Origin of the sequence: Parvibaculum sp. (assembly GCF_039973015.1) — a bacterium.
GTDB lineage: Bacteria > Pseudomonadota > Alphaproteobacteria > Parvibaculales > Parvibaculaceae > Parvibaculum.
This window is the reverse complement of sequence record NZ_JBDWLT010000013.1, coordinates 57,672-115,178: the sequence shown is the minus strand read 5'-3', so window position 1 is coordinate 115,178 and position 57,507 is coordinate 57,672. Positions and strand designations below refer to the sequence as shown.

At 61.1% G+C, this 57,507-nt stretch carries 48 protein-coding genes and 3 tRNA genes; 8 read left to right on the top strand and 43 right to left on the bottom strand.

The features are described from left to right. Positions 1-152: 152 nt before the first annotated feature. The 25 genes from ABJO61_RS17115 to ABJO61_RS16995 all read right to left on the bottom strand — a co-directional run bounded on the left by ABJO61_RS17115 (position 153) and on the right by ABJO61_RS16995 (position 25,149). Complete coding sequence (locus ABJO61_RS17115; protein WP_348324574.1) at positions 153-878, bottom strand: ABC transporter ATP-binding protein; 726 nt, start codon at positions 876-878, stop codon at positions 153-155. Next, complete coding sequence (locus ABJO61_RS17110) at positions 871-2,160, bottom strand: lipoprotein-releasing ABC transporter permease subunit (RefSeq protein WP_348324572.1); 1,290 nt, start codon at positions 2,158-2,160, stop codon at positions 871-873. The genes ABJO61_RS17115 and ABJO61_RS17110 overlap by 8 nt, the downstream gene beginning before the upstream one ends. Positions 2,161-2,450: 290 nt before the next feature. Next, on the bottom strand, positions 2,451-3,773 hold the full coding sequence (gene proS / locus ABJO61_RS17105; protein WP_348324570.1) for a proline--tRNA ligase: 1,323 nt from the start codon (positions 3,771-3,773) through the stop codon (positions 2,451-2,453). 90 nt (positions 3,774-3,863) lie between these two features. Continuing rightward, entirely contained in the window at positions 3,864-5,552 is a 1,689-nt protein-coding gene (locus ABJO61_RS17100; protein WP_348324569.1) for a hypothetical protein, read from the bottom strand. 89 nt (positions 5,553-5,641) lie between these two features. Beyond that, the gene (locus tag ABJO61_RS17095) at positions 5,642-6,070 is read right to left on the bottom strand and encodes a hypothetical protein (RefSeq protein ID WP_348324567.1); all 429 of its coding nucleotides are present in this window, start codon (positions 6,068-6,070) and stop codon (positions 5,642-5,644) included. Between the two features lie 833 nt (positions 6,071-6,903). Continuing rightward, positions 6,904-7,179: a DUF1467 family protein gene (locus ABJO61_RS17090; protein WP_348324565.1), complete on the bottom strand. Its 276-nt coding sequence runs from the start codon at positions 7,177-7,179 to the stop codon at positions 6,904-6,906. Between the two features lie 11 nt (positions 7,180-7,190). Then, positions 7,191-7,595, bottom strand: a complete 405-nt coding sequence (gene mce / locus ABJO61_RS17085) for a methylmalonyl-CoA epimerase (protein ID WP_348324563.1) — start codon at positions 7,593-7,595, stop codon at positions 7,191-7,193. Between the two features lie 70 nt (positions 7,596-7,665). After that, positions 7,666-9,375, bottom strand: a complete 1,710-nt coding sequence (locus ABJO61_RS17080) for a ribonuclease J (protein ID WP_348324561.1) — start codon at positions 9,373-9,375, stop codon at positions 7,666-7,668. Positions 9,376-9,445: 70 nt separating this feature from the next. Continuing rightward, positions 9,446-10,210, bottom strand: coding sequence for a biotin--[acetyl-CoA-carboxylase] ligase (locus tag ABJO61_RS17075; RefSeq protein WP_348324559.1), 765 nt, complete (start codon positions 10,208-10,210; stop codon positions 9,446-9,448). A 7-nt stretch (positions 10,211-10,217) separates the two neighbouring features. Then, complete coding sequence (gene nuoN / locus ABJO61_RS17070; RefSeq protein WP_348324558.1) at positions 10,218-11,666, bottom strand: NADH-quinone oxidoreductase subunit NuoN; 1,449 nt, start codon at positions 11,664-11,666, stop codon at positions 10,218-10,220. A 3-nt stretch (positions 11,667-11,669) separates the two neighbouring features. Beyond that, positions 11,670-13,214 (bottom strand): NADH-quinone oxidoreductase subunit M, encoded by a 1,545-nt coding sequence (locus ABJO61_RS17065; RefSeq protein ID WP_348324556.1) that lies wholly within the window; start codon positions 13,212-13,214, stop codon positions 11,670-11,672. Further along, the gene (gene nuoL / locus ABJO61_RS17060) at positions 13,214-15,145 is read right to left on the bottom strand and encodes an NADH-quinone oxidoreductase subunit L (RefSeq protein WP_348324554.1); all 1,932 of its coding nucleotides are present in this window, start codon (positions 15,143-15,145) and stop codon (positions 13,214-13,216) included. Before nuoL ends, ABJO61_RS17065 begins: the two co-directional genes overlap by 1 nt. A 6-nt stretch (positions 15,146-15,151) precedes the next feature. Beyond that, positions 15,152-15,460, bottom strand: coding sequence for an NADH-quinone oxidoreductase subunit NuoK (gene nuoK, locus ABJO61_RS17055; protein ID WP_348324586.1), 309 nt, complete (start codon positions 15,458-15,460; stop codon positions 15,152-15,154). A 132-nt stretch (positions 15,461-15,592) separates the two neighbouring features. Further along, entirely contained in the window at positions 15,593-16,207 is a 615-nt protein-coding gene (locus ABJO61_RS17050) for an NADH-quinone oxidoreductase subunit J (protein ID WP_348324552.1), read from the bottom strand. 40 nt (positions 16,208-16,247) lie between these two features. Continuing rightward, a complete protein-coding gene (gene nuoI, locus ABJO61_RS17045) occupies positions 16,248-16,739 on the bottom strand; it encodes an NADH-quinone oxidoreductase subunit NuoI (protein ID WP_348324550.1) in 492 nt (163 codons plus the stop codon). A 44-nt stretch (positions 16,740-16,783) separates the two neighbouring features. Continuing rightward, positions 16,784-17,788, bottom strand: a complete 1,005-nt coding sequence (gene nuoH / locus ABJO61_RS17040) for an NADH-quinone oxidoreductase subunit NuoH (RefSeq protein WP_348324548.1) — start codon at positions 17,786-17,788, stop codon at positions 16,784-16,786. A gap of 16 nt (positions 17,789-17,804) precedes the next feature. Further along, complete coding sequence (gene nuoG / locus ABJO61_RS17035) at positions 17,805-19,862, bottom strand: NADH-quinone oxidoreductase subunit NuoG (protein ID WP_348324546.1); 2,058 nt, start codon at positions 19,860-19,862, stop codon at positions 17,805-17,807. A 3-nt stretch (positions 19,863-19,865) separates the two neighbouring features. Further along, complete coding sequence (nuoF, locus tag ABJO61_RS17030) at positions 19,866-21,155, bottom strand: NADH-quinone oxidoreductase subunit NuoF (RefSeq protein ID WP_348324544.1); 1,290 nt, start codon at positions 21,153-21,155, stop codon at positions 19,866-19,868. Next, the gene (gene nuoE, locus ABJO61_RS17025) at positions 21,155-21,778 is read right to left on the bottom strand and encodes an NADH-quinone oxidoreductase subunit NuoE (protein ID WP_348324542.1); all 624 of its coding nucleotides are present in this window, start codon (positions 21,776-21,778) and stop codon (positions 21,155-21,157) included. Before nuoE ends, nuoF begins: the two co-directional genes overlap by 1 nt. Beyond that, on the bottom strand, positions 21,775-22,953 hold the full coding sequence (locus ABJO61_RS17020; protein ID WP_348324540.1) for an NADH-quinone oxidoreductase subunit D: 1,179 nt from the start codon (positions 22,951-22,953) through the stop codon (positions 21,775-21,777). Before ABJO61_RS17020 ends, nuoE begins: the two co-directional genes overlap by 4 nt. A 4-nt stretch (positions 22,954-22,957) precedes the next feature. After that, positions 22,958-23,560: an NADH-quinone oxidoreductase subunit C gene (locus ABJO61_RS17015; RefSeq protein ID WP_348324538.1), complete on the bottom strand. Its 603-nt coding sequence runs from the start codon at positions 23,558-23,560 to the stop codon at positions 22,958-22,960. 69 nt (positions 23,561-23,629) lie between these two features. Beyond that, the gene (locus tag ABJO61_RS17010; RefSeq protein WP_348324536.1) at positions 23,630-24,205 is read right to left on the bottom strand and encodes an NADH-quinone oxidoreductase subunit B family protein; all 576 of its coding nucleotides are present in this window, start codon (positions 24,203-24,205) and stop codon (positions 23,630-23,632) included. Continuing rightward, positions 24,196-24,561 carry an NADH-quinone oxidoreductase subunit A gene (locus tag ABJO61_RS17005; protein ID WP_348324534.1) on the bottom strand — a complete coding sequence of 122 codons (366 nt, stop codon included), beginning with the start codon at positions 24,559-24,561 and terminating at the stop codon, positions 24,196-24,198. Before ABJO61_RS17005 ends, ABJO61_RS17010 begins: the two co-directional genes overlap by 10 nt. A 296-nt stretch (positions 24,562-24,857) precedes the next feature. Further along, positions 24,858-24,934: transfer RNA gene (locus ABJO61_RS17000), tRNA-Asp, on the bottom strand. Positions 24,935-25,073: 139 nt separating this feature from the next. Next, positions 25,074-25,149: transfer RNA gene (locus ABJO61_RS16995), tRNA-Val, on the bottom strand. Positions 25,150-25,308: 159 nt separating this feature from the next. On the opposite strand from ABJO61_RS16995, the gene ABJO61_RS16990 reads away from it, so the two are divergent. Continuing rightward, positions 25,309-26,607 (top strand): MFS transporter, encoded by a 1,299-nt coding sequence (locus tag ABJO61_RS16990; RefSeq protein ID WP_348324532.1) that lies wholly within the window; start codon positions 25,309-25,311, stop codon positions 26,605-26,607. A gap of 62 nt (positions 26,608-26,669) precedes the next feature. Here ABJO61_RS16990 and ABJO61_RS16985 read toward each other — a convergent pair whose 3' ends face one another. The 6 genes from ABJO61_RS16985 to ABJO61_RS16960 all read right to left on the bottom strand — a co-directional run bounded on the left by ABJO61_RS16985 (position 26,670) and on the right by ABJO61_RS16960 (position 34,268). Then, positions 26,670-26,960: an HU family DNA-binding protein gene (locus tag ABJO61_RS16985; RefSeq protein WP_293331145.1), complete on the bottom strand. Its 291-nt coding sequence runs from the start codon at positions 26,958-26,960 to the stop codon at positions 26,670-26,672. A gap of 179 nt (positions 26,961-27,139) precedes the next feature. Further along, positions 27,140-29,593, bottom strand: coding sequence for an endopeptidase La (gene lon, locus ABJO61_RS16980; protein ID WP_348324529.1), 2,454 nt, complete (start codon positions 29,591-29,593; stop codon positions 27,140-27,142). A 287-nt stretch (positions 29,594-29,880) separates the two neighbouring features. After that, positions 29,881-31,146 (bottom strand): ATP-dependent Clp protease ATP-binding subunit ClpX, encoded by a 1,266-nt coding sequence (gene clpX, locus ABJO61_RS16975; RefSeq protein ID WP_348324527.1) that lies wholly within the window; start codon positions 31,144-31,146, stop codon positions 29,881-29,883. A gap of 298 nt (positions 31,147-31,444) precedes the next feature. Beyond that, entirely contained in the window at positions 31,445-32,083 is a 639-nt protein-coding gene (locus ABJO61_RS16970) for an ATP-dependent Clp protease proteolytic subunit (protein ID WP_348324526.1), read from the bottom strand. A gap of 211 nt (positions 32,084-32,294) precedes the next feature. Beyond that, the gene (locus ABJO61_RS16965; RefSeq protein WP_348324524.1) at positions 32,295-32,825 is read right to left on the bottom strand and encodes an N-acetyltransferase; all 531 of its coding nucleotides are present in this window, start codon (positions 32,823-32,825) and stop codon (positions 32,295-32,297) included. 108 nt (positions 32,826-32,933) lie between these two features. After that, positions 32,934-34,268, bottom strand: a complete 1,335-nt coding sequence (locus ABJO61_RS16960) for a type III PLP-dependent enzyme (protein ID WP_348324522.1) — start codon at positions 34,266-34,268, stop codon at positions 32,934-32,936. Between the two features lie 257 nt (positions 34,269-34,525). Here ABJO61_RS16960 and ABJO61_RS16955 point away from each other — a divergent pair, with 257 nt between their 5' ends. After that, complete coding sequence (locus ABJO61_RS16955; protein ID WP_348324520.1) at positions 34,526-35,803, top strand: tetratricopeptide repeat protein; 1,278 nt, start codon at positions 34,526-34,528, stop codon at positions 35,801-35,803. 69 nt (positions 35,804-35,872) lie between these two features. Here ABJO61_RS16955 and tig read toward each other — a convergent pair whose 3' ends face one another. From tig to ABJO61_RS16935, 4 genes are all read right to left on the bottom strand, one after another. Continuing rightward, entirely contained in the window at positions 35,873-37,390 is a 1,518-nt protein-coding gene (tig, locus tag ABJO61_RS16950) for a trigger factor (RefSeq protein ID WP_348324518.1), read from the bottom strand. Between the two features lie 48 nt (positions 37,391-37,438). Further along, a tRNA-Leu gene (locus ABJO61_RS16945) sits at positions 37,439-37,523 on the bottom strand. A 111-nt stretch (positions 37,524-37,634) separates the two neighbouring features. Beyond that, a complete protein-coding gene (locus ABJO61_RS16940) occupies positions 37,635-39,149 on the bottom strand; it encodes an NAD(P)H-hydrate dehydratase (RefSeq protein WP_348324516.1) in 1,515 nt (504 codons plus the stop codon). A 54-nt stretch (positions 39,150-39,203) separates the two neighbouring features. Then, complete coding sequence (locus tag ABJO61_RS16935; protein WP_348324515.1) at positions 39,204-39,785, bottom strand: histidine phosphatase family protein; 582 nt, start codon at positions 39,783-39,785, stop codon at positions 39,204-39,206. Positions 39,786-39,917: 132 nt separating this feature from the next. On the opposite strand from ABJO61_RS16935, the gene ABJO61_RS16930 reads away from it, so the two are divergent. Continuing rightward, entirely contained in the window at positions 39,918-40,283 is a 366-nt protein-coding gene (locus ABJO61_RS16930; protein ID WP_348324513.1) for a hypothetical protein, read from the top strand. 42 nt (positions 40,284-40,325) lie between these two features. On the opposite strand, the gene ABJO61_RS16925 is transcribed toward ABJO61_RS16930, so the two are convergent. The 4 genes from ABJO61_RS16925 to ABJO61_RS16910 all read right to left on the bottom strand — a co-directional run bounded on the left by ABJO61_RS16925 (position 40,326) and on the right by ABJO61_RS16910 (position 44,602). Further along, on the bottom strand, positions 40,326-40,874 hold the full coding sequence (locus ABJO61_RS16925) for an acyloxyacyl hydrolase (protein ID WP_348324511.1): 549 nt from the start codon (positions 40,872-40,874) through the stop codon (positions 40,326-40,328). Between the two features lie 193 nt (positions 40,875-41,067). After that, positions 41,068-42,624, bottom strand: coding sequence for an acetyl-CoA acetyltransferase (locus ABJO61_RS16920; protein WP_348324510.1), 1,557 nt, complete (start codon positions 42,622-42,624; stop codon positions 41,068-41,070). A 134-nt stretch (positions 42,625-42,758) separates the two neighbouring features. After that, a complete protein-coding gene (locus ABJO61_RS16915) occupies positions 42,759-43,418 on the bottom strand; it encodes a dienelactone hydrolase family protein (protein ID WP_348324508.1) in 660 nt (219 codons plus the stop codon). Beyond that, complete coding sequence (locus ABJO61_RS16910; protein ID WP_348324506.1) at positions 43,415-44,602, bottom strand: aminotransferase; 1,188 nt, start codon at positions 44,600-44,602, stop codon at positions 43,415-43,417. The genes ABJO61_RS16915 and ABJO61_RS16910 overlap by 4 nt, the downstream gene beginning before the upstream one ends. 337 nt (positions 44,603-44,939) lie before the next feature. Here ABJO61_RS16910 and ABJO61_RS16905 point away from each other — a divergent pair, with 337 nt between their 5' ends. Further along, the gene (locus tag ABJO61_RS16905) at positions 44,940-45,278 is read left to right on the top strand and encodes a P-II family nitrogen regulator (protein WP_293214668.1); all 339 of its coding nucleotides are present in this window, start codon (positions 44,940-44,942) and stop codon (positions 45,276-45,278) included. 162 nt (positions 45,279-45,440) lie between these two features. Continuing rightward, positions 45,441-46,847, top strand: coding sequence for a type I glutamate--ammonia ligase (glnA, locus tag ABJO61_RS16900; RefSeq protein ID WP_348324504.1), 1,407 nt, complete (start codon positions 45,441-45,443; stop codon positions 46,845-46,847). Between the two features lie 70 nt (positions 46,848-46,917). On the opposite strand, the gene ABJO61_RS16895 is transcribed toward glnA, so the two are convergent. Then, entirely contained in the window at positions 46,918-47,682 is a 765-nt protein-coding gene (locus ABJO61_RS16895) for a hypothetical protein (protein ID WP_348324502.1), read from the bottom strand. A 618-nt stretch (positions 47,683-48,300) separates the two neighbouring features. Between ABJO61_RS16895 and ABJO61_RS16890 the strand changes: the two genes are divergently transcribed. Continuing rightward, the gene (locus tag ABJO61_RS16890; RefSeq protein WP_348324500.1) at positions 48,301-48,918 is read left to right on the top strand and encodes an AAA family ATPase; all 618 of its coding nucleotides are present in this window, start codon (positions 48,301-48,303) and stop codon (positions 48,916-48,918) included. Here the strand turns inward: ABJO61_RS16890 and ABJO61_RS16885 are convergent. After that, on the bottom strand, positions 48,840-50,357 hold the full coding sequence (locus tag ABJO61_RS16885) for a DASS family sodium-coupled anion symporter (protein WP_348324498.1): 1,518 nt from the start codon (positions 50,355-50,357) through the stop codon (positions 48,840-48,842). The two genes, ABJO61_RS16890 and ABJO61_RS16885, sit on opposite strands and share 79 nt — an antisense overlap. Before the next feature lie 12 nt (positions 50,358-50,369). Continuing rightward, positions 50,370-51,668, bottom strand: a complete 1,299-nt coding sequence (locus ABJO61_RS16880) for an NADH:flavin oxidoreductase/NADH oxidase family protein (RefSeq protein WP_348324584.1) — start codon at positions 51,666-51,668, stop codon at positions 50,370-50,372. A gap of 188 nt (positions 51,669-51,856) precedes the next feature. Between ABJO61_RS16880 and parE the strand changes: the two genes are divergently transcribed. Both parE and ABJO61_RS16870 read left to right on the top strand, forming a co-directional pair. Beyond that, entirely contained in the window at positions 51,857-53,911 is a 2,055-nt protein-coding gene (parE, locus tag ABJO61_RS16875) for a DNA topoisomerase IV subunit B (protein ID WP_348324496.1), read from the top strand. Between the two features lie 317 nt (positions 53,912-54,228). Continuing rightward, positions 54,229-55,734: a DEAD/DEAH box helicase gene (locus tag ABJO61_RS16870; RefSeq protein ID WP_348324494.1), complete on the top strand. Its 1,506-nt coding sequence runs from the start codon at positions 54,229-54,231 to the stop codon at positions 55,732-55,734. A gap of 65 nt (positions 55,735-55,799) precedes the next feature. Here the strand turns inward: ABJO61_RS16870 and ABJO61_RS16865 are convergent, their stop codons facing one another. After that, positions 55,800-57,263, bottom strand: a complete 1,464-nt coding sequence (locus tag ABJO61_RS16865; protein ID WP_348324492.1) for a coniferyl aldehyde dehydrogenase — start codon at positions 57,261-57,263, stop codon at positions 55,800-55,802. Between the last annotated feature and the right edge of the window lie 244 nt (positions 57,264-57,507).

The window sequence follows — 57,507 nt, the reverse complement described above, 5'->3', positions numbered from 1 at the left end:
CCGCTTCAACCTCCTCCTCGCCCTCTACAACAACACGCCCCGCAAATGCCTTGACTTCCGCACCCCCGCCGAACTCTTCTCGGAGAAACTGTTGCACTTCAAATGTGAATCCACACCCCGGCTTTCGCCGGGGTGACACCTTTATCCGAAGATCAGAGGCTCTGATATTCGGCGGCGATGTCCGTGCCTTCATGGAGCTTGCCCTCGTGCAGGAGGACGACGCGGTCCATATGGCTCGCGAGATCGAGATTGTGGGTCGCGATGAGAGCGGCGACGCCCTCCGAGCGGCATATCTTCAAAAGCTCGTTGAAAACGTGACGTGAGGTCTTCGGATCGAGATTGCCGGTGGGTTCATCCGCAAGCAGCACCTGCGGCCTGTTCGCCAGCGCGCGGGCGATTGCGACACGCTGTTGCTCGCCGCCGGACAGCTCCGCCGGGCGATGCTCAGCACGCGGCGCCAGCCCCATGCGGTCGAGCAGGTCCATCGCGAAGCTGCGCGCCTCGCGCCTGCCGATGCCTGCGATCATCTGCGGCAGGATCACGTTTTCGACAGCGGTAAATTCGGGCAGCAGGTTGTGGAACTGATAGACGAAGCCGAGATCGGCGCGGCGGACGGCGGTGCGCCGCGTGTCCGACAGGCCGACAGCCTCGACGCCGCCGACCCAGACCTCGCCGTCATTCGGCGCTTCGAGCAGGCCCGCAATGTGGAGCAGCGAGGACTTGCCGGAACCGGACGGGCCGACCAGCGCAACGATCTGGCCCTCGAAGATATCGAGGTCCGCGCCCGCGAAGATGCGCAGTTCGGCATCGCCCTGCATGAAGGTGCGCGTGATGCCGCGAAGGGAAAGGACGGGGGCGGACTGCATGGCGTCACTCATAGCGCAGCGCCTCCACCGGATCGAGCGAGGCGGCGCGCCAGGCGGGATAAAGCGTGGCCGCGAAGGAGAGGAAGAGCGCCATCAGCACAACGGCGGTGACCTCGCCCGCATCGACCTCCGCCGGCATGTGGCTGAGGAAATAGACCTCGGGCGAGAAAAGCTCCGTACCCGACAGATCGGAGAGCCACTGGCGCAGCGTCTCGATATTCAGGCAGAAGACCAGACCGAGCGCGAAACCCGCCAATGTGCCGGTGACGCCGATGGAGGCGCCCGAGAGGAAGAAGACACGCATGACCGCGCCGCGCGTCGCGCCCATCGTGCGCAGGACGGCGATGTCCCTGCCCTTGTCCTTCACCAGCATGATGAGGCCTGAGATGATGTTGAGCGAGGCTACGATGAGGATGAGCGTCAGGATGAGGAACATGACATTGCGCTCAACCTGGAGCGCGGAGAAGAAGCTCTCGTTCCTCTGCTGCCATGTGACGACGGTGCAGCAGGGACCGGCGGCTATCGCTATGGGCTTTACCGCATCGTTCACGCGGTCGGGATTTTCGATGCGGATTTCGAGCGCGCTCACACCTTCATAGGTGCGGAAGAAGGCGCGGGCTTCATCCAGCGACATGAAGACGAAGCTTGAATCATATTCCGACATGCCGATTTCGAAGATCGCCCGGATCGGGAAAGCCCCGACCTTGGGCGCGGTGCCGAAAGGCGTGATCGCCCCCTTGGGCGACAGAAGCGTGATGTTGTCGCCGACGGTGAGGCCGAGATTGGCGGCAAGGCGCGAGCCGACGGCAACGCCGCCCTCGTCCAGCCCGGCGAGCGAACCGACGGTGACGTTTTCCGAAACGATGCCGAGGCCCTGAAGGTCTTTTTCGCGCATGCCGCGGACAAGCGCGCCCGAGGCATTGCGCGCGCTCTGCACCATGACCTGACCATCGACCAGCGGAATGACGCTGGTGACGCCCGGCACCGCGCGCACGCGATCCGCCACGGTGTCGTAATTCATGATGTTGGTGCCGATGCCCTGCACGAACATGTGGCCATTGAGACCGAGAATGCGCGAGAGGAGCTCGGTGCGGAAACCGTTCATCACCGACATGACGATGATGAGGGTGGCGACACCGAGCATGATGCCTGCGAAGGAGATGCCCGCGATGACGGAGACGATGCCCTCGCGGCGGCGCGAGCGCAGATAGCGCATGGCGAGGAGCCATTCAAAGGCACCGAAGGCGCGGGCGCGGCCGGTGTTTTTTGCGCGGGGGTGAGCGACGTCAGTCATATTCTGTCCTGTGTTGTCGCCATGTCGACTTCGAGGCACACCCTCCCCCCATCTTGTTCGCCTTGGCGGACAAGCCGCCAAGGTGGGGAGGGTCGAAATTTGCGAGCGTCAGCGAAGTAAATTTCGGGGAGGTGTTCTCCGTGCACGGCATATGGCTCCTCCTCGATTCCTCGCTTACCCCTCCCCTAAAAATCCTGACGGATTTTCAGACCCTCCCACAGGGGGAGGGTGATCTCGATGGAGAGTCTCGCAGATTACATATACTTGCCTCTTTCAACTCCGGGTGCCGTTCAATTTCCAGAAATCTTCGCGAGGGCGGCTTCGGGCGAGAGTTCTTCCTTTTCGCCGGTGGCGCGGCGCTTCAGTTCGACCGTGCCGGACTTGAGGCCGCGCGGCCCGACAACGAGCTGCCAGGGCAGACCGATCAGATCCATGGTCGAGAACTTCGCGCCCGCGCGCTCATCCGTATCGTCATAAAGGACGGTGACGCCCGCCGCTTCGAGCTTCGCATAAAGCGCAGCGCAGGCGGCATCGGTTTCGGCGTCGCCGCTCTTCAGGTTGACGAGGCCGACCTTGAAGGGCGCGACCGCATCCGGCCAGACAATGCCGTTATCGTCATGGCTTGCCTCGATGATGGCGCCGACGAGGCGCGAGACGCCGATGCCGTAGGAGCCCATCTGGAGCGGCACTTCCTTGCCGTCCGGGCCGGAGACGACGCAGCCCATGCTTTGCGAATATTTGGTGCCGAAGAAGAAGATGTGGCCGACCTCGATGCCGCGGGCCGACAGGCGCTTGTCTTCGGGCACAGCGGCCTCGAAGGCGGCGGGGTCGTGCTTCTCGTCGGTCGCGGCGTAGAGGTCCGTGCGCGAGGAGATGACGGGGGTGAGGTCCGCCTCATAGTCGATGTCGTCGCCGGGGACGGCCATGTCCACGAGATCGCGGTGGCAGAAGACGGCGCTCTCACCCGTTTCGGCGAGAATGATGAATTCATGGCTCATGTCGCCGCCGATGGGGCCGGTGTCGGCGGCCATCGGAATGGCGCGCAGGCCAAGCCGGTCGAAGGTGCGCAGATAGGCCACGAACATCTTGCGATAGGCGCGGCGCGCATCCTCGACATCGAGGTCGAAGGAATAACCGTCCTTCATCAGGAATTCGCGGCCGCGCATGACGCCGAAGCGCGGGCGGATCTCGTCGCGGAACTTCCACTGGATGTGGAAGAGATTGCGCGGGAGGTCGCGATAGGACTTCACGGCGCCCTTGAAGAGCTCGGTGATCATCTCCTCGTTGGTGGGACCGTAGAGCATGTCGCGGTCGTGACGGTCCTTGATGCGGAGCATTTCGGGGCCATAGGCATCGTAGCGGCCGGACTGGCGCCAGAGATCCGCCGACTGGAGGGTCGGCATGAGGAGTTCGATGGCGCCCGCCCTCGCCTGCTCCTCGCGGACGATCTTTTCGATATTGCGCAGGACGGCGAGACCCATCGGCAGCCAGGCATAGATGCCCGCGGCGGTCTGGCGGACGAGGCCCGCGCGCAGCATGAGCCGGTGCGACACGATCTGTGCTTCGGCGGGGTTCTCGCGGAGAGTAGGCAGGAAATATCTGGAAAGGCGCATGGTGACCCTGAGAGCGGCTGCCCGGCTTTACGGACGGCACGGGGCAGGCCTTTCAGGGGCCTGCCGGAGCTTCAAAAACAGGGGTCCGTTTTAGGGGGTCGCGGGCGGATTCGCAATCTCGCCGCTTGCGGTGCGCCGCGCGGCACGGCCTTCGAGATATGCGCGGATATCGACCTCCGGCCCCTCTTCCACGCCCCGGCCCGTGCGGATGCCCCAGGGGCCCCTTTCCAGACTCTCGACGGTGTAGCCCATATCGACATCATAGGTACGGTCGATCTGGTTGCGGAGGTAGCGCTGGGCCTCGTACCAGCGGGTCTTTTCGGCCCCGTCCCGGCAGGTGGCCAGCTCCTCACCGCTCGCCCCCCAGCGGCGCTCGACGCATTGATAGGGGTCGAAGGAGAGGTCGTAGAGGCGGTCGATGATGGTGTCGATGGAGAGCTCGACGGTGCGCCCGGCAGAGTTCACATAGGAGACATTGCAGGCGGCGTTTTCCTCGCGATAGGCGGCAAGCAGATCGCCGGGCAGATCATTGCCGTCATAATTCAGACGGGGCGCGTCCACCATATCCATCTTTATGAAATCGATAACGAGATCATACATCTCCTTGAAGCCGGTCTTGAGGCGGGCATCGCGCGACGGCGTCGAATAAAGCTCCCAGACGCCATGCGTGCCGTAGATGTTGTCCGGCAGGCGGGATGGCGGGTTCGTGTTCTGGATGCCGCGTCCGAGCGAAATCTCGACGGCCTGCTTGCGCGAGCGCAGATCGAAACAGAGCGACTGCATCATCATGCGCATTTCCTCGACCGGCTTGTATTCAAGTTCACCGGCAGAGAGACGCGAGCGGAGATAGGTGTAGAAATCGAGATTCTCGCCATTCCACATCCATGAGGCGGAGTGCGAGCGGCGCGGGTCGCCGGGCGGGTTGCCCTGATACTGCTCCAGCGAGTAATCGGCGATCTGCGCATTCGGCACGCCGACGATTTCGCCGCCGACAAGCGCGCCATTCGAGGCGCGCGTTGCGCCGACAACTTCGATGGGACGGAACTTCTGGAAGATCGAACCGAGCTCGGGGCCGGTGCGCAGAAACTCCCTGCCGAGATGCGTGCGGCTGAGCGAGTGATCGGGATGCGAGGAGAAGATGAGGATGCGTCCGCCGGACTCGACGCGCCAGACAAGCGAGGCGTGACCGTTCACGTCATAGGCGATGGTGCCGGGCACGATGGCTTCACGATCGAGGCGCGGCGAATAGGTGTCGGTGAAAAGAAGCGCATCGTCGTCCATCGAGTGACGGCGGAACATGGCCGTCGAAACGACATTCACCAGCCCGTGAAGGATGGGCAGCGCGTTGACACCGTTTGCGGTGCGCGGAACGCTGTCACGGGCGGCCACTTCATTGCCGTAGACGGAATAGCGAATGTCCCCGCCCGGCCCGTCCGCCGACCTCATTGCGGATTGCCACGCGAAAGGCAGACCGTTTTTCCAGGCGAAGTAGGCGCGCATCACATAGGGCATGTCCGCGCAATCGACATAGAAGCGCGTCTTCGGATCGGTGTGACGGTAAGGGTTCGCCGGGCTCTTGATGCACTCGTCGAAGGTCCAGCAATCGGCGGCGCCAAGTGCCGCCACAAAATCCTGCCACGCCTTTTCGTCGGTCTCGCTCCAACGCTCCTTGGTGATGCGCCAGCGGGCATCCTGAGCATGGGCCGCTGCCCCGATACCAATGGCGGCTATCGAAACGCACAAAAACAGGAACGCAGCCTGGCGCCAGCGAAACATCATCAAACTATCCTTGCCCTAACCCGTTCCAAAGGTGCGGGGGACATGCATAGCTGTCAACGAAAGCGGGCGCTTTTCAGGGCGTCGTACGCCTATTTCACGGGCTTGTGATGCAATCCTGCACAGGCTTCGGCAAGTGCATGGTCCGTTCCCGTCACATCCTCGCCATCAATGGTCGTCCGGCCGGTTTTCGTATCGACACGGACGAGAGCAACGGCGATCTCGGTTTCGGCGCCAAAGGCAGGGATCGCCGCTCCGGCGGGGAAAACCGTCACGAAGAATTCATAGACGGGCCATTGGCCATAGTGGTAGCCGCCATCGACATCGGCGGGAGCAACCGCGCTCCCGTCGGCGGCGATGCCCGGCACATAGTCCGCCCCGCCAGGAAGATAGGGCAAGATATTGCGGCAATCCTTTTCGGAAATTTCCACGATGCGCGGCCCGTCGCCGCCCGCAAGCTCTTCCGCGTGGGCGGAAAGCGGGAGCAAAAGGGCCAGAAGAATGCAAAGACGTTTCATCATGCTTTCATACTGCGCGTATCGGCTTTAAGGAATTGTTGCAGGGTCGAACCCGTTCAGTATGGAGCGGCATTTCATTCGTACCAAGATTATTCATATGCCGCGGCTTTCTCCACAATCCGCGGCCGGGCGGCCCGGCCCCGATACCGTATCTCACCCCGGCCCGGCTGGCCGTCATGCGGCGGCCACCCCCTGCGGGACGTAACCCGGATACCGGGCGCCGCCCCCTATTCTCACTCCGGCGCAAACCCGGCAATGAAATGCCGTTCCGGGACAGGGCAACGAGAGGAAGTTGCTCGACCGCCCCCATAATGCTGCAAAAATTTCACCAACCCAAAAAAGGGGCGTGACACCTCGCCGCAGGGTGGCTATAGTCCGACGCATAAAAGGGAAAAGCGCTCAAGCGCACCCAAGTTTAGGGAGGGAACGCTGACTTCGACGATCCGCAAAGGATCGCGGAGGCGCGACACGAGGGAACACTAAAGCAGCAAGGCAGCGAAAGCTGACCTTGCTTTTTTTTGCCCCGAAGGCGGGGCCGCTTATTTCGCCCTTCGGGCGGTGCGCGCTCCGCGCGCGGGAGCAGCAAGGCAGCGAAAGCTGACCTTGCTTTTTTTGCCCCGAAGGCGGGGCCGCTTATTTCGCCCTTCGGGCGGTGCGCGCTCCGCGCGCGGGAGCAGCAAGGCAGCGAAAGCTGACCTTGCTTTTTTTTGGGCTTTTTTTGTCCGCTGCGCGGGGCTCTTTATCCGCGGCGCTGGCTGGGGCCCCCCACCCGAAACGCTGCGCGTTTCGACCTCCCCGCGAGGGGGAGGTGAAAGGACTCCACAGTGGCCGGGCCGTCAATACTCGGCGCTGAGGTCCGGCATGAAGGGAATGTCGTCGAAGGAAATCGGCTGGTAGACATAGAGCCAGGCGACGAAGGGCCAAAGCGCACCCGCGATGAGCGAGGTGGCGAGCGCCTTCTTCCAGAGCGCCGGGGCGAGCGGCGCGCCGCGCTCCGTGCCGGGGGTCACATTATCCGCCTCGTGCTGGGAGCGAACGCCCCAGGGCAACACGGCAAAGAGCGTGACCCACCAGAGAACGAAATAGATCGCGATACCGGCGATGGGGTCCATGAACCGAAGCCTCAGGCCTGCTCGAGTTCGACGAGCGTACCGTTCAGGTCTTTCGGGTGCAGGAAGACCACCGGCTTGCCATGCGCACCGATCCGGGGCTTGCCGGTGCCGGTGATGGTGACGCCCTCATCGTTCATCTTCTCGCAGGCGGCGTCGATGTCCTCCACCTCGATGCAGATGTGATGGATGCCGCCCTTCGGGTTCTTGGCGAGGAAGCCGGCGATGGGCGAGTTCTCGCCAAGCGGCTCCAGCAGCTCGATCTTGGTGTTGCCCAGATCGACGAAGACGGTGGTCACGCCATGATCCGGCTGCGGCACGGCTTCGGAGACCTTTGCGTTGAACTTCGTGCGGTAGGTTTCAGCAGCCGCCTTGATGTCCGGAACGGCGATGGCAACGTGATTGAGCGGTCCGAGCATTACTGGGTTCCTCGCTGGGCAATTCGAATGGCCCATATTTAGGCTGGTTTTGGAGGGGGAGCAAGGAAGGTCAGATGCGGGTAACGACGACCGCCACCTGAGCCTTCTTGCCCCATTCGCGGCGCAGCGCCCCGCGCACGGCGCGGCGCAGGAATTCCGCTACGTCATCGTCGTTCTTGCGGCGCTTCATGGGCAGCCGGTCCAGCGCATCGTCCACGGCATCGAGCGCGCGGTCCTCGAAGGAGATGCCGTGGGAATCCTCTTCCGGGAGCCCCATGAGGCGGACCTGCGGATCGCCCCGGACCTCGCCCTTGCCATCGAGAACGACGCTGACGAAAACGGAACCGGCGAAGGAGAGCCGGCGGCGTTCCGCGACGGCGCCTTCGTCTGAATCGGTCAGCACCTCGCCGTCGAGATAGATGCGGCCCGAAGGCGCCTCATCCACGACTTCGGCGATGCCCGGCGCGATGCGCACCATGAGACCGTTTTTCACCACGACCTGTTCCGGCACCTGAAGCTCGCGCGCGAAGGCGGCATGTTCCGCAAGGTGACGAGCCTCGCCATGAACGGGGATCGAGACTTCCGGCCTGATCCACTGATACATGGCGGCAAGTTCATCCCTGCACGGATGACCTGAGACATGGACGAAGTGATCTTTCTCGGTGATAACGCGGATGCCGCGCTCGGCGAGGAGATTTTGCAGGTCGAAGATCGAGGTTTCGTTGCCGGGAATGACGCGTGACGAGAAGACGACCGTATCGCCCTTGTCGAGCACGATCTGCGGATGGTTATCCTCGGCGATGCGCGAGAGCGCGGCACGGGGCTCGCCCTGACTGCCCGTACAGACGAAGAGCACCTTGTCGCGCGGGAGGTAGCCTGCATCGTTCTCGCTGACGATGCGCGGCAGATCCGTGAGGTAGCCTGCCTCGCGCGCAGCGGCAACGACGCGGTGCATCGCGCGGCCGACAAGAACCGGATGGCGGCCGCAGGCATCGCCCGCGCGGATGATGCTTTCAAGCCGTGCGACATTGGAGGCAAAGGTGGTGACGGCCACCCTGCCCTCGCAGCTTTTCAGCAGTTCGGTGAGGCTTGCTGCGACATCGGCTTCGGAGCCGGAGGTGCCGGGCGAGAAGACATTGGTGCTGTCGCAGACGATGGCGCGGACACCTTCGTCGCCGATGGCGCGCAAGCGCGCTTCGTCTATGTCGCCGCCGACGACGGGATCGGGGTCGATCTTCCAGTCGCCCGTGTGGAGAACGAGGCCGAGCGGTGTGCGGATCGCAAGCGCGTTCGGCTCGAGGATCGAATGGGTGAGCGTGACGAGTTCTATATCGAAGGGGCCGAGGTCGAAGCGATGGCCCATCGGAATGATGTGCATGGGCACTTCGTCTTCGAGGCCCGCCTCGATGAGCTTGCCGCGCACCAGCGCCGCCGTGAAAGGCGTCGCATAGACGGGGCAGCGCAGGCGCGGCCAGATATGCGCGACGGCGCCAATGTGATCTTCGTGCGCGTGGGTGAGGACGATGCCGAGAAGCTCGTCGCGGCGCTCTTCGATGAAGGCGGGGTCCGGCATGATGAGGTCAATGCCGGGCGTACGCTCGTCGCCGAAGGTGACGCCGAGATCGACGATGATCCAGCAGCGGTCATCCTCCGGCCCGTAGCCGTAGAGGTTCAGGTTCATGCCGATCTCGCCCGACCCGCCGAGCGGCAGGAAGACGAGTTCATCGCCCGGTGTTACGGCACGCGGCGCGGCGGCGCTGGGGGACTCAGAGATACTCATATTTTGCAATTATTGCACATTTGCGCCGGTTGCACATTTTCATTCCACGCCCGGGCAATGCGCGAGCAACTCACCGGGCGGGGCCCGGCGCAGGAGGTCCGAAGAACACGTCGCCCGCGGAGACGAGCTGCAAGGTTCCATCGGCCAGGCGAAGCTGAAGCGCGCCATCAGGCGCCAGGCTCTCGAAGATCCCCTCCAGCGCACCGGAAGAGAGGCGGACGACGATCGGCCCGCCTATGCCTTCCGCCCGCTTCAGCCATGCCTCGCGGATGGCGGCGAACCCCTGTTGACCGCGCCAGACGCCGAGCCAATGCTCGAAGGCCTTGTCGAGCGCGGTGAGGGCGTCGTCCGGTGTAACGCCACTCACACCCAGGGCGGCGAGCGAGGTGGCCTTGTATTCGAGACCTTCTGGATGGGTGGCGAGGTTCACGCCCATGCCGATGGCAACCCAGGCGACTTCCGCGCCCGCCACGCCCGAGCTTTCGAGCAGGATGCCCGCGAGCTTGGCGCGATCATGAAGCAAATCGTTCGGCCATTTGAGGCGGAGCTCTGGACGGAGGGTCGGCGGGAGCAACGAGGCGACCGCCTCATGCACGGCGAGCGCCGCGACGAAGGAGAGCTCCCCCGCCTCGCGCGGGCCGCAACGCGGCGTGAGATAGAGCGTCCCCATGAAATTGCCGGAGGGACTTTCCCACGCCCTGCCCCGGCGGCCGCGACCGGCCGTCTGCCGGGCGGCAACGATCCAGACGGGGCCCTCGGCGGATTGATCGCCGAGGCGGCGCGCCTCTTCGTTGGTGCTGTCTATTTCCTCGAAGCGGCGGATGTCGGCGGTCATTTCCGCGTCAGGGAAGGAGTGCGCCGACGGCCGCCTGCGCGCCGAGAATGAGCGGTGCGGGGTAGACGAAGAAGAGCAGCGTGAAGACCGAGCAGACGCCGAGAACGGTGGCAAGTTCGCCCGGCATGGGCTGCACGAAGGGCTCTGCCGCCTCGTCGAAATACATGATCTTGACGATGCGCAGATAGTAGAAGGCGCCGATGACGCTCGACAGCACACCGATCACGGCCAGCGGATAGAGCCCGGCCTCGATGGCAGCCATGAAGACGTAGAACTTGCCGAAGAACCCGGCGAGCGGCGGCACGCCGGCCAGCGAGAACATGAGCATGGCGAAAAGGAAGGCGAGCATCGGCTGGTTCGTGGAGAGGCCGGAAAGATCCGAGATCGATTCGACATAGCCTTCCTTGCGGCGCATGGCGAGGATGCAGCAGAAGACACCAACATTCATCACGACATAGATGACGAGATAGATGAGCACACCGCGCACGCCTTCCGGCGTTCCGGCGGCAAGGCCGACCAGCGCGAAGCCCATATGCGAGATCGAGCTGTAGGCCATGAGGCGTTTGATATTGGTCTGGCCGATGGCGGCAAAGGCGCCGAGCACCATCGATGCGATGGAGACGAAGACGATGATCTGCTGCCACTGGTCTTCGAGCGCGGGAAAGGCGCCGAAGAGAACGTGCAGGATGAGCGCCATGGCGGCGACCTTCGGCGCACCGCCGAAGAAGGCGGTGACGGGCGTCGGCGCGCCTTCATAGACGTCCGGCGTCCACATATGGAAGGGGACGGCCGAAATCTTGAAGGCGAGACCCGCCAGCACGAAGACAATACCGAAGATGACGCCGATATTGGGGCCTTCGGCGGTGAGGACGCCGGAGATGGCCGTGAACTGGACGCTGCCGGTGAAGCCGTAAACGAGCGAGGAGCCATAAAGCAGCATGCCGGAGGCAAGCGCGCCGAGAACGAAATATTTCAGGCCCGCTTCCGTCGCGCGCGCATTTTCGCGATGGAACGCGGCGATGACGTAGAGCGCGAGGCTCTGCAGCTCGAGGCCCATATAAAGCGCAATGAGGCCGTTGGCCGAGACCATCATGAACATGCCGAGCGTCGCGAGGACGATCAGCACGGGGAACTCGAAGCGGTCCATCTTCTCGCGGCGGATGAAGCCGAAAGACATGATGATGGCGGCGGTGGCGGCGATGAGGATCAGGAGCTTCATGAACTTGGTGAAGCCGTCCGCGACGAACATGCCGCCGAAGGTCTGAACTGCCTCGTTCGGCTCGATCAGGAGCAGCGCGCCGACAAGCACGAAAAGGCCGATGGCACCGATGCCCGTTTCGTGCGCATCGCACTGGCGGAAGACGCCCCACATGAGAAGCGCCATGGCGCCTGCCGCCATGAGGATTTCCGGCAAGGCGGGCAGGAAGTCCGGGACGTTGGTCAATGCTTGTTCCATGTTCTAGTTACCCGTGAAGAGGCTTGCGGCCCGGGCGAAGAGCCCCGTGTCGCCCGCGACGCGGTGTGCCTCCAGAGCGGCATGGTAGTTCGCGACGAGGTTATCCACCGAGACTTCGGTCACGTGCAGGATCGGCGCGGGATAGACGCCGAAGAAGATCGTCGCGGCCAGAAGCGGCGCGAGGGTGAGCACCTCGCGGCGGTTCAGGTCCATGATCGATTTCAGCGTGTCCTTCTCGATCTCGCCGAAGACGACACGGCGATAGAGATAGAGCGCGTAGCCCGCGGCGAGGATGACGCCCGTGGCGGCGATGGCCGCAACCAGGGTGTTCACTTCGAAGGTGCCGACGATGGTGAGGAATTCACCGATGAAGCCGCTGGTGCCGGGCAGACCGACATTCGCCATGGTGAAGATGAGGAAGGCGACGGCATAGAGCGGCATACGGTTCACGAGGCCGCCATAGGCCGCAATCTCGCGCGTGTGCATGCGGTCATAGACGACGCCGACGCAGAGGAAGAGCGCGCCCGAAACCCAGCCGTGAGAGAGCATCTGGAAGATGCCGCCCTGCACGCCCTGATGCGTGGCCGCGAAGATGCCCATGGTGACGAAGCCCATATGAGCGACCGACGAGTAGGCGATCAGCTTCTTCATATCCTCCTGCACTAGCGCAACAAGCGAGGCATAGACAATCGCGATGACGCTCAGGGCGAAGACGAGCCAGGCGAGGTCGGCCGAGGCGACCGGGAACATGGGAAGCGAGAAACGCAGGAAGCCGTAGCCGCCCATTTTCAGCATGACACCCGCAAGGACGACGGAGCCCGCGGTCGGCGCTTCCACATGCGCATCCGGCAGCCAGGTGTGGACCGGCCACATCGGCATCTTCACCGCAAAGGAGGCGAAGAAGGCGAACCAGAGCCAGAACTGCATCTCCACGGGGAAGTCATGCGCAAGAAGCACGGGAATGCTGGTCGTGCCCGCTTCCCAGTACATCGCCATGATGGCGAGAAGCATGAGCACGGAACCGGCGAAGGTGTAGAGGAAGAACTTGAAGCTCGCATAGATGCGCCGCGCGCCGCCCCATACGCCGATGATGAGGAACATCGGGATCAGGCCGCCCTCGAAGAAGAGGTAGAAGAGTACGAGGTCCAGCGCGCAGAAGACGCCGATCATCAGCGTTTCGAGCACGAGGAAGGCGATCATGTATTCCTTCACCCGCTTCTCGATGGAGGTCCAGCTTGCGAGAATGCAGGCAGGCATCAGGAAGGTGGTGAGGATGACGAAGAGCATCGAAATGCCGTCGACGCCCATGTGGTAGTTGATGGCGCCGCCGAGCCACTCGGTCTCCTGCACGAACTGGAAGTCCGAGGTCGAGGGATCGAATTTCCACCAGATGTAGAGCGAGACGAAGAAGGTGATCGAGGTCGTCCAGAGCGCGACATAGCGCGCGTTGCGGGCAACCGACGCCTCGTCGCCGCGCGTCACCAGAATGATGAGCGCGCCGACCAGCGGCAGAAAAGTGATGAGCGAGAGAATATTGCCGTCGGTCATCAGTGCGCTCCCCCGACCATGAACCAGGTCACCAGACCTGCCACGCCGAGCAGCATCGCGAAGGCGTAGTGATAGAGATAACCGCTCTGAAGACGCACGACGCCGCGCGTGATGTCGAGGACACGGGCAGAAACACCGTCCGGCCCGAACCCGTCGATAATGCGCCCGTCGCCCTGCTTCCAGAAGATGCGGCCGATTGCGAAGGCCGGGCGGACGAAGATGAAATCGTAGATCTCGTCGAAGTACCACTTGTTGAGCAGGAACTTGTAGAGCGGTTCATGCGTCTTCGCGAGCTGCCGGGGCATATCCGTCCGGGCGATATAGAAGAGCCAGGCGACAGCGAAGCCGGCAATCATCATCAGCGTCGGCAGGTAAGGCACCCATTCCGGCACGTTGTGGAACTCATGCATGATGTGGTTTTCGGCACCGCGATAGACCGCCTCCAGCCAGAACTCCTCATAGGCATGACCGATGAAGAGCGGCGCGAAGACCATGCCCGCGCCAATGGCACCCACTGCGAGGATGACCAGCGGGATCAGCATGACGAGCGGCGATTCATGCACATGGCTCAGCGTCTCGTTGGAGGCGCGGCTTGTCCCGTGGAACGTCATGAAGATGAGGCGCCAGGAGTAGAACGAGGTGAACAGAGCGGCAATGACCGTCATCGCGAAGGCGTACATATGGGCGGGGTTATGCGCCGCATAGGCCGCTTCGATGATCGCGTCCTTCGAATAGTAGCCCGCGGTGAACGGGAAACCGGTGAGCGCGAGCGTCCCGATAACCATCATCACCCATGTAACGGGGATGAGCTTGAAGAGGCCGCCCATCCTGCGCATGTCCTGCTCGTCGCTCATGGCGTGGATGACGGAGCCCGAGCCGAGGAACAGAAGTGCCTTGAAGAATGCGTGGGTGAAAAGGTGGAACATCGCCACTTCATAGGCGCCGACGCCGAGCGCGACGAACATGTAGCCGAGCTGCGAACAGGTCGAATAGGCAATGACGCGCTTGATGTCGTTCTGGACGAGACCGACCGTGGCGGCGAAAAAGGCCGTGGTGGCGCCGACGACCGTGACGACGGTGAGCGCGAATTCCGAGAACTCGAAAACCGGCGACATGCGCGCAACGAGGAAGACGCCCGCCGTGACCATCGTCGCGGCGTGAATGAGGGCGGAGACCGGCGTCGGGCCTTCCATCGCATCCGGCAGCCATGTGTGCAGGAGGAACTGCGCCGACTTGCCCATTGCGCCCATGAAGAGCAGCAGACAGGCGGTCGTCACGATGGGCACTTCATAGCCGAGGAAATCGAAGCTCTTGTCCGCGATTTCGGGAATGGCAGCGAAGACGGTATCGAAATCGACCGAGCCGACGGTGAGGAAGAGCGTGGCAATGCCGAGAATGAGGCCGAAGTCGCCAACGCGGTTCACCACGAAAGCCTTGATGGCCGCCGCGTTCGCACTCGGCTTCTTGTACCAGAAACCGATCAGCAGATAAGAGGCGAGACCCACGCCTTCCCAGCCGAAGAAAAGCTGCACGAAATTATCCGCCGTCACCAGCGCAAGCATTGCGAAGGTGAAGAGCGAAAGATAGGCAAAGAAGCGCGGCTGGTGCGGGTCGTGGCTCATATAGCCTATCGAATAGATGTGCACGAGCGCGGAGACGGAGGTGACGACGACGAGCATGACCGCGGTGAGCGTGTCGATGCGCAGGCGCCAGTCGGCCTCGAAGCTGCCGGAGTCGATCCAGGTAAGAACCTGGACGCGCGCGGTCTCGCCCTGAAGGCCGACCGAGATCAGCGCGACGACGGAAAGCAGCGCCGCGGCAACGAGAAGAACGGAGGTAACGATCTGGGCGCCGCGCGGACCGATCCACCGGCCGAAGATGCCCGCGACCAGAAAGCCGATCAGAGGCAGGAAGACGATTGCAGAGTACATGCCCCCTTACCCCTTCATCATGTTGATGTCCTCAACCGCGATCGAGCCGCGGTTGCGGAAATAGACGACCAGAATGGCAAGGCCGATAGCCGCCTCGCCCGCCGCGACCGTCAGCACGAAAAGTGCAAAGACCTGCCCGGCGAGGTCACCCATATGGGTCGAGAAGGCAACCAGATTGATATTCACAGCAAGGAGCATCAGTTCGATCGACATGAGAATGACGATCACATTCTTCCGGTTGAGGAAGATGCCGAAGATACCCAGCGTGAACAGGATCGCCGCCACGGTGAGATAGTGTGCGAGGCCGATTGCCATCATTTTCTCCTGCTCCCTCACGTCACGCTCGGGAGCCAGTCCCCTTATATTCGAAGGGTCACGCGGCGGGGGCCGCACACACCCAATTGGTCTTTCTCCGGCCGGCGTTTTTCCGATGACCGGCCGAAACGCCTAGAGCCCCTGCCCGGGCTCGACTTTCTTCATTTCAACAGCCTGCTCGCGCGTACGGGCCACCTGATCTGCGATGACCTGCCGCTTGACGTTCGGCTTGTGGCGCAGCGTGAGCACGATGGCGCCGATCATGGCGACGAGAAGAATGAGGCCCGCCGCCTGGAAGGGATAGACATATTGCGTGTAGACGATATGGCCGAGCGCCCGGGTGTTGTCGATGTCTGTCATGGCGGGCGTGGGCGAGGCCGAAACGCCCGCCGCTTCCGGCGCAATGACCCAGGCACCAAGCACCAGCAGCAGCTCGATCAGCAGGATGATGCCGACCAGCGCGCCTACCGGAAGATATTGCAGGAAGCCTTCGCGCAGCTCCGAGAAGTCGATATCGAGCATCATCACGACGAAGAGGAAGAGAACCGCAACCGCGCCGACATAGACGATGACGAGGATGAGCGCGAGAAACTCCGCGCCCATCAGCACGAAGAGCGCCGCCGCATTGAAGAAGGCGAGGATGAGAAACAGCACGGAGTGCACGGGATTGCGCGATGCGATCACCATGAAGCCCGCAGCGACGGTAATCGCTGCGAAAAGATAAAACGCTATGGCGGTGGCAATCATCTGGACCCCTTGTCCCTCGATCGTCTTCTAAGTGGTGCGTTCAGCGATAGGGTGCGTCGAGCGCGATATTCGTCGCGATCTCGCGTTCCCAGCGGTCGCCATTCGAAAGCAGCCGGTTCTTGTCGTACATCAGTTCTTCGCGCGTTTCGGTCGCGAATTCGAAATTCGGTCCTTCGACGATGGCGTCCACCGGGCAAGCCTCCTGACAGAGGCCGCAATAGATGCACTTCGTCATGTCGATGTCGTAGCGCGTGGTGCGGCGCGTACCGTCATTGCGGCGCGGACCCGCCTCGATGGTGATGGCCAGCGCAGGGCAGATCGCCTCGCAGAGTTTACAGGCGATGCAACGCTCCTCGCCGTTCGGATAACGGCGAAGCGCATGCTCGCCGCGAAAACGCGGAGAGAGCGGGCCCTTCTCGAAAGGATAGTTCAACGTCGCCTTCGGCTTGAAGAAATACCGCATGGCGAGGAAGAAGCTCGAAACGAATTCGGCGAGGAAGAGAGACCGCACCGACTGATCCAGCCAGGCCATAATCTCAGTCCTTTCCCTTGATTGCGTTCATTGTCCCCTGCCCCTTACACAAGATCGAAGCCGACGAGGACGCCCGCCGTCAGCACGACCCAGAAGAGCGAGAACGGCAGGAAGACTTTCCAGCCGAGACGCATCAGCTGGTCGTAGCGGTAGCGCGGCACGAATGCCTTGACCATCGCGAACATGAAGAAGACGGCAAACACCTTCAGCAGGAACCAGACGATGCCGGGAACCCAGGTGAAGGGCGCGATGTCGAAGGGCGGCAGCCAGCCACCGAGGAAGAGGATCGTCGTCATGGCGCACATGAGCAGGATCGAGACGTACTCGCCCAGCATGAACATCATGTAGGTGGATGAGGAATACTCCACCATGAAGCCGGCAACGAGTTCCGACTCCGCCTCCACGAGATCAAACGGCGGGCGGTTCGTTTCCGCCAGCGCCGAGATGAAGAAGATCGCAAACATCGGCAGATGCGGGATGAAGTACCAGACGGTCTTCTGCGCTTCGACAATCTCCGAGAGGTTGAGCGTCCCCGCCGTCATGAGTACGCAGACGATGACGAAGCCGATGGACACTTCGTAGGAGACCATCTGGGCCGCGGCGCGCAGCGCGGAGAGGAACGGGTATTTCGAGTTGGATGCCCAGCCCGCCATGATGACGCCATATACGCCGAGCGAGGAAATGGCGAAGATATAGAGGACGCCGACATTGATGTCGGAGACCACGAGCTTCGCGTCGAGCGGGATAACAGCCCAGCCGGACAGCGCAAGCGTCACGGTCACCAGCGGCGCAATAAGGAAGACACCCTTGTTTGCGCCCGCCGGGACAATCACTTCCTTGAAGATGAACTTCAGCAGGTCCGCGAAGGACTGCAAAAGACCGAAGGCACCGACGACGTTCGGCCCGCGGCGAAGCTGCACCGCTGCCCAGATCTTGCGGTCGGCAAGCAGGACATATGCCGTGACGAGCAGGATTGCGACGATCAGCGCGAGCGACTGCGCAACGATGATCGCCAGCGGAATACCATATGCGACGAGAATATCTGTCATTGCCCCTCTACCCCCGTCACTCCGCCGCCTGAATGCGCGCGGCGGCTACCCGGCCGGCCGAACACTCGGCCATGACGGCGCTTGCGCGTGCAACCGGATTTGTCATGAAGAAGTCCCGCACCGGCGTTTCGAAAGGCGCGGCATCGAGTTCGCCCTGCGGGAGCGAGGGCATGTCCGTCACGGGCACGATAACATCGCTCATCGCGAAGTGCGGTGCGTCCGCTTCCATCGCCGCGCGGATGGCGGCGAGGTCGTCGTAAGGCAGGGTCTTGCCGAGCACACCGGACAGCGCACGCAGGATCGCCCAGTCTTCGCGGGCCGAACCCGGCGCGAAGACGGCACGACGACCGAGCTGGACGCGTCCTTCCGTGTTGACCCAGGTCGCATTTTTTTCGGTGTAGGCGGCACCCGGCAGGATGACGTCGGCGCGATGCGCGCCCGCATCGCCATGCGTGCCCTGATAGATGACGAAAGCCTTGCCCAGCCGATTCATGTCAATCTCGTCCGCACCCAGAAGATGTACGACTTCGATCTCGCCGCTGGAGGCGCCTTCGAGAATACCCTCGACATCGCGCCCGCCCTCGCCCGGCACAAGGCCGAGGTCCAGACCGGCAACGCGAGCGGCTGCCGTGTGCAGGACGTTGAAGCCGTTCCATTCGTCCGTGATGGCGCCAACAGATTTCGCGAGCGCCAGCGCCTCGGCAAGAACAGCCGCGCCATCCTTGCGCGTGAGGGCACCCTGCCCGACCACGATCATGGGACGCGCGGCATTCTTCAGCACATCGCCGAAGGAGCCGAGGTCTTTCAGAGACTGCGGGCCGGCGCCGATATAGTCGTAGTCATAGGTAAGATCGTTACGCGGGCCAATGACGCCGACTTTCAGGCCGCCTTCGACATCCTTCTGACGCGCGCGCTTCAGGATGCGCGCATTGACGATGGCGGCTTCCTTGCGCGGGTCGGTGCCGACGAGCAGGACCGCATCCGCTTCTTCGATACCGGCGATGGTGGTGTTGAAGAGATAGGCGCCGCGGTTCGACGCATCAAGCTTCGCACCATCCTGGCGGCAATCGATGCTGGCGGAGCCGAGCGAGGTGTAGAGGTCTTTCAGGGCCTTCATGGATTCGGCGCAAGCAAGATCGCCCGCGATGACGGCGATGCGGCTGCCGTCCACATCCTTCAGACGCGCAGCGATGGCGGCAAAAGCTTCTTCCCAGGACGCAGGCTGGAGGCGGCCATTGATGCGGACAAAAGGCGTATCGAGACGCTGCGTCTTGAGGCCGTCCCAGACGAAGCGGGTCTTGTCCGAAATCCACTCTTCATTCACGTCGTCATTGAGGCGCGGGAGAATACGCATGACTTCGGGCCCGCGCGCATCGACGCGAATGTTGGAACCGACGGCATCCATCACGTCGATGGACTCGGTCTTCTTCAGCTCCCAGGGACGCGCCGTATAGGCGAAGGGGCGGAAGGTGAGCGCGCCGACCGGACACAGATCGACCACATTGGCCGAGAGCTCCGAGGTGAGCGCATGTTCGAGATAGGTGGTGATCTCCATGTCCTCGCCGCGGCCGATGGCGCCGAGTTCGGGAACGCCTGCCACTTCCTGCGAGAAACGGATACAGCGCGTGCAATGGATGCAGCGCGTCATCACGGTCTTCACGAGGGGGCCCATGTATTTTTCTTCGACCGCGCGCTTGTTCTCATGGAAGCGCGAACCATCGACGCCATAGGCCATCGACTGATCCTGCAGGTCGCACTCGCCGCCCTGATCGCAGATCGGGCAATCGAGCGGATGGTTGATGAGGAGGAACTCCATCACGCCTTCGCGGGCGCGCTTTACCTGCTCGCTCTTGGTGGAGACGACCATGCCGTCGCCGGCCGGCATCGCGCAGGAAGCGACGGGCTTCGGCGACTTTTCGACCTCGACGAGGCACATGCGGCAATTGCCTGCGATGGACAGACGCTCGTGATAGCAGAAGCGCGGGATTTCGGCGCCCGCTTCCTCGCAGGCCTGCAACAGCGTTGCGCCCGCCTCGACCTCTACTTCAATGCCATCGACTGTGAGTTTTGGCATGGTCTACTCCGCCGCCCTTGCCGCGCCGCCGCGTTTCTCCGCGATGCGCTCTTCGATCGTTCCCCTGAAGTGGCGGATGAGGCCCTGAACCGGCCAGGCCGCCGCATCGCCGAGGGCGCAGATCGTGTGTCCTTCGACGCGCTTCGTCACGTCGAGCAGCATGTCGATTTCCTCGACCTCCGCTTCGCCCGCAACAAGACGCTCCATGACGCGCCACATCCAGCCCGTGCCTTCGCGGCAGGGAGTGCACTGACCGCAACTCTCATGCTTGTAGAAAGCGGAGAGACGCGCGATCGCCTTGATGACGTCGGTCGACTTGTCCATGACGATGACAGCCGCCGTGCCGAGGCCGGACTGCACGGCCTTCAGCGAGTCGAAATCCATCAGCACGTCATCGCAGATCGACTTCGGCAGAAGCGGCACGGACGAACCGCCCGGGATCACCGCCAGAAGATTGTCCCAGCCGCCGCGCACGCCGCCCGCATGCTTCTCGAGAAGCTCCTTCAGCGGGATACCCATTTCCTCTTCGACATTGCAGGGCTTGTTCACATGGCCCGAAATGCAGAAGAGCTTGGTGCCGGTATTATTCGGGCGGCCCAGCCCTGCGAACCAGTCCGCGCCACGGCGCAGGATGGTCGGCGCGACCGCGATCGACTCGACATTGTTCACCGTGGTCGGCGCGCCATAGAGACCGACATTCGCCGGGAAAGGCGGCTTGAGGCGCGGCATGCCCTTCTTGCCTTCGAGGCTTTCGAGAAGGGCCGTCTCCTCGCCGCAAATGTAAGCGCCGGCACCGTGATGGACATAGAGGTCGAAGTCCCAGCCCGAGCCTGCGGCGTTCGCACCGAGAAGCCCCGCTTCATAGGCTTCGTCGACGGCGGCCTGAAGCTGCTCGCGCTCGCGGATGAATTCGCCACGCACATAGATGTAGCAAGCGTGTGCGCCCATCGCGAAGGACGCGATGAGGCAGCCCTCGATCAGCTTCTGCGGATCGTGACGCATGATGTCGCGATCCTTGCAGGTGCCAGGCTCGGACTCGTCGGCGTTCACGACAAGGTAGTGCGGGCGGCCATCGGACTCCTTGGGCATGAAGGACCATTTGAGGCCGGTCGGGAAGCCTGCGCCGCCGCGGCCGCGCAGGCCCGACTTCTTCATCTCGTCGAGAATCCAGTCACGCCCCTTGGCGATGATCGCGGCCGTGCCGTCCCAGTCGCCGCGTTTCTTCGCGGCTTCGAGACGCCAGTCCTGCAACCCGTAGATATTGGTGAAAATGCGATCCTTGTCTTCCAGCATCAGTTACCCCCGCCCGCCTGCGGATCGCCAACCGTGGTGAGGCTTGTCAGCCCGCCTTCCGGTTCGGATGCATGACGCTCGTTCTGAGGACCGGGTTTTACGTCCCTGCCCTCACGCAGATCGTTCAGGACGCGCTCGAAGGAGGAGCCGTCGAGATCTTCGAAGAAGTCGGCATTGATCTGTACCATCGGCGCGTTGACGCAGGCACCGAGACATTCGACTTCCATCCAGGAAAACTTGCCGTCCGCGCTCACCTTGCCCTCCGGGCCGATATGCTTGCGGCAAACTTCCTTAAGTTCGTCGGCACCGCGCAGCCAGCACGGCGTCGTACCGCAAAGCTGCACGAAGTTCTCGCCGACGGGCGAGAGGTTGAACATCGTGTAGAAGGTCGCGACCTCGAGGGCGCGGATATAGTCCATGCCCAGCATCTGCGCGACATAGCGGATCGCAGGCTCGGGCAGCCAGCCATCATGCTGTTCCTGCGCGCGCCAGAGCAGCGGGATGACCGCCGAGGCCTGCTTGCCTTCGGGATATTTCGCGATCTGCCCTTTCGCCCATTCGACGTTCTCCGCCGTGAAGGCAAAGCTATCGGGCTGATTGGGATCGAGACGCCTGACACTCATCGGTCCACCTCTCCGAACACGATATCGATGGAACCGAGAATGGCGGCAACGTCCGCCAGCATGTGGCCCTTGCAGAGATGATCCATCGCCTGGAGATGGGCATATCCCGGCGCGCGGATCTTGCACTTGTAGGGCTTGTTGCCGCCGTCGGAGACGAGGAAGACGCCGAACTCGCCCTTGGGCGCTTCGACGGCCGCATAAACTTCGCCCTCGGGCACGTGATAGCCCTCGGTATAGAGCTTGAAGTGATGGATGAGCGCTTCCATCGAACGCTTCATCTCGGCGCGCGACGGCGGGACGATCTTGCCATCATCGGAGTGCACGGGGCCGCCGGGCATCATCTCGATGCACTGCTTCATGATACGCAACGACTGGCGCATCTCTTCCATACGGATCAGATAGCGATCGTAGCAATCGCCGTTCTTGCCTACCGGGATGTCGAAATCGAGCTCGGAGTAAACTTCATAAGGTTGCGAGCGGCGCAGATCCCATGCCATGCCGGAACCGCGCACCATGACACCGGAGAAGCCCCATTCGAGCGCTTCCTGCTGACTGACGACGCCGATATCGACATTGCGCTGCTTGAAGATGCGGTTGTTGGTGAGAAGACCTTCGAGGTCGTCGAGCACCTGAGCGCAGGGGTCGCAAAAATTGTAGATGTCTTCAAGAAGCTTCGGCGGCAGATCGCGATGAACCCCGCCGACGCGGAAATAATTGGCATGCATGCGCGCACCGGACGCGCGCTCATAGAAGATCATGAGCTTTTCGCGTTCCTCGAAGCCCCAGAGCGGCGGCGTCAGCGCACCAACGTCCATCGCCTGCGTCGTGACGTTCAGCATGTGGGCGAGGATACGGCCGATCTCGGAATAGAGAACGCGGATGAACTGGCCACGGCGCGGCACGTCGAGGCCGAGCAGCCGCTCGGCGGCCAGCACAAAGGCGTGCTCCTGATTCATGGGCGCCACATAGTCGAGGCGGTCGAAGTAAGGTGTCGCCTGAAGATAGGTCTTGTATTCGATCAGCTTCTCGGTGCCGCGATGAAGAAGACCGATATGTGGGTCCACGCGCTCGACGACTTCGCCATCGAGTTCGAGCACGAGACGCAGCACGCCATGCGCGGCGGGATGCTGCGGACCGAAGTTCAGATGGTAGTTGCGGAGTTCCTGCTCGGCCATTTCCTCAACCCTCCGCCTTCTCATCGCCCGGGAGCAGATATTCCGCTCCTTCCCAGGGGCTCATGAAATCGAAGCTGCGGAATTCCTGCACCAGTTTCACCGGCTCGTAGACGACTCGCTTTTCGTCATCGTCGTAGCGCACTTCCACATATCCCGTCAGCGGGAAATCCTTGCGGAGCGGATAACCGTTGAAGCCATAATCGGTGAGGATGCGGCGCAGGTCCGGGTGATCGGAGAAGAAAACGCCGTACATGTCGAAGGTCTCGCGCTCGTACCAGTTCGCAGCGGGGAAAACCGGCACGACGCTCGGCACCGAGGTTTCCTCATCGGTGCGGACCGTCACGCGGATGCGCTGGTTCTGATACATCGACAGCAGGTGGTAGACCACATCGAAACGCTGCGAGCGCTCCGGGTAGTCGACGCCCGTGATGTCGAGCAGCGTGGAAAAACGGCAAGCAGGATCGTCGCGCAGGAATTTCAACACCCGCGCAATCGACTGAGCCTGAGCCAGGATCGTCAATTCACCGAAGGCAACGCGAAATTCGAGCACGGAATCCTCGAGCGAGCCGAGAATGTGTTCGCCTAGTTCTGCAAGACTTTCGTCCATAGGTACGGTCTCGAAGTTCGTTTGAGGCGCGCGGAACCGTGAGGAAGCCGCCCGTCCCTGTCGTCGAAATCAGCGGTCGAGCGTTCCCGTCCGGCGGATTTTCTTCTGAAGCGCGAGGATGCCGTAGAGGAGCGCCTCGGCTGTGGGAGGACATCCGGGCACATAGACATCGACCGGAACGATCCGGTCGCAGCCGCGCACCACGGAATAAGAATAGTGGTAGTAGCCGCCGCCATTCGCACATGATCCCATCGAGATCACGTAGCGCGGTTCCGGCATCTGGTCATAAACCTTGCGGAGCGCCGGCGCCATCTTGTTCGTCAGCGTACCCGCGACGATCATCACGTCGGACTGGCGCGGGCTCGCACGGGGCGCAACGCCGAAGCGCTCGGCGTCGTAGCGCGGCATCGAGGTCTGCATCATCTCGACGGCGCAACAGGCGAGACCGAAGGTCATCCACATGAGCGAGCCGGTGCGCGACCAGTTGATGAGGTCATCGACGGTCGTCAGCACGAAGCCCTTGTCGGCGAGCGCATCGGACGCCTGACGGAAGAAGGCATCGTCCTGCCACGCCGGTACGGAGACTTCAGGGTCAACCACGCCGGGCGTGTTGGAAATCACCTTGTCGGGATTCGTCACTCCCATTCCAGAGCACCCTTCCGCCACTCATAGGTAAAACCGATCGTCAGCACACCAAGGAAGACGATCATCGACCAGAAACCGAAGACACCGATGTCGCCCAGGGCTACGGCCCAGGGAAACAGGAAGGCGACCTCAAGGTCGAAGATGATGAATAGGATCGCGACGAGATAATACTTCACGTCGAACTTCATGCGCGCGTCGTCGAAGGCATCGAAACCGCATTCGTAGGCGGCGAGCTTTTCCGGATCGGGCCTGCTCGGCGCAACGACGAAAGGCGCAATCAGGAGAGCAAGACCCACAATGAGAGACAGGCCCATGAAGATCAAAATGGGCAGGTACTCAAGCAGCAGGTCTTCCATCGAATTGTCCTCACAAGGTACCGGAGAAAGCTCCGGCCGGGGCTGCCTCCCCTTCGCATCCTGGATGCGATGCGGGTTGAAAAAATCACCCGCGAGCGGCCTCCCAATTCGACGCGCAGTATAAACCTCGCATCTGCAAAATCAAAGGCCAGCGCCCGCGTCGCCAAGGCAAAAGCTGTTGATTTTCCGGCCTTTGCGAACCGTTCCGAACAACACATGCAGCGTTTTGTGCAATGCATGCAAAGTGCGGCGAAGCGGAGTCGCTACGGGCATCGAAGCCGGCGTTTTGAAGAAAATGGCGGGAGTGACGGGACTCGAACCCGCGGCCTCCGGCGTGACAGGCCGGCGCTCTAACCAACTGAGCTACACCCCCTTGCCGACGGCGAAGCCGCCCGAGAGGTGGGCGTCTCGTAAGCCAAGGTATCCGCGCTGTCAAGGCGGGTTTCCGCGCTTCATGCATTTGTTCGATTTCGGCAATGAGCCGGATCGTATCCCGCCGGGCAGGCAAGGACTGGTGGGCGGTGACGGGCTCGAACCGCCGACCCTCTCGGTGTAAACGAGATGCTCTACCAACTGAGCTAACCGCCCGCACACAAAGCCTTGTGTATGCGCGGCGAAACTCCTATCGGATGCCTTTGCCGATTGCAATCGCAAGCAGCAGATGGCTCGATCCGAGCCATTGCAATCCCGTGCCAAAACCGCGAACTTGGGCCTAGCCACTCACAGCCACGACAGACGGAATCCCCCTTGCCCCGTACGATTGCGCCCGTCTTTTCGCTGCTTCTGGCAACAGCGATTCTGCTCGTCGGCAACGGGATGCTCGGCACCCTCATACCGATTCGTGCCGGTCTCGACGGCTTCGCGACGACAACCGTCGGCATAATCGGCAGTGTCTACTTCGCCGGATTTCTCATTGGGTGCCTCGCCACGCCGCATGTCGTGCGCCGGGCCGGACACATCCGAAGCTTCGCCACCTTTTGCGGCCTCGCCTCCGCCGCGCCGCTGATCCATGCGCTATCGGCCGACCCCATTGTCTGGGCCCTCATGCGCGTACTCACGGGCTTCTGCTTCGCCGGGCTCTACATGGTCATCGAAAGCTGGCTCAACGAGCAGTCGACCAACGAGACACGCGGACGGCTCTTCTCGGCCTATCTGATGGTGAACCTTTCGGCGCTCACCGTTGGCCAGTTACTGCTCAATGCGGCCGATCCGGCAGCTTTCGTCCTGTTCGCTGTGGTCTCGATTCTCACTTCGCTTGCGCTCGTGCCCGTCGCAATGACGACCTCCGTACAGCCAATGCCTATCCAGAGCACCCGGATCGACATCTGGGCGCTCTACTCACTGTCTCCCGTGGGCCTTGTCGGCTCCTTCGTGGTGGGGCTGGCCAATGCGCCCTTCTGGACCCTTGCCCCGCTCTATGCGAGCGAGAGCGGGCTCGACACAGCGGGTATTTCGATCTTCATGGCTGCTGCCATTATCGGCGGGGCCATCGCCCAGTGGCCAATCGGACGCATTTCGGACCGCATGGACCGGCGCCGCGTGATCGTCGCCCTCAGCCTCGGCGCAGCACTCGGGGAAGCGGCTCTGGCAGCCGCCGGGATGAGCGGTAACATGCTCGCCGTCATGGCGGCCGGTTTCCTGTTCGGGGTATTCGGGCTCACGCTTTATTCGGTGGTCGTCGCCCATATGAACGACCACGGGCAGAGTGAAAGCTTCGTTGCCATATCGGGTGGCATGCTCATCGTCTTTTCGGTGGGTTCGATCATTGGCCCGACGGCGGCATCCATCGGCGTGTCGACCTTCGGCATGGCGTCGATCTTCGTGGCGACGGCGGCGGTCCATATCGGCTTTGCCGGTTTCACGCTCTACCGGATCGCCTTCAGCCCCGCGCTCACGGGAGAGCAGCGAACAGACTTCGTTGCCGTTCCCTTCCCCCAGGTGCAGCCGCTGCCGACCGAACTCGACCCGCGCGCGGCGGAGGACGAAATGCCCGTGGAGGAGAACGCCGAAGGGCCCCGCGACGAGCAGAGCGAAACGGGGCGCTGAAAAGCAAAAGACCGGCACGCCCTCACCGGGCGGCCGGCCCTTTGAACCAGCTTATCGAAGGATCAGCTGTTAACGGCGTCCTTGAGACCCTTGCCGGCCTTGAACTTCGGCTGCTTCGACGCAGGGATCTGAATGGTCTCGCCGGTACGCGGGTTGCGGCCCTCGGTGGCCGCGCGGTTCGACACATTGAAGGTGCCGAAACCAACGAGCCGGACCTCTTCGCCCTTTTTCAGCGAGTCCGTGATGATGTCGAATACATAGTCGACGGCTTTCGTGGTGTCGGCCTTAGACAGACCGCTCCGTTCCGCCACTTCTGCAATCAGATCGTTCTTATTCACGTGAGGCCCCTCCACATGCAATGGCGGGAATCTGAGGATTCCCCTGAGACTCGGGAGTCTACCCGTCGGTGAAGAAGGGGGTCAAAGTAAAATCGCAGGATTTCTGCGGAAAATCCGTATTTCCGATAACGAAAAACGGGAGCCCGAAGGCTCCCGTTTCCGTCAAATCCGCCTTTGTGGCGTATTTTTCACTCTTAATGCGCCATAACCTGCTCAGGCGCGTCCCCGGAGGGGCGCTTGCCGGCCTGTTCGGCAAGCCAGGCTTCCTCGTCCCATTCGATCGGCTCGGGCATGCGCGTCAGCGCATTCTTGAGCACTTCGTCGATGGTATTCACCGGCACGATCTCCAGAGCGTTCTTCACATTATCTGGAATATCGGCAAGATCCTTGGCGTTGTCCTGCGGGATCAGCACCTTCTTGATGCCGCCACGCAGCGCCGCGAGGAGTTTTTCCTTCAGGCCGCCAATGGGCAGAACCCGGCCACGAAGCGTCATCTCGCCCGTCATCGCCACGTCCTTGCGGACTGGAATGCCGGTCATCACCGAAACGATGGCGACCGTCATGGCGGTGCCGGCCGAAGGGCCATCCTTGGGGGTCGCACCTTCAGGCACATGGACGTGAATGTCCCTGCGGTCGAAGAGCGGCGGCTCGATGCCGAAGCGGGTCGCGCGGGAGCGGACATAGGAACTCGCCGCCGAAATCGACTCCTTCATGACATCGCGCAGGTTGCCCGTGACTGTCATGCGGCCCTTGCCGGGCATCATGACGCCTTCGATAGTCAGCAATTCGCCACCGACTTCCGTCCAGGCAAGGCCCGTCACGATGCCGACCTGATCCTCGCCCTCGGCCTCGCCATAGCGATATTTCGGGACACCGGCGTAGTCCTCGATGTTCTCACTCGTGAGCGCGATCGATTTCTTGCCCGGCGTGGTGAGGATTTCCTTCACCGCCTTACGAGCAAGATTATTCAATTCGCGCTCAAGGTTACGAACACCCGCCTCGCGCGTGTAGACGCGGATCAGCTGACGCAGCGCCTCGTCGTCGATGGACCACTCGCCCTTCTTCAGGCCGTGAGATTCGAGCGCCTTCTGGATCAGATGGCGGCGCGAAATCTCGACCTTCTCATCCTCGGTGTAGCCGGCGATGCGGATGATCTCCATCCGATCCATCAGCGGTTCGGGGATGTTGAGCGTATTCGCCGTCGTCACGAACATGACGTCGGAGAGGTCGTAGTCCACCTCCAGATAGTGGTCGGCGAAGGCATTGTTCTGCTCCGGGTCCAGCACCTCGAGAAGCGCCGAAGACGGATCGCCACGGAAATCCGAGCCCATCTTGTCGATTTCGTCGAGCAGGAAGAGCGGGTTCGCATGCTTCACCTTCTTCATCGACTGGATGACCTTGCCGGGCATCGAGCCGATATAGGTGCGGCGATGACCGCGGATCTCGGCCTCGTCACGCACACCGCCGAGCGACATGCGCACGAAGTCACGGCCGGTCGCACGCGCAATCGACTTGCCGAGTGAGGTCTTGCCGACACCGGGCGGTCCGACGAGGCAAAGGATCGGGCCCTTGAGCTTGTTGGACCGGCTCTGCACCGCGAGATATTCGAGGATACGTTCCTTGACCTTGTCGAGGCCGTAATGCTCCTTGTCGAGAATTTCCTGCGCGGCGAGGACGTCCTTCTTCACGCGGCTTTTCTTCTTCCACGGCACGGAGAGCAACCAGTCGAGATAGTTGCGCACGACGGTCGCTTCGGCGGACATCGGGCTCATCTGCTTGAGCTTCTTCAGCTCGGCGATGGCCTTTTCATGTGCTTCTTTCGAAAGCTTGGTCTTCTGGATGCGCTCTTCGAGCTCGCGCATCTCGTCCTTGCCTTCGTCGCCGTCGCCAAGCTCCTTCTGAATGGCCTTGAGCTGCTCGTTCAGATAGTACTCGCGCTGCGTCTTCTCCATCTGGCGCTTCACGCGCGAGCGGATGCGCTTCTCCACCTGGAGAACGCTGATCTCGCCTTCCATCAGCGAATAGACCCGCTCCAGCCGTTCGGTAACTGACGGCATTTCGAGAAGCTCCTGCTTCTCGGGGATCTTGATGTTGATATGGCTTGCGATCGTGTCGGCAAGCTTCGCGGCCTCTTCGATCTGGCCGATCGAACCCAACACTTCCGGCGGAACCTTCTTGTTGAGTTTCACATAGCCTTCGAACTGCGACACCACCGAACGCGACAGGCCTTCGAGCTGCTCGCCGTCATCGTCGGTTTCTGCGACGAGATCAATCTCGGCTTCAAAGAACTCGTCATTCGGCGTGAACTTCTTTACCCGCGCGCGACGAACCCCTTCCACCAGCACCTTCACGGTGTTGTCGGGGAGCTTCAGAAGCTGGAGGACGGTACCGACTGTGCCGACCTCGTAAATTTCGTCTGCTGACGGATTATCGTCCGCTGCGTTCTTTTGCGCGACGAGCAAAATCTGCTTGTCGTCCTGCATCACGTTTTCGAGTGCGCGCACGGATTTCTCGCGGCCGACAAAGAGCGGCACGATCATGTGCGGGAAAACCACGATGTCGCGCAAAGGCAGGACGGGAAGGACGAGCGTCTCTTCCGTGCCTTCGTCACCGGCTGGAGGCTTGTTGCTCTGTTCGTTGTCAGTCATGGTCGGAACCTGCCTTACTAAAATCTGCCGCCCGCAGCGAAAACGTCAGCCTAACATTCGATTCTGAATGAATGCTGATCTGCCGGTCGTCCACCAGAATAGCGGGATTCGGGCACACCGCGCCTCTTTCGGAACGGCGTTGGACGAGGAGGCTGCCGGGTTACGTTGCGGAACCCGGCTCGCGGCTCGGGCGAGCCTACTGGTTAAAATGAAAATGGCCCTGAAAGCTCATGCTTTCAAGGCCATCGTCAAATTTCGAAAAGCCCCGTTTTCATGGGGTTTTGATGTCAGGCACCTGTGCCGATGTCACCCTGGCGCTCGGCGTAGATGTAAAGCGGGCGGGCCTTGCCCTCCACCACTTCAGCGCTGATGACGACTTCCTCGACGCCTTCGAGCGTCGGCAGATCGAACATCGTGTCGAGCAGGATCGATTCAAGGATCGAACGAAGGCCACGGGCGCCGGTCTTGCGCTCGATTGCCTTGCGCGAAACTGAACGCAGCGCCTCATCGGAGAAGGTAAGCTTCACATTCTCCATCTCGAACAGGCGCTCATACTGCTTCACCAGCGCGTTCTTGGGCTGTGTGAGGATGGTAACAAGCGCTTCCTCGTCGAGATCTTCAAGCGTCGCCAGAACCGGCATACGACCGACGAATTCCGGAATGAGGCCGAATTTCAGAAGATCTTCCGGTTCGAGATCCTTGAGGAGCTCACCGGTCTTGCGATCCTCGGCTGCCTGGACCTGGGCGCTGAAGCCCATGCCGGCCCCCTTGCCGCGCTGCCCGATGATCTTTTCGAGGCCCGCAAAAGCGCCGCCACAGATGAACAGGATGTTCGTCGTGTCGACCTGCAGGAACTCCTGCTGCGGATGCTTGCGGCCACCCTGTGGCGGAACGCTGGCAACCGTGCCTTCCATGATCTTCAGCAGCGCCTGCTGGACACCTTCGCCCGACACGTCACGCGTAATCGACGGATTGTCCGACTTGCGGCTGATCTTGTCGACCTCGTCGATATAGACGATACCGCGCTGCGCACGCTCGACATTGTAGTCTGCGGACTGAAGCAGCTTCAGAATGATGTTTTCCACGTCCTCGCCGACATAACCGGCTTCGGTCAGCGTGGTTGCATCCGCCATCGTGAAGGGCACATCCAGAATGCGGGCAAGCGTCTGCGCAAGCAGCGTCTTGCCGCAACCGGTCGGACCGATCAGCAGAATGTTCGACTTCGCGAGTTCGACGTCGTTGTTCTTGGCGGCGTGGTTGAGACGTTTGTAATGGTTGTGGACCGCAACCGAGAGCACACGCTTGGCATGCTGCTGACCAATCACGTAGTCGTCCAGCACCCCGCAGATTTCCTGCGGCGAGGGAACCCCGTCACGCGATTTCACCAGCGAAGACTTGTTCTCCTCGCGGATGATATCCATGCAGAGTTCGACGCATTCGTCGCAGATAAAGACGGTCGGTCCCGCGATCAGCTTCCTGACTTCATGCTGGCTCTTGCCGCAGAAAGAACAGTAGAGCGTGTTCTTGGAGTCGCCGCCGCTCACCTTGCTCATAAAAACTCCTTAGTAACCTGCAGGCCTTAACTGACGCATCCAGCCCTTGCACCAAACGTGCCTGCCTTGCGGCGGCCGATCAAGGCACCTGTTTTCATACGCCCGAAGGGCCCAAACGGATGACTCAGCAAGCCGCCTTAACTCCATACGAGCATGTTATTCGGCGAGGGATCAACATTTCATTACCCCTCCGTGACAGCGGAAAACGCCGTTTTCGCGCCGGAGAAGCCCGCTTCATGAGCAAATCAAAGCCCATTATGCGGGCAGCCGAACCGAATAGCTGCAAAGTGGTGCTAAATCAGCCCTTTGCGGCGGTGTCCCCCGGAGAGGCCGGGCGCTCGACACCAACATGATCGATAATGCCGAATTCCTTCGCGCGTTCAGGGCTCATGAAGTTGTCACGCTCAAGCGCGTCTTCCACATCCTTCAGGCTCTGACCGGTGTGTTTCACATAGATATTGTTCAGACGCTCGCGAATCGCGATCGTCTCACGCGCGTGAATTTCGATATCCGTCGCCTGGCCCTGGAAGCCGCCGGAAGGCTGGTGAACCATGATGCGCGCATTCGGGAGCGCATGGCGCATACCCTTTTCGCCTGCGGCAAGGAGAAGCGAGCCCATTGAAGCCGCCTGTCCCATGCAAACCGTCGCAACGGGCGGACGAATGTGCTGCATAGTGTCGTAGATCGCCAGTCCCGACGTCACCACGCCGCCCGGCGAGTTGATGTACATCGAGATTTCCTTCTTCGGGTTTTCCGCCTCGAGGAAGAGAAGCTGTGCTGTCACCAGCATCGCCATGCTGTCCTCGACGGGCCCCGCGACGAAAATGATGTGCTCCTTCAGCAGACGCGAGAAAATATCGTAGGCGCGCTCGCCACGGTTGGTCTGCTCGACCACCATCGGCACGAGGTTCATGTAGGTTTCGACGGGGTCTTTCATTGTCTCTCCTGAGCATCGGCCGATTTATGCGCCTGTTTAACAGGAAGCGCCGTCACCCGGCAAAGGGCACAAGCGTCGCATTCCCATGCAAGCGCATGAAACTTGATAGTCCGATTCGGTAAATGGACGGTTCAGAACACTAGCGCAAGGAATATAGGGACTGGAACGGCAGATTTCGCCCCCACCCCGCACCGGGTCTTTTGTCGTAGCTTCAGGCAGCCTGTCTGACCTTTGCGGGCGCCGGCACCCCCACCATGTCGCCCGGACGCCCGATCATGCCCGCTACACCCGCCAGAGCGCCCGAAACAAGCTCACGGGCGAGAAAACGCGCGGGGTCCACCCAACCCGGCAGTTCGAGCCTGCGGGCAAGTGCGCGGGTGAAACCAAAACGGCGGTAGTAGGGCTCATCGCCGACCAGCACCACGATCCGGTGCCCCTGCTCCGCGGCGCGGGCGAGGCCGGCCTTCATGAGGCGGCTGCCGATCCCCTCACCCTGACGCTCCGGCGAGATGACGAGTGGCCCGAGCAGGAGTGCAGGCGTGCCCTCAATCTCGACCGGCCAGAAGCGAAGGCTACCGATGACATCTCCGCCATCAAGCGCAACGAGCGACAAAGAGGCATCGGCCTCCACGCCATCGCGAAGCCGGTAGACTGTTTTCGCGAAGCGGTCCGGGCCGAAGGCGTCCGCGACCAGCGCAGCGACGTCCCTTTCGTGTGACTCAGATTCAAGAACGATCTTCATGTGCGTTTCCATGGGCGGGGATCGGGCGCGGCAAGTTTTCGTTCGCGCTGCCCTTCCTGGCTTTTCCCGGTCGTCTTTCTCGTATGAGTGTGCTTTTGGCGGGTGGCCTCAGATGCAGACGCTCGCCAGCGGCGGGAAGCCATTGAACGCGACGGCCGAATAGGTCGTCGTGTAGGCACCCGTGGCAAGAATCCAGACCTTGTCGCCCGCCTGCAATTCGACCGGCAGGCGATAGTCCGTCTTCTCGTAGAGAATGTCGGCGCTGTCGCAGGTCGGACCGGCGAGAACGACGGGCGACGTGTCGTTCTCGCTCGATACCGCGGCATCACGAGAAGTCAGGAGACGGTAGCGGATCGCCTCGTCCATGGTTTCGGCAAGGCCGTGAAACTTGCCTGCATCGAGATAGACCCATCGTCGCGCATCGTCGCCCCCCTTTTCGGAGACGAGTACGACTTCGGCCTGGATGACACCGGCGTCGCCGACGACGCCACGGCCGGGCTCCACGATCACTTCAGGCTGACGCTCGCCGAAGTGGCGCGTGAGCGCTTCGCGGATCGCCTCGCCATAGGCGGCAATCGAGGGCACGTCGGTGCGGTAGCGCGAAGGAAAGCCGCCGCCCATGTTGACCATGCGCAGGTTCACACCGCGCGCGCCGAGATCGCGGAAGAGCGACAGAGAGAGCGCGAGCGCCTTGTCATATTGCGTGAGGTCGGTCTGCTGCGAGCCGACATGGAAGGACAAGCCATAGGCATCGAGGCCGAGTTCATTGGCACGGACGAGCAGGTCCGCCGCCATCTCGGGCTCGCAACCGAACTTGCGCGAGAGCGGCCACTCGGCGCCTTCGCATTCCATGAGTACGCGGCAATAAACCTTCGAGCCGGGCGCAACGCGCGCGATCTTGTCAAGTTCGGCAGCGCTGTCGAAGGCGTACATGCGCACACCCTTGGCGAAGGCCGCTGCAATGTCGCGTTCCTTCTTGATCGTGTTGCCGAAGGAGAGGCGATCGGCCGAGACGCCGTGGCTCAGGCAGAGATCGATCTCGCCCATGCTCGCGGTATCGAAGGACGAGCCGAGGCGGGCCAGACGCGAGACAATTTCGTCGGCCGGGTTTGCCTTGACGGCATAGAAGATACGGGCCTGCGGCAGCGAGCGCGCGAGTTCCTCGAAGTTATGGGCGACGATGTCGACGTCGACCACAAGGCAAGGCGAGGGAATGTCGGCTGTCGCAAGGTAGCGCGCGATCTTGGGCGGCAAGCCACCGCGCTCCAGCGGAAGCTCGGCCGCCTGCGGCACAAGCCGCAAGCGCGGCTTGCGACGAAGCGGTGACTTCAACGGTGTGACCGGCCTGCCAGCCGGAGCCGACTTGGCAGTCGGAACCGTGGGGGCAGCGGATTTCATGGAAATGCGCGAACGGGCACGGCGGCCCTGCTCCGGAGCGAACATCGTAAACACCCTTTTTCAGACCCGGCTTTTTTCTGTTGGCCGGCGTGATCCAAAAAGGACGCTTCCGTCGTTGCATAAACCTGCTAAGGGCCAGCGGCACGTGCGTGTGCGTCTTGTGATGCGCGGAGATATAGGTATCGCCGAGTCCGCGCAACAGGTTTTTCTCCCTCGGGCCAAGATTTTTTACTACCGAAATCCTAACGCATCGGTGCCTTCATTCAGCCATAATTCGGGCGGCACCGACGATCGGGGGAACCATGATGCGCGCGACCAAAAAAGAACTCATCATTGCCGGCGGCAGCGTGTTCGCACTGCTCGCACTGATCGGCGCGTATGGAATCTACGTGACCTCTGCGAGCGACCTTGCCGAAGCACGAAGGGCTTACCACGCAGGCAACGTCGAGCGGGCCCTCGAACTCTACACGTCGGCAACCACCTCACCTGTCCTGCTGCCGCGCCACCGGGCGGAAGCGTACAAACTCCGCGGTCTGCTGCACTACAAGCGAGAGGATCACGATCAAGCAATTGCCGACCTGACCGCCGCCGTGGAAATCAGGCCCGACCCGATCGCCTACCGATTTCGAAGTTTTGCGAAGGAAGCCGAGGGAGATTATGAGGGAGCAATCTCTGATCTGACGGAGGTCATTTCGCTCAGTCCGTCGGATGGTCATGCGATTGCCCATCGCGGGTTGCTCAAGGAAAAGACCCTGAACTACCCCGCAGCCGTCGAGGACTATTCCCTGGTTCTCGACCGCTTTCCCGACTTTCGCGGTTGGGTGCTTCCCATGCGGGCGCAAGCCTATGCCGAACAAGCGCTTCTGCCTGAGGCGATAGCCGATATTCTTGCCGTCCCGATGGACGGGCCCTACGACTACGACGGGCGTGTCTCTCGTGGGATGCTCCTCGACAATGCGGGTGCCTACAGGGAAGCACAGAGAGAATTTATCGAAGCAATAAGACTCAAACCGCGTGAGGCAGACGCCTACGCATCCCGCGGCATATCGTATTTCGCAGCGGGAAATTTCGAGGACGCGGTAGAGAACTTCGACATGGCTATCGACCTTGAGCCCCTGAACAGCAACGCCTATTACGGCCGCGGGAGGGCCAACTTTTATCTCGGTCGAAATGGCGCCGCGATAAAGGATATCAAGAAATCGCTCTCGCTCGACCCTTCCTACATGTATCCGGCGTTGTGGCTTTACATCGTCCACACAAAAGCCGGACATCCAAGCCAACAGATCCTTCATGACCATGCAAAGAATTTTGTCGAGGCCTGGCCCAGACCCATCGTCGATTTCTTCACCGGCAAGATCGATCAAGAAGCCCTCTTCAATGCAGCAGCCGACATCACACCTGCTACGGAGAAGGAGCAACGCTGCGAAGCCTACTATTACCTCGGAGCAGCCCAATTCGCGCGAGGCGAGCAGCAAAGCAAGGTCGCGCTCGAAAAGGCCGCAGATATATGCCCGCGCAGCTTCGTGGAATATTCCGCGGCCCTTCACAATCTAAGTCAGCTCGCAGCCCGCGGACGATAGTCTCCGGCGGCAAAGAAAAAGGCCCGGACAATCATCCGGGCCTTTCTTTCGTTCGGAACGGCGGACCGCTCAGTCTTCTTTTTTCTTTTTGGCAGGCGCCTTCTTGGCGGCGGGCTTCTTCTCGCCACCCTCATCTTTCTTGGCGTCATCCTTCTTCGCAGCGGCTTTCTTCGGCGCAGCCTTCTTTTTGGCCGGCTTCTCTTCGCCGTGGTCATGGTCGTGATCGTGATCGTGGTGGTGATCATGCTCATCCGCGTCCGGGTCGGTGAAGAGCTCGTCGCGGCTCACCACCTTGTCCGTCACGTCCGCCAGTTCGGCAATGAAGTCGACGACCTTGTCTTCGAAGATCGGCGCACGCAGTTCCTGCACAGCCTGCGGGTTCTGCTGGAAGTACTGATAAAGCTGCCGCTCCTGGCCAGGGAACTGGCGGGCGCGTTCGGCAAGTGCCTGATTCAGTTCCTGCTCGGTGACGGTAATGCTGTTCTTCTCACCGACTTCCGCGAGGAGAAGACCAAGGCGAACGCGGCGCTCGGCGATCTTGCGGTATTCGGCGCGGACTTCCTCTTCCGGCTCGTCGAGGTCGGCAGCCGTTTTGTTCTGATGCTGCAACTCATGCTCGAACTGCTGCCAGATCTGGTTGAACTCCTGGTCGACCATAGTGGGCGGCAGCTCAAAATCGTGCAGCTCGTCGAGCTTGTCGAGCATGGCGCGCTTCATGTGCTGGCGCGACATGCGGTCGTATTCGCCCTTCATCTGCTCGGCGAGCGCTTCGCGCAGCTTCTCAAGGCTTTCGAGACCGAAGCGCGTGGCGAGCTCGTCGTTGAGCTCCAGTTCCGCAGGCGCCTTCACTTCCTTGACCTTGACGTCGAAAACGGCGTCCTTACCTGCGAGCTGCTCGGCGCCATACTCCTCGGGGAAGGTCACCTTCACCTCGATTTCGTCGCCAGCCTTGGCACCGATGAGCTGTTCCTCGAAGCCGGGAATGAAACGGCCAGAGCCGATTTCGAGATTGGCATCCTCGGCGGAACCGCCTTCAAACGCCTCACCGTCGATCTTGCCGATGAAATCGAGCGTCAGCAGATCGCCGTCTTCAGCCTTGGCGCCTTCTTCGCGCGGTTCGAAATTTTTCTGGTTCTCGGCGAGGCGCTTCAGCGACTCGTCCACGTCCTCGTCCTTTACCTCAGCCGTGAGGCGCTCGAGCGACATCTTTGAAAAGTCAGTCAGATCGAAGGCCGGGATGACTTCGAAGCTCATCTTGTAGGTGAGGTCCGACTTGCCGTCGATCACGTCCTGGATTTCGCCTTCGAGGTCGATCGCAGGCTGGAAGGCGGGGCGAAGAGATTCCTCCTCGATCGCCTTCTGGCTCGTCTCGCCAACGGTTTCCTGAATGACTTCGCCCATGACCTGCTTGCCGAAGGTCTTGCGAAGATGGCTGAGCGGAACCTTGCCCGGGCGGAAGCCCTTGAGGCGCACCTGGCTCTTCATCTCATCGAGTTTGGCGCCGAGCTTCGATTCCAGATCCTGAGCAGGAACCTGAATCTTCAATTCGCGCTTCAATCCGTCCGCGTTCGTTACCGTGACCTGCATTATCCAATCCGTTCTTTTTCGGCCATTCTGTCAGCCGGGCTTCCGGCCTGGTGCGGGCGGAGGGACTCGAACCCCCACGCCTTGCGGCACTGGAACCTAAATCCAGCGCGTCTACCAATTCCGCCACGCCCGCAAAAAGGTCTCTGGCGTAGCCCAAGCGAGCCGGCCTGTCCCTGAATTGGCGCACTCTATATCAAGGGCATAAGGCGATTGCCAGCAAAAGCCGCGGAAAGCCGGGCAATCCTCAGATGCGGTCCAGAAGATCGCGGAGAACCGCGGGAAGCATTTCCGGCAAGTCCTCGGAAATGAGGCCGGGACCGAAGCAATCTCCCGCCTCCCCGTGGAGCCAGACGCCAGCACAGGCCGCCTCGAAGGGGGGCATGCCCTGGGCCAGAAGACCGAGCACGACGCCCGCCAATACGTCGCCGGACCCTGCTGTTGCGAGTTCCGGCCCGGCATTGCGGGCAATGGCGGCGCGGCCATCGGGCGCTGCAACGACCGTATCCGGCCCCTTGAGAATCACGATCGCCGCGGCCTCGGCGGCTGCGAGGCGGGCTCGTTCGAGCTTGTCTGCGCCCTCCTCCCCCTTTTTGGAGGCGATGTTCGGGAAGAGGCGCGAGAACTCGCCTTCATGCGGGGTCATTACGACGGGGCCAGCAAAAAAGCCCTTGATGGCAACAAAGAGGTCGCGCGGGATCTCCGCAAAGGAGGTCAGCGCGTCAGCGTCGAGCACTATGGCGGCCCCCGAAAGAAGAGCCGCGAGTACATTGTCGCGCGTCTCCCAGCCGATGCCCGCGCCGGGACCGACAAGCAGTGCGTTCTTGCGTTTGTCCTCAAGGATGGCCGTCAGCGCGTCCGCCCCCTCAAAAGGCATCAGCATGATCGAAGTGAGATGCGCTGCATTGACCGGGATGGCAGAGGGTGGCGAGGCGACGGTGACGAGCCCAGCGCCCGCCCGCAACGCGCCGCGGGCCGCGAGGCGAGCAGCGCCCGTATGCGAGGCATCGCCCGACACGACGACGGCATGGCCACGCGTATATTTATGGCTGTCGATGCGCGGACGCGGGAAAACCGATGCCCAGAGCGGTGGCGCATTGACGAAAGTGTGCGGCCCGATCTCCGCCAGCACTTCGGGCTTTATACCGATATCGGCTACGACAAGTTCACCGCAGAGAAGACGGCCCGGCAGCAGCAAGTGGCCGGGTTTCGGGCGGAAGAAGGTGACGGTGAGTGCGGCGGTAAAGGCTGCACCGCGCGCCTGCCCCGTGTTTCCATCAATGCCGGTCGGTATGTCCACCGCGATGACGGGCGTTCCTGCCTCGCCTATCCGGCGGATGGCGTCAGCGGCCGGACCATCTACATCGCGAGCGAGCCCGGCGCCGAAAATCGCATCGACGACGAGCGAAGCGCCCTTTCCTGCATCGGCGGCCAGCAGATGAACGGCGCCCGGCCAGCGGTCCGCCGCGGCGGCGGCATCGCCCTTAAGCTTCTCCCGCGGTCCCACCAAAAAGAGCGTGACGGACCAGCCCCGTTCGGCCAGAAGGCGGGCGACAACGAAGCCGTCGTCGCCATTGTTGCCCGGCCCGCAAAGTACGGAAACCGGCCCCTGCGGGAAACGTGACACGATTGCATCCGCCACCGCCCTGCCCGCGTTTTCCATAAGGGCAATACCGGGCGTGCCGCTCTCGATGGTGAGCGCGTCGGCACGTGCCATCTCTTCGACGGTGAGAAGTTCAAGAGAATCTATCGCGTCTGTCATGGCAGCACTATAACCATGCGATTGCGGCGGGTAATTGGCGGATTGAGTTCTCGCCTAATTCACCTTCGTTTCCGCCTCGCGGCCCTGCTCTACCAGTGTGAGCGTGTCACCCTTCGTCTCGAAGACGGTGACCGAACAATTGTCCGGCCGGAAAGTGACGAGACGGTCGTCGCCTGCCGCTATGCCCGCCGCCACATTGATCGCGATGAAGTGCGAGAAGATGACCGTATCCTGTGGAAGGCTCGTGAGGGCATCGACAACAGACTGCCGCCAACCCGCGAGATCGACCTTGCCGTTGCCCGTATTCTCCGGTGTCAGCGCCTGAGCCCAGTTACCGCTCATGATGCGACGGAGCCAGTCGGTCCGCGCGGCGAGATCCTCGATCGGCGAGGGAATTTCAGCGACACGCGTTTCGATGACCGGCTCGCAATCCCATGCCTTCGACAGCGGCACCGATGTTTCCTGGCAGCGGCGGAGCGGCGAGGAAAGTACTGGCAGCTTCTTTCCAACCCGCTTTTCGATTTCCCGGGCGACGGCTTCTGCCTGCCCCCGGCCCTTTTCGGAAAGCCCGGGGTCGGTATCGGCGTCCCAGCCAGCAGCAGCCTCGCCGTGGCGGATCATGTAGATGGTGGGCATGGATTTTCTCCCCGAAGCAGAATGTCTCGATGACTGTTTGTCGGCGAGGAGACACGTATTTGCAAGGCGGATGGTCATGGTTCCTCCCAGCCGTTAGCCTTGCTACGGTGATTCTCGCAGAGGAGGCATTCCATGACGGAGACGCAACCACCGGCAACCCAGCCAGGTGCCACGAACGAGATGGACGGGCCCAAGCTCGTCTACATCCTCTATTTCATCAGTCTGGCGGTGGGAATAACCGCGATCGCAGGTCTTATCGTTGCCTATCTCAAGCGCGGGGAAGCAAGTGCGGGTGCGTCCACGCATTACACCTTCCTCATTCGTACTTTCTGGATCGGTCTTCTCTTCGCCGTGATCAGCGGCATCACGTCCATTATCGGCATTGGCGTGCTTCTCGCCATCGCGACAGTGGTCTGGTTCCTGATCCGCACCATCAAGGGTTTCATGCTCGCCATTGACGGCAAGCCGGTCCCCGAGCCGGAAACCTGGCTCTGGTAGAAATCAAAAAGGCCGCTCCAGGGAGCGGCCTTTTCATATCTGCTAGAAGCTGTAGCCAATGCGCATCCCGACATTGGTCAGGCCGTCGTTTACACTGCAAAGCGATGCATTCGATATATGCTCGATGCTGGCCATGACAGAGAGTGCCGGCGTAACGCGATAACCAATGGAGCCGGACTCATGAAAATTGAACCGGCAGCCATACTGGTTTTCACCCTGGACGGAGCCGTGGATACGGCCATCGTGCCAGGCACCTCCGACGCTACCGTCAATAAAGAACTTCGTTCCCAGATCGATGGTCCAGCCGAGATCCATATAGACGATGCTGGTGCCACCGTTCCCGCTCATCGTTCCGCCGAAGCGCGGGCGCGGCGAGAACATCCATGAGAGAAAGCCGGGGCTGTCGAAAAGAATTTCGCCATTGATATCGGCGTGTTCGGGTTCGTGTGCAGGACCAAACTGGTCATGTGCATAAACGCCACCCCGAATCTCATTGACGAATGCTCCGGCCGGAGCAGCAAAGGAAACAGCAGCCAGAGATGCAGCCACCACCCCAGCGGCGGCATGCCGCCCAAACTCCACAAACTTCACTAAAGACCCCCAATTTTCCGCCCGCAGACGATTTTTGCGCTGCTTCTGTCTTGCCCGAAAGGCTAGGTAGCAACTGTGGACTCGTCAACTGGCGCATCGCTTTTTGGTTAACCCGGCAAGAGCCCCGAGGCCCCGCCGTCCGCCGAAAGGCGAACGGAGACAAAAACGCCGATGATCGTACAAGGTTCCGAAATTATTCGGGGGTGAAGATGTTAACAGAACCGTCGGCCGCAGCAGCGACCGTCCCCGTCCGGCCAAGCTGTTCGCGCTCCACCATATCGGCAAGCGTCGCCGGATCGTTCGGTGTGTGTGCGACAAAGCGGGCATCATTGTCCGTCAGACGCCCGAACACGATGGCAAACTCCGCGCCGTCGCGGCCGTGGACGACGGTATATGTCTCGATCTTCGCCTTTCCGTTCGGCTTCTCATCAACCTTCGGGTGTTTCTCCGCATCAATCTCGGCCTGATAGGTGGCGGGGTTTTCACGCTCCCATTTGCCTTCGCGCGGTGTGGTCGAATAGAGGCCAAGGCCGTGCTTCGTCACGTACCAGCCGTTCGAAGTGCAAAGGCCTTTCGTGCCCGGCTTCGCACGGAGCTTGTCCATCATGGTGGCGATGGAGTGCATGACATAGTTGTTGCCCGCCCCACCGAAGTAAGGGAGGCCGCCTGTAACGGTGAGCGAGCGCGGATCATCCGCCGCAATGCCAAGTTCATCACGCCCGATCTGCACAGCAGAAGGGAAGCAGGAATAGAGATCAAAATAGTCGATCTCGCCGATCTTCCAGCCGGACATGGCGAAGGCCTTCTTGCCCATCATGCGAATGGCGGGCGATGAGTGATAGTTCACGCGCTCGGTCGGAAACCACAGGTCGTTTGCATCGGCGCAGCCATGCAGGAAGACCCATTTCTCTTGCGGTACGCCAAGCTCGCGCGCCTTCGCCACCGACATCATGACCACGGCTGCGGCCTGATCGACCTGCATGATGGCATTCATGAATTTCGTGTAGGGGAAGCCGATATAGCGGTTGTCATCGGTCGGCGTCGCGATTTCCTCCGCCGTGCGGGCGACGGGGAACCAGGCTTGCGGATGCTTTGCGGCCACTTGCGTGAAAGGCGCCATGAGCTTGCCGATGGCAAGCTCATGATCCCTTACGGTGCGGCCTGCCGCGCCGCGGATCGCATTTTCGAACATCGGATAGATGTTGACCGGATATTGCAGCTTGTGACGTTTCTCGGTTTCGGTGACGCCTGCCTTTTCGACGCCGATGTCGATGCGCTCGCCGCCGGGGTTTTCGTCATGCCAGGGCAACACCTTGCCCTGCCCCAATGCGCGCATCATCGTGCCGAAGCATTCCGCACCCGCGACAAGGGCTATGTCGGTGTCGCCATTGGCGATGAGTTCGGCGGTGTAGTTCACGAGCATCTGGGGCGTGTTGCCGCCGGTCGGGCCGTAGCAGGTCTTTGCCGGATTTGCGCCCAACAGGTTTGCCAGCGTTTTCGATGCATTCGGATAGCGGCCAAACGGGAGCCGGGCCGAATCCGGGCTGTCGGTGATGAAGCGGACAGTCGTGACATTGTCGACCACCGACCAGAGCTTCTTGCCGAGGCCAGTATCGGCGGCGGCGGCTTCGGCCGCATCCGCCATCAGATGCATAGGCGACTTCGCCTTCTCGACATCCTTTTCCTTTTGGACGAGCTGGCCGCAGCCAACCAGAACGGGCATGCGATCGTCGATCTTGGTGTCAGACATCGAGAGTCTCCCTTTGCGCACCTCTTCGGGCGCTTTTAGTTCGCGGTGCTAACCAGTTTGGCCCGAGAATAACCGGTGGGTGCCCCTTGTCCAGCACCGGATCGTGAGGCACACCGCCGCTGCGTCAGCGGGAGCTAGCCGCCGTGCTTCTCACGATAGGCGAAAGCGGAAATGAGAAAGCGTGCGCCATAGACAAGCGCGTTCGCGTCAACCGCGTGGCCGAGGCCGGGGATGGGAATACCCTGACAAGCGACGCCAGCTTCGGTAAGCGCCTTCACCGATGCCATCATACCGTAAAGCGGCGCGAGCTGGTCCTGCTCGCCATGAACGAGCATGACCGGGGGCCTTGAGATGATTTCATCTTTCAGCTTGTCCGCGCCGACAAGGCCGCCGGAGTAACCAAGCACGGCGGCGGGCACGACGGCGCGGCGAAGGCCGAGATGCAGCGCCATCACCGTGCCCTGGCTGAAGCCGACAAGGGCGAGACGCGAGGCATCGAGATTTTCGCGCGCGAGTTCGGCGTCGAGGAAATCGTGGAGTGCCGGCGCAGCGGCGACCGCATCGTCATAGAGACGCGGGTCGCCCGCGGGGTGCTTGCCGATCCACTGGAAGCCGCCATCCTTCGTGGCCTCCGGCCCATCCGGCGCGACGAAGGCCACGTTCTCCATGGAGGACTTCCAGTAGTCCGCGAAGGACATGAGATCCGCGCCGGACGAACCGTAGCCATGCAGGAAGACGACAAGCCATTCAGCCTTGCCTGACTGCGCAGGGCGGCGGAGCGCGGAGAGCGTCACTCAGTTTGCCCTTTCGCATACGCCTTCAGCCGCGCACTGGCTTCATCGAGGATCGCGTCCTGCTTGCAGAAGCAGAAGCGCGCGAGATGGCGCGGGGCATCGGGCGATGAATAGAAGGCGGAGAGCGGGATCGCTGCGACCTTGGCCTTCACCGTAATGTCGCGGCAGAATTCCTCATCGGTGCCGTTGAAACCCTTCTTGTTTTTAAGGAGGGGCCGGAAATCGGCGCTGATGAAATAAGTGCCGTCGGCGGGCAGCACGTCGAAGCCCGCCTCCTTCAACCCCGCCGCGAGACGGTCGCGCTTCGCCTCCAGCAAGGAAGCGAGACTCGCGAAATAAGCATCGTCCTTGCCGAGCCCATATGCGACCGCAGACTGGAGCCCCGGCGCGGTGGTGAAGGTGACGAACTGATGCGTCTTCGCGACCGTTTCCATCAGATGCGCTGGGCCCGTGACATAGCCGATCTTCCAGCCGGTGAGCGAGAAGGTCTTGCCCGCCGAGCCGATGCGCAGGCAGCGCTCCGCCATGCCGGGCAGCGTCATCAGCGGGATGTGGGTATGGCCGGAAAAGACGAGATGCTCGTATACCTCGTCGCAGACGGCATAGGCGTCGTGACGCTGCATGAGCGCGGCTATGGCGGCAAGCTCATCGCGAGTGAAGACCTTGCCGATGGGGTTCATCGGCGTGTTGACGAGGATGAGCTTGGTGCGGTCCGAGAAGGCGGCTTCGAGCTTCTCCATCGGGAGCGACCAGTGCGGCGGCGCGAGAGGCACGGCGACGACCTTGGCACCCGCCGCCTCGATCACCGGTCTGTAGCTGTCATAGGCGGGCTCGAAGACGATGGCTTCGTCGCCCGGATTGAGCAGCGCGGTGAGGCAGTCGTGCAGCGCCTCGGTGGCGCCGGAGGTGACCATGACCTGCTTCTGCCAATCGACATCGAAACCGTAGAAACGCCTGTTGGCTTCGGCGACAGCCTGGCGGAGCGCCGGGAGCCCCATCATGGGCGGATACTGGTTCGGCCCGTCGAGGATCGCCTTCGCCGCGGCAGCGCGGACGTCGTCCGGCCCCTCGTCGTCCGGGAAACCCTGACCGAGATTGATGGCGCCATGCTCGGCGGCGAGCGCGGACATGACGGTAAAAATGGTCGTACCGAGGCTGGAGTAAACGCTGTTTGCCGGCCGCATGAAGAACGCCCTCGCCTTTTCCACAGAATTCGTCGTCTGGATCTCTTTCGGGGTTGTCGCGAGCATGGCGGAGACTGTCAATCTCCGCTCAAATGGCTTCGTCACGCGCAAACGGCAGCGGCCCGGAAGGTTTTGGTTAAGCCTATGCCCTTATTTTGTCCAATCTGCCTATATTGTGAGCATTAGCGCTGCTCAAATTGATGGCACCCTGTCAGGCAAGAAGACGCAAGCCATTGTAATATATAGGTTTTCTAGCTCGCTCTGGGTTGGCACGGGCCGTGCTATCCGATTAACACGTGGATGCGGGCGGCGAGCCCCGTGATTAGGGAAGGCAGAAATGAAAAAGATCGAGGCGATCATCAAGCCGTTCAAGCTCGACGAGGTGAAAGAGGCGCTGCAGGAAGTAGGACTCCAGGGCATTACTGTGACCGAGGCAAAAGGTTTTGGCCGCCAGAAAGGTCACACCGAGCTCTATCGCGGCGCGGAATATGTCGTCGACTTCCTGCCAAAGGTGAAGATCGAGGTCGTGCTAAACGACGATATGGTTGCCAAGGCCGTGGAAGCCATCCAGCAAGCCGCGCGCACTGGCCGCATCGGCGACGGCAAGATTTTCATCTCCAATATCGAAGACTCGATCCGTATCCGCACAGGCGAAACAGGAGCCGAGGCAATCTAGGGGGCATAGTTGACGACCATCAAGTAAGACGACCACCGGGCCCGGCGCGCGGCTTTTAAATCGCCGCGCGGCGCCTGATAGCGCAGGCCCAACCGAACCATCACGCAGGGCGAAAGCCCGTCCGAACGAACCCCTTAAGGACAACAGGGAAAAGAGGATCAAATGGCTGGCAAATCTATTCAGGACATCATCAAGGAGAAGGACGTCAAGTACGTTGACCTGCGCTTCACCGACCCGCGCGGCAAGATGCAGCACGTCACTTTCGATATCGGTTTCTGCGACGACGACTTCTTCGCCGAAGGCACCATGTTCGACGGTTCGTCCATCGCCGGCTGGAAGGCGATCAATGAATCCGACATGGTTCTCATGCCTGATGCCGCGACGGCCACGATCGATCCGTTCTACGCTCAGACGACCCTTGCCGTATTCTGCGACATCGTCGAACCCTCTACCGGCGAACTCTACAGCCGCGACCCGCGCGGCACGGCAAAACTCGCCGAAGCCTATCTGAAGTCCACCGGCGTCGGTGACACCATCGTGTTCGGCCCGGAAGCCGAATTCTTCGTCTTCGACGACGTGAAGTTCTCCACCTCGCCCTACAAGACGGGTTTCGAGGTCGATTCCGTCGAACTGCCGACCAATTCCGACACAAGCTACGAGACAGGCAATCTCGGCCACCGTCCGCGCACCAAGGGTGGCTACTTCCCGGCCAACCCGATCGACAGCTGCCAGGATCTTCGCGGCGAAATGCTGACGGTCATGGAAGAAATGGGCGTGAAGATCGAGAAGCATCATCACGAAGTGGCCGCCGCGCAGCATGAGCTTGGAACGAAGTTCCAGACGCTGACGACCGCCGCCGACCACATGCAAATCTACAAGTATGTGATCCACAATGTGGCGCAGGCATTCGGCAAGTCGGCCACTTTCATGCCGAAGCCCGTCTTCGGCGATAACGGCTCCGGCATGCATTGCCATCAGTCGATCTGGAAGGACGGCAAGCCGCTCTTCGCCGGCAACAAGTATGCCGACCTCAGCCAGGAATGCCTCTGGTACATCGGCGGCATCCTGAAGCACGCCAAGGCGCTCAACGCTTTCACCAACCCGTCGACGAACAGCTACAAGCGTCTTGTCCCGGGCTATGAAGCGCCGGTGCTTCTCGCCTATTCGGCGCGCAACCGTTCGGCTTCCTGCCGCATTCCGCACGGCACGTCGCCGAAGTCAAAGCGCATCGAAATCCGCTTCCCCGACCCGACGGCAAACCCCTACCTCGCTTTCTCGGCGATGCTGATGGCCGGCCTTGACGGCATCGACAACAAGATCGATCCGGGCGGGCCGATGGACAAGAACCTGTACGACCTGCCGCCGGAAGAGCTGAAGGAGATCCCGACGGTTTCGGGTTCGCTCCGCGAAGCGCTGATCGCGGTCGACCAGGACCGCGCCTTCCTGACGAAGGGCGGCGTGTTCACCGACGACCAGATCGACGGCTATCTCGAACTGAAGTGGGAAGAGTGCATGCGTTACGAAATGACGCCGCACCCCGTCGAATACGACATGTACTACTCGGTCTGATTTTTCAGACTTCGAGGGGAACGGGAGGGCTGGAACGCAAGTTCCAGCCCTTTTTGCTATGGGTAGCGGCTCAAGCGGCATACAGGGAAAAGCGGGTGCCACAAATATCGACGGCATTACCGGTGACGGGAAGTCTGAGTTTCTTCGCTTCAGCGAGTGCCGCAGCCGGATCCGCCATCGCGAGATCGAGGCCGACGATGCCTGTTCCGTTCTCATCCACCGGCTCAACAAAGCGGACATGCCCGCGGGCCAGCCGAAGCTCCGCCCCATGAGCGCCCTCCTCCACCTTGACGTCGAGCAGCTCCCCCCAACGGGCAGCCAGTGCAGCGGGCGTTTTTGTCTGCACCGAAGCGCCGAGAATGCCCTGTGCGTTCGCACTCCGTGCGGAGCGCCAGTCTGGCCCTGCAGGCGGCCAGTCGCTGTCGCGGTCGAACCAGTCTTTTACGTCTGTGACGGAATCGATCGAGGTGAGCACGCCGCCGAAATCACCGGGATGGAAATGAGTGAAGACGTAGCGCTTGTCGAGTGCCGCAATTTGCCGGGCGCCGAGGCCGAGCACACGCTCGCGGTGAGCCTTTGCATCCTCCACCTCGAAAATCAGCATGTAGCCTGCATTGCCACCACGGCGATGCAGATAGCGGCGTGCGGAAGCATCATCCTTCACCGGCTGCACCACTTCGAGAAACTCCCCGCCTACGGGCATGACTGCATTGACGAGCCCGAAAACACCCACCTCAGGATCATTGAACGCAGTCTTCAGCCCAAAGACTTTTTCGAGTTGCCCGACAACCGGGGCAAGCTCATGCGCAACAAGCGCAACCTGACGAAGCCACATCTGCGTTCTCCCTGTTTTTATGACGGGAGATTGGCCGTGACGAGACAAAGCGTCAAGCTATGCCTCAATCCCTTTGCCGATACCATTTAATCAGCCTACTGACTTATACAATCGGTCAGCACTATTGACTCATGGGAATTACGAAAAACCTCTATATCAGTTGACCTTCTCGCCGCTTCGGGCGTAGCATTTTCATCTGTCTAACGAAGGAGGAGGTTTTGAAGATGGCTCCACCGACGCAATTCGCTTCTCGAACTTGAGAGACGACAAGACACATGACCAAGTCCTGACGCTGTTCTCACGCGTGACCGGTCAGCAAATCTTATAGGCCAAGGGAAAAGCGCAAAGAAACACTGACGCCAGTGTTACGATAATTGAGCGCGCAGGCAAAAAGGCATGGAGATAAGCCCGGCTCATTAGTGCGGGCGAGTGCGAACAGCACATCCAATAGCAACCCCGCCAGGAACGCCCGACAGGAAAACCGGGGCTTCCGAATGAGCGGGGTTGCGCCCATCAAAACGTCCTCCACATTCACCCCCGAAACCCAGAAAGAAATATGCGTTCAGAAGCGCGCATAAACACATGCGTGCGCGTAATTTATCCAACGAGAGCTAAATCATGACCGCGAAAAGCCCGAACCTATTCGTCGTTACCGGTGGCCCGGGGGCCGGCAAGACCGCGCTTGTCGAGGCTCTTGCAGCGCATGGGTTTTCTGTCGTGCCAGAAGCCGGGCGGCAGATCATTCGCGAACAGAAATCCGCGAGCGGAACAGCCACGCATGATGGCGACCGCCTCGCCTATCGCCATTTGATGTTCGAGCGCGAGATCGAAAGCTACGAGAAGATGACCAGTGCAGCAGGACCGGTCTTTTTCGACCGGGGGCTGCCAGATCTGATTGGCTATAGCCGCCTCATCGGTGCCACGATTCCAGCATGGCTAGATCAGGCGGTGCGCCAATACCGCTATCACAGGACCGTTTTCATCGCGCCGCCCTGGCCGGAAATCTACAGCACCGACGGCGAACGGAAACAGGATTTCACCGAGGCTGCCGCGACGCATGACGCGATGTGCATTGCCTACAAGGAATCCGGTTACAGGCTCTGCAGACTTCCGCTTTCAACCGTAGCAGATCGTGTGCGCTTCGTTCTCGAGCGCACTCAGGCTGGCGGAACATTTGTCGCCCAGTCAGGCAACACGCCCGGCTCGATACCGAAGACGAGTGGCCCCAGCGTATAGACCATAGCAACAATCAGCATCACGAATGGGACGTTTAGCCACCAGCCCGTCTTGGCCATTTCTGGCAAGGATATCCGGCCACTTCCAAACACGATTGCATTGGGCGGAGTGCCGACCGGCAACATGAAAGCGCAATTTGCTGCCATGGCAGCGGGCACAAGAAGCAGCAGCGGATGCTCTCCGACCGAGATTGCAACGGCGGCAATGACGGGCAGGAAAGTTGCGGCCGTCGCCGTGTTGCTTGTGAGCTCGGTCAACAACAGGATCAGTGCGCAGATGAGCGCAACGAGCGCCAGCACGGGGATCGCCTCAGCGCCCGAGAAGAACGTGCCGATCCACTCCGCAACGCCCTGCTTCTCGATCATGCTGGCGAGGCTGAGACCGCCGCCAAACAACAAAAAGACGTCCCAGGGCGCCCGCTTTGCGGTCTCCCAATTCATCAGGAATTCGCCTTTGCGGAGATTGACCGGGGTGAGGAACAGGAGGAGCCCGCCCAGCAGCGCGATGCCCGCGTCCGAGATGAAGGGAATATATCCGGCAAGAAGCGGTTGCGTCACCCAACCGAGCGCTGTCAGCGCGAAGATGACGGCAACCTTCGCTTCCGACATAGAAAGAGGTCCGAGCTTGCCACGCTCATGTGCGATCGCTTCGGCGGCCCCGGCTATTTCCATGCCCTTCAGACGGAAGATCACGCGCGTCATCAGAAACCACGCGAGCGGAACGCCGACAATCACGACGGGTACGCCGATGAGCATCCATTCGCCGAAGCCGATGCGGACATCGTAGGTCTGGCTCAAGAAGGCGGCGAGCAGCGCATTGGGCGGTGTGCCGATCAATGTGCCCAGACCGCCAATAGTGGCGCTGTAAGCGACAGCGAGAAGAAGAACAAGCGTGAAGGTCGCCGCATGTTCCTTGTCTTCGGTCGATTGCGCCTGCGCCTCGAGCAGCGAGGTAACGGAAAGAGCAATGGGCAACATCATCAGCGCCGTTGCGGTGTTGCTCACCCACATGCTGAGAAAGGCGGCAGCCACCATGAAGCCGCCGACGATCCGCGAGGGCTGTGTACCCATCATCCCGACGAGGCCGAGAGCGATGCGCCTGTGCAGATTCCACCGCTCCATGGCCAGCGCGAGTAGAAAGCCGCCGAAGAAGAGATAGATGATTGGATGCGCGTAAGGCGCGGCTGCGGCGCGGATATCGACGATGCCGAGGAGCGGGAAAAGCACCATCGGCAGAAGCGAGGTCGCGGGAATGGGGATGGGCTCGCATATCCACCAGACCGCCATGAGCCCGGCAACCCCGGCTGTTCGCCAGCCCAGTTCACTCAAGCCCTCCGGCGCCGGAAGAAGAAAAGTGAGCAAAAGAAGCAGCGGCCCCGCAATCCAGCCCACGACCTGACGGCGACCGAAGCCGATGCTGTGTCCCTCAACGCGATCCATAACCTGTCAGCCTCACCGTTGCATGGCTGCTGCGGTGCGGGCTTCGTTTTTGGCGTAGTTCCGAAAAGCCGAGAAAACACCCATTTTCGGGTCCGGGTTCTTACCTTCGCCCATCCGTAAAATCTGAAGACAGAACCACCCCTGCTGTCCCCAGCCATTCATGGCCTTCATGAGGTTGAATCGGCTATGCGGCCCAAGCAAGCCCGGCCCCAGGCGAAGCGTCTTTTCATAGGCGGGCGTTTCCTTCGCCGCACCGGAAAGAAGCTTCGATGGAATCTCGGGATCGACGCACATGGGGCGCGCAATGCCGACAACATCCATCGTAGCGCTGGCGAGTGCCGCATTCATGCCTTCCATCGTGCGGAAGCCGCCCGTGACCATGAGCGGCATCTTCACCGCTGCGCGGATATCTTTCGCATATTCGAGAAAATAGGCCTCGCGGGCGATGGTGCTCTCGCGCCGAACTTCCGACTTTTCCGGGTGAAGGGTCATGTCATCCAGCCCGACGAGGCGCGGCTGTTCATATGTACCGCCGGAAACCTCAAGCAGATCGAGTTTCTCCGCATCGAGCCAGGCAGCAACCCGGACGGCATCTTCATGGCTGAAGCCTCCGCGCTGGAAGTCCGCCGAGTTGAGTTTCACGGAGACGGGGAAATCGTCGCCGACGGCGCGGCGAACCGCACGCACCGTTTCAAGCAGAAGTCTCGCACGGTTTTCGAGCGAGCCACCCCATTCATCCGTGCGTGTGTTCACGTCGGGCGAAAGGAATTCGGAAACGAGATAGCCGTGCGCGCCATGGATCTGCACACCGGTGAAGCCGGTGTCGCGCGCTATTGTAGCTGTATGAGCAAAGCGGCGGATCACATCCTCGATCTCGGTGCCGGTCAGGGCACGCGGCTTGCCGAACTGGCTGCCGGGCATTTCCAGCGCCTTGTCGGAGGGACCGACCGGCTCTTTGTTCACGAGCGCCGGGGTCTGACGCCCGGCATGCGAAATCTGCATCCAGAGATGGGTGTCGTTTGCCGTTCCGGCCTTAGCATATTCACGGAGCGCCGCGATGGCCTCGTTCGACTGTTCGCCGTCGATGGCGACGTTGCCGGGCCGCTCCAGATAGCGCCGGTCGACCTGGACATTGCCAGTGAGAAGCATGCCGGCACCGCCCTCGGCCCAGCGCCGATAGAGCCGCACATGGCCGGACGTCGCCCGGTTGAAGGGATCGCCCAGACCTTCGGTCATGGCGCCTTTGGCGATACGGTTCTTCAACGTGGCGCCGCACGGCAGTGTCAACGGCGATGAAATATTCGCGGACATATCCAAGTAAGCCTCCCAGCCCGATAAGGTTGGCCGACTTTCGCATATCCAGCCGGGAGGGCAAACAAGACTAGGCCCTGTCCTCGTGCTCGCCCTTGGTAACGGTATCGGTTATAAGCGGCAGCGTTGGCGCACTCGCCGCCGCGCCCTACAATCCGAGTGATTCTCCTCCACAAAGTTTCGAGTTCATGGCCGCCCGCAAGACGAGCAAATCCAACGATACCGACGATCTCTTCTCCGCCCCGGCGAGCGCACCGAAGCCCGCCGCCAAGGCGCGCCAATCCACGTCCAAGGCAGATAGCGTCAAAGGAGAGAGCTATTCGGCCAAAGACATTGAAGTTCTGGAAGGACTGGAGCCCGTGCGGCGGCGGCCGGGCATGTATATTGGCGGCACGGACGAGAAGGCCCTGCACCATCTCTTTGCCGAGGTGCTCGACAACTCGATGGACGAAGCGGTGGCCGGGCACGCCAACTGGATCGAGGTCACGCTCCACGAGGATGGCAGCCTGACGGTCGCGGATAATGGCCGCGGCATTCCCGTCGACCCGCATCCGAAGTTCAAGAACAAGTCGGCACTGGAAGTTATCCTCACGACGCTTCACTCCGGCGGCAAGTTCGGCGGGAAGGCCTATGAAACATCGGGCGGCCTGCACGGGGTCGGTATCTCGGTTGTGAATGCGCTTTCCGACCTCTTCGAGGTCGAAGTCGCGCGCGACCAGACGCTTTACACGCAGAGCTATGAGCGCGGTACGCCGAAGACGAAACTGGAAAACAAGGGCCGTATCCAGAACCGCCGTGGCACGAAGATCACCTTTCACCCCGATGCTGAGATCTTTGGCAAAGGCGCGCATTTCATTCCGAAACGCCTCTACAAGATGGCGCGCTCCAAAGCCTATCTCTTCGGCGGCGTCGAAATCCGCTGGTCCTGCGCACCGTCGCTGATCGGCGAGAAAGACACCACGCCCGCGAACGAGGTGCTGCATTTTCCTGGCGGCCTCGTCGACTACCTGAAGATCACCATCGATGGTTACGACACCGTGACGGCGGAGCCCTTCGTTGGCAAAGTCTCGAGGGCCGGCAGCCACGGTTCCGTCGAATGGGCCATTGCCTGGTTCGGTGGTGGCGACGGCTTCGTGAACTCCTACTGCAACACCGTACCGACAGTTGAAGGCGGTACGCACGAAGCCGGGCTTCGTGCGGCGCTCACCAAGGGCCTCAAAGCCTATGGCGACCTCGTGGGCAACAAGAAGGCGTCACAAATTCAGGCCGACGACGTTCTTGGCACCGCTGGCGCCATGCTCTCCGTCTTTATCCGCGAACCCGAGTTTCAGGGCCAGACGAAAGAAAAGCTCGCCAGCGCAGAAGCGCAGAAGCTCGTCGAAAAAGCCATTGGCGACCATTTCGACCATTGGCTAACGGCGGCACCGCAGCAGGCGAACAAGCTGCTTGAATGGGTGGTCGACCGGGCAGACGACAGACTCCGGCGGCGGCAGGAAAAAGACGTGGCGCGCAAGACGGCAACGCGCAAGCTGCGTCTTCCCGGCAAGCTCGCCGATTGCAGCCAGTCGGCGGCTGATGGCTCCGAGATCTTCCTCGTCGAAGGGGACAGCGCCGGCGGCTCAGCAAAGCAGGCGCGCGACCGTGCGAGCCAGGCGATCCTGCCGTTGCGGGGAAAGATACTTAACGTCGCCAGCGCGAGCGGCGCGAAACTCGCGCAAAGCCAGCAAATCACCGACCTGATGCAAGCCCTCGGTGTGCGCTCCGGTTCGCATTATCGCGACGAAGATTTGCGCTACGACAAGGTCATCATCATGACCGACGCCGACGTGGACGGCGCGCATATTGCTTCGCTCCTCATCACCTTCTTCTACCGGGAGATGCCGAAGCTGATCGACGAGGGGCACCTTTATATGGCGGTGCCGCCGCTCTACAAGCTGACGCAGGGGGGCAAGACGCTTTATGCCCGTGACGACGCGCACAAGGATGAACTGCTGAAGAAGGAGTTTACCGGTAAGGGAAAAGTCGAGGTGAGCCGTTTCAAGGGTCTTGGCGAAATGATGCCTGCCCAACTCAAGGAAACCACCATGGCGCGCGGCAAACGCACGTTGATGCGGGTGGTGGTACCGGAATCGGAAGTCAAGGAAACCAGCGGCGCCATCGAAAGGCTGATGGGCAACAAGGCTGAACTACGCTTTCAGTTCATTCAGGAACACGCTGCTTTCGCGCACGATCTCGATATCTGACTAGATCGCGAGTGCCTGCCCCGGAAGGAAACGAATGCCATCCCGACGGCGCGATATGTGAGCCGTTTCGACCACATTGCTTCCCAATTTTCCTCGCAATGCCCCCCAAAGGCCCCGAGAAGCTGCGAAACTCTGGCATTTGGTTGACAATTTGCCTGTTACCCCTATGTTCCGCGCAGGTATAGCGGATTAACGCGACCGCTGAATATCGCGCTCAAGCTGCCCTTCCCTTCCGAACCCGTTCGGCAGGTTTCGTCCACGGCCCTGAAAGTGGGCCACCGCGGGCAGCGCATCAACGGTGTACAGGGCTTCCCGAAATGACATTTGACGAACTCGGCCTCGCGCCAGAGGTACTGAAAGCCGTAGTCGAAACAGGCTACACGGAACCGACGCCTATTCAGGCTCAGGCTATCCCCCATGTTCTTGCCGGGCGCGACGTGCTTGGCATTGCCCAGACCGGCACGGGCAAGACCGCTTCCTTCACATTGCCGATGATCGACAAACTCTCGCGAGGCCGCGCCCGGGCTCGTATGCCCCGCTCGCTCATTCTTGAGCCGACGCGCGAACTGGCCGCGCAGGTCGCCGAGAACTTCGAGACCTACGGCAAGTACAACAAGCTTTCGATGGCTCTGCTGATCGGCGGCGTCTCCTTCGGCGATCAGGAGAAGAAACTCGACCGAGGCGTAGACGTTCTGATTGCAACCCCGGGGCGCCTCCTCGATCACTGTTCGCGCGGCAAGGTGCTTCTCACAGGTGTACAGATCCTCGTGATCGACGAAGCTGACCGCATGCTCGATATGGGCTTCATTCCCGACATCGAGGAAATCTGCAAGAAGTTGCCCTTCACCCGGCAAACACTCTTCTTCTCGGCCACGATGCCGCCGGAAATTCAACGGCTTACCGATACGTTCCTGCATAACCCCGAGCGCATCGAAGTGGCACGCGCTTCTTCCACTGGCGCGGGCATCAAGCAGGTTCTGGTCAAGACAACGCGAGATGGCAAGCGCGACATGCTTCAGCGCATTGTCGAGGAAGAGAACGTCAAGAACGCGATCATTTTCTGCAACCGCAAGCGCGATGTCGCTTCGCTGGAACGGGCGCTGACCAAGGCCGGCCTGTCGGCGGGCGCCATTCACGGCGACCTTGATCAATCGACACGTACCAAGACGCTGGACGGCTTCCGCAAAGGCACAATTCGCCTTCTGGTTGCGAGCGACGTTGCGGCCCGCGGCCTCGACATTCCCGATGTAAGTCACGTCGTCAATTATGATGTACCGAGCCATGCCGAAGATTATGTCCACCGTATCGGCCGGACCGGGCGTGCGGGTAAGAGCGGCACTGCCTATACCTTTGCAACACGTGAGGACGGCAAGTATCTCGCGGCAATCGAGAAACTGATCGGAAGCCCTATCCCGGCACAGGAATCCGAAGCCGAACCTGAAAACGCCGCGGCACCGGCCGAAGCTGAGCCCGTGTCCGAAGGCGAAGAGCAGAAAGAAGAACGTCGCAGCCGCTCGCGTCGTGGCGGACGTGGCCGAAACAAGGCCGCGCGCGCCGAAACTGTCGAAGCCGTCGCTGCTGAACAAGACGAGGCCCCCGCGCAGCAGCCGGAAGCGGAGAAGGCCGAAACCAAGAAGTCCGAAACAAAAAAGACTGAGGAAAAGCCGGGCCGACGCAGTCGCGGCCGTGACAGGGATGACGATGAACCCGTCGTCGGGCTTGGCGATCACGTTCCTGCTTTTATCCTGCGTCCCGTAAAGTTGCCGAAGAAGGCGACAAAGGAAACGGAAGACGATCTGGAGCAGGAATCGGAAGACGCGTAATCTTTCCTTGCATGACAATAAAAAGGCGGCTCCTCTGAGCCGCCTTTTTGTTGCGCGAGCCTCGCTTACTTCTTGATCTGCGCTGCAAGCAGCTTGCGTGTCTTGGCGCCATAAGGCGGGCGGAACATCTCGGCGACCATCTTTGCCTTCGACTGCGTGTAGACGGCCTTCGCATGACTGAAGGTCTTGAATCCGTCGATGCCGTGATAGGCCCCCATACCCGAAGGGCCGACACCACCGAACGGCAAATCCTCCATCGATACATGCATAATGACGTCGTTCACGGTTACACCGCCCGAGGTGGTGCGGTCGAGAACCATACGCTCTTCCTTCTCGTCTTCACCGAAATAGTAGAGGCCGAGCGGGCGGGCATTGGCATTCACATATCCAAGGACTTCATCAACCTCCTTGTAGGTCTTGACTGGGAGCAGCGGACCGAAAATCTCGTCCTGCATGATCTTCATGTCGTCGGTCGGGTTCAGTACCAACGTCGGCGGAATCTTGTGCGTCTGCTGTTGGCTGAAATCCTCGTTCGCCGGGTTGATCTGGACAACCTTCGCGCCCTTGCTCCTGGCGTCATCGAGATAGGAGTTGAGGCGGTCATAGTGGCGCTGATTGATGATCGAAGTGTAGTCCGGGTTGTCCTTCATGGTCGGCAGCATTTTGGTGACCGATTTCGTGGCCTCCGACACGAACTCATCGACCTTGCCTTCCGGCACATACACGTAATCCGGAGCGAGGCAGATCTGACCAGCGTTCAACACCTTACCGTTCATGATGCGGGCGGCGGCATCGTCGATCTTTGCGGATTTTGAAACGATGACCGGGGACTTGCCGCCAAGCTCAAGCGTCAGCGGCACGAGGTTCTCCGCGGCCGCACGCATGACGTGATAGGCGATGGAGGTAGCGCCGGTGAAGAGCAAATGGTCGAAGGGCTGGCGGCTGAACGCCTCGCCCACTGCCGGTCCGCCCGTGATCACTGCAACTTCCGTCTCGTCATATGCCTGGCGCAGAAGCCGGGCCATGAGTTCCGACGTCGCGGGGGTAAATTCCGACGGCTTGATCATTGCCCGGTTGCCCGCAGCGAAAACACCGGCGAGCGGCGTCCAGGTGAGATTGATCGGGAAATTCCACGGGCTGATGATGCCGATCGTCCCCAAAGGCTGGTACTCAATGCGCGCCTTGGCACCGAGCAGGCCAAGCGGGAACTGGACCTTGCGCTTTTCCGGCTTCATCCACTGACGCAGATGCTTCTTGGCGTGCTTCAGCGGGCCAATGGAGCCCATCACGTCCGTCAGAAGCGACTGCTCATGACTGCGATGCCCGAAGTCGGACGCGAGCGCCTCGACGATTTCTCTCTGGTTGTCGACCAACAGCGCAATCGCCCGGTCCATCCAATCGATACGGCGTTCGGCACTGGCCGGACCTTCATTGATATGAGCAGCTTTCTGCTTATCGAGAATGGCTCGGATTGAAGCCGAAATGGTGGCCGAATCCGCTTCGTGGGTGGTCTGCTCCGCCAGGCTCATTGAGTCCTCCTCATCTGCGGTCGCGCACGGGGAGATACCCGCCGCCTGTAATCCGTCGCCCTATTGGTCGCTCATGCGGCGACCTTGCCAAGTGTTGGGACGCTCTGCCTGCCCCATTAACTTTCATGAAATATACATAAGGAGCGCCCCTTTGAGAGCCCCCTTCGGACAAGGATCCGCTATTTCCGCGCCCTCCCTAAAAAATAGCCATTTTCCGCCAGATTTACGCGGAGGTAACCCAAGC

Coding starts and splice junctions, on each gene's coding strand:
- ABJO61_RS17115 (WP_348324574.1), bottom strand. CDS start 878: ATGAGTGACGCCATGCAGTCCGCCCCCGTCCTTTCCCTTCGCGGCATC.
- ABJO61_RS17110 (WP_348324572.1), bottom strand. CDS start 2,160: ATGACTGACGTCGCTCACCCCCGCGCAAAAAACACCGGCCGCGCCCGC.
- proS (WP_348324570.1), bottom strand. CDS start 3,773: ATGCGCCTTTCCAGATATTTCCTGCCTACTCTCCGCGAGAACCCCGCC.
- ABJO61_RS17100 (WP_348324569.1), bottom strand. CDS start 5,552: ATGATGTTTCGCTGGCGCCAGGCTGCGTTCCTGTTTTTGTGCGTTTCG.
- ABJO61_RS17095 (WP_348324567.1), bottom strand. CDS start 6,070: ATGATGAAACGTCTTTGCATTCTTCTGGCCCTTTTGCTCCCGCTTTCC.
- ABJO61_RS17090 (WP_348324565.1), bottom strand. CDS start 7,179: ATGGACCCCATCGCCGGTATCGCGATCTATTTCGTTCTCTGGTGGGTC.
- mce (WP_348324563.1), bottom strand. CDS start 7,595: ATGCTCGGACCGCTCAATCACGTTGCCATCGCCGTTCCGGACATCAAG.
- ABJO61_RS17080 (WP_348324561.1), bottom strand. CDS start 9,375: ATGAGTATCTCTGAGTCCCCCAGCGCCGCCGCGCCGCGTGCCGTAACA.
- ABJO61_RS17075 (WP_348324559.1), bottom strand. CDS start 10,210: ATGACCGCCGACATCCGCCGCTTCGAGGAAATAGACAGCACCAACGAA.
- nuoN (WP_348324558.1), bottom strand. CDS start 11,666: ATGGAACAAGCATTGACCAACGTCCCGGACTTCCTGCCCGCCTTGCCG.
- ABJO61_RS17065 (WP_348324556.1), bottom strand. CDS start 13,214: ATGACCGACGGCAATATTCTCTCGCTCATCACTTTTCTGCCGCTGGTC.
- nuoL (WP_348324554.1), bottom strand. CDS start 15,145: ATGTACTCTGCAATCGTCTTCCTGCCTCTGATCGGCTTTCTGGTCGCG.
- nuoK (WP_348324586.1), bottom strand. CDS start 15,460: ATGGCAATCGGCCTCGCACACTATCTCACCGTGGCGGCGATCCTGTTC.
- ABJO61_RS17050 (WP_348324552.1), bottom strand. CDS start 16,207: ATGATTGCCACCGCCATAGCGTTTTATCTTTTCGCAGCGATTACCGTC.
- nuoI (WP_348324550.1), bottom strand. CDS start 16,739: ATGGCCTGGCTGGATCAGTCGGTGCGGTCTCTCTTCCTCGCCGAATTC.
- nuoH (WP_348324548.1), bottom strand. CDS start 17,788: ATGACAGATATTCTCGTCGCATATGGTATTCCGCTGGCGATCATCGTT.
- nuoG (WP_348324546.1), bottom strand. CDS start 19,862: ATGCCAAAACTCACAGTCGATGGCATTGAAGTAGAGGTCGAGGCGGGC.
- nuoF (WP_348324544.1), bottom strand. CDS start 21,155: ATGCTGGAAGACAAGGATCGCATTTTCACCAATATCTACGGGTTGCAG.
- nuoE (WP_348324542.1), bottom strand. CDS start 21,778: ATGAGTGTCAGGCGTCTCGATCCCAATCAGCCCGATAGCTTTGCCTTC.
- ABJO61_RS17020 (WP_348324540.1), bottom strand. CDS start 22,953: ATGGCCGAGCAGGAACTCCGCAACTACCATCTGAACTTCGGTCCGCAG.
- ABJO61_RS17015 (WP_348324538.1), bottom strand. CDS start 23,560: ATGGACGAAAGTCTTGCAGAACTAGGCGAACACATTCTCGGCTCGCTC.
- ABJO61_RS17010 (WP_348324536.1), bottom strand. CDS start 24,205: ATGGGAGTGACGAATCCCGACAAGGTGATTTCCAACACGCCCGGCGTG.
- ABJO61_RS17005 (WP_348324534.1), bottom strand. CDS start 24,561: ATGGAAGACCTGCTGCTTGAGTACCTGCCCATTTTGATCTTCATGGGC.
- lon (WP_348324529.1), bottom strand. CDS start 29,593: ATGACTGACAACGAACAGAGCAACAAGCCTCCAGCCGGTGACGAAGGC.
- clpX (WP_348324527.1), bottom strand. CDS start 31,146: ATGAGCAAGGTGAGCGGCGGCGACTCCAAGAACACGCTCTACTGTTCT.
- ABJO61_RS16970 (WP_348324526.1), bottom strand. CDS start 32,083: ATGAAAGACCCCGTCGAAACCTACATGAACCTCGTGCCGATGGTGGTC.
- ABJO61_RS16965 (WP_348324524.1), bottom strand. CDS start 32,825: ATGAAGATCGTTCTTGAATCTGAGTCACACGAAAGGGACGTCGCTGCG.
- ABJO61_RS16960 (WP_348324522.1), bottom strand. CDS start 34,268: ATGTTCGCTCCGGAGCAGGGCCGCCGTGCCCGTTCGCGCATTTCCATG.
- ABJO61_RS16955 (WP_348324520.1), top strand. CDS start 34,526: ATGATGCGCGCGACCAAAAAAGAACTCATCATTGCCGGCGGCAGCGTG.
- tig (WP_348324518.1), bottom strand. CDS start 37,390: ATGCAGGTCACGGTAACGAACGCGGACGGATTGAAGCGCGAATTGAAG.
- ABJO61_RS16940 (WP_348324516.1), bottom strand. CDS start 39,149: ATGACAGACGCGATAGATTCTCTTGAACTTCTCACCGTCGAAGAGATG.
- ABJO61_RS16935 (WP_348324515.1), bottom strand. CDS start 39,785: ATGCCCACCATCTACATGATCCGCCACGGCGAGGCTGCTGCTGGCTGG.
- ABJO61_RS16930 (WP_348324513.1), top strand. CDS start 39,918: ATGACGGAGACGCAACCACCGGCAACCCAGCCAGGTGCCACGAACGAG.
- ABJO61_RS16920 (WP_348324510.1), bottom strand. CDS start 42,624: ATGTCTGACACCAAGATCGACGATCGCATGCCCGTTCTGGTTGGCTGC.
- ABJO61_RS16910 (WP_348324506.1), bottom strand. CDS start 44,602: ATGCGGCCGGCAAACAGCGTTTACTCCAGCCTCGGTACGACCATTTTT.
- ABJO61_RS16905 (WP_293214668.1), top strand. CDS start 44,940: ATGAAAAAGATCGAGGCGATCATCAAGCCGTTCAAGCTCGACGAGGTG.
- glnA (WP_348324504.1), top strand. CDS start 45,441: ATGGCTGGCAAATCTATTCAGGACATCATCAAGGAGAAGGACGTCAAG.
- ABJO61_RS16895 (WP_348324502.1), bottom strand. CDS start 47,682: ATGTGGCTTCGTCAGGTTGCGCTTGTTGCGCATGAGCTTGCCCCGGTT.
- ABJO61_RS16890 (WP_348324500.1), top strand. CDS start 48,301: ATGACCGCGAAAAGCCCGAACCTATTCGTCGTTACCGGTGGCCCGGGG.
- ABJO61_RS16885 (WP_348324498.1), bottom strand. CDS start 50,357: ATGGATCGCGTTGAGGGACACAGCATCGGCTTCGGTCGCCGTCAGGTC.
- ABJO61_RS16880 (WP_348324584.1), bottom strand. CDS start 51,668: ATGTCCGCGAATATTTCATCGCCGTTGACACTGCCGTGCGGCGCCACG.
- parE (WP_348324496.1), top strand. CDS start 51,857: ATGGCCGCCCGCAAGACGAGCAAATCCAACGATACCGACGATCTCTTC.
- ABJO61_RS16870 (WP_348324494.1), top strand. CDS start 54,229: ATGACATTTGACGAACTCGGCCTCGCGCCAGAGGTACTGAAAGCCGTA.
- ABJO61_RS16865 (WP_348324492.1), bottom strand. CDS start 57,263: ATGAGCCTGGCGGAGCAGACCACCCACGAAGCGGATTCGGCCACCATT.